The organism is Streptomyces sp. NPDC089919, assembly GCF_040684615.1.
Taxonomy (GTDB): Bacteria; Actinomycetota; Actinomycetes; order Streptomycetales; family Streptomycetaceae; genus Streptomyces.
Genome location: NZ_JBFBGK010000053.1, coordinates 1 through 53,423 on the forward strand (window position 1 = coordinate 1; position 53,423 = coordinate 53,423).

The 53,423-nt window shown below is 72.7% G+C and carries 46 protein-coding genes; 8 read left to right on the forward strand and 38 right to left on the reverse strand.

Annotated features, from left to right (window positions below; all coding sequences use genetic code 11):
* The 9 genes from AB0O40_RS21390 to AB0O40_RS21430 all read right to left on the reverse strand — a co-directional run.
* A partial coding sequence (locus AB0O40_RS21390) for an amidase (RefSeq protein ID WP_365043817.1) occupies window positions 1-788 on the reverse strand: 788 nt, incomplete at its 3' end.
* Between the two features lie 4 nt (window positions 789-792).
* Window positions 793-1,089 (reverse strand): Asp-tRNA(Asn)/Glu-tRNA(Gln) amidotransferase subunit GatC, encoded by a 297-nt coding sequence (gene gatC / locus AB0O40_RS21395; protein ID WP_365043820.1) that lies wholly within the window; start codon window positions 1,087-1,089, stop codon window positions 793-795.
* Window positions 1,090-1,262: 173 nt separating this feature from the next.
* Window positions 1,263-3,509 (reverse strand): FG-GAP-like repeat-containing protein, encoded by a 2,247-nt coding sequence (locus AB0O40_RS21400; protein ID WP_365043827.1) that lies wholly within the window; start codon window positions 3,507-3,509, stop codon window positions 1,263-1,265.
* A 172-nt stretch (window positions 3,510-3,681) separates the two neighbouring features.
* Entirely contained in the window at window positions 3,682-5,850 is a 2,169-nt protein-coding gene (locus AB0O40_RS21405; protein WP_365043830.1) for an EAL domain-containing protein, read from the reverse strand.
* Between the two features lie 326 nt (window positions 5,851-6,176).
* The gene (ligA, locus tag AB0O40_RS21410) at window positions 6,177-8,366 is read right to left on the reverse strand and encodes an NAD-dependent DNA ligase LigA (protein ID WP_365043833.1); all 2,190 of its coding nucleotides are present in this window, start codon (window positions 8,364-8,366) and stop codon (window positions 6,177-6,179) included.
* Window positions 8,367-8,388: 22 nt separating this feature from the next.
* Entirely contained in the window at window positions 8,389-9,366 is a 978-nt protein-coding gene (locus tag AB0O40_RS21415; protein WP_365043835.1) for a methionine synthase, read from the reverse strand.
* Window positions 9,363-10,052 carry an SDR family oxidoreductase gene (locus AB0O40_RS21420; protein WP_365043838.1) on the reverse strand — a complete coding sequence of 230 codons (690 nt, stop codon included), beginning with the start codon at window positions 10,050-10,052 and terminating at the stop codon, window positions 9,363-9,365. Before AB0O40_RS21420 ends, AB0O40_RS21415 begins: the two co-directional genes overlap by 4 nt.
* Before the next feature lie 156 nt (window positions 10,053-10,208).
* The gene (locus AB0O40_RS21425) at window positions 10,209-13,571 is read right to left on the reverse strand and encodes a S8 family serine peptidase (protein WP_365043841.1); all 3,363 of its coding nucleotides are present in this window, start codon (window positions 13,569-13,571) and stop codon (window positions 10,209-10,211) included.
* A gap of 198 nt (window positions 13,572-13,769) precedes the next feature.
* Window positions 13,770-14,813, reverse strand: a complete 1,044-nt coding sequence (locus tag AB0O40_RS21430) for a helix-turn-helix domain-containing protein (protein WP_365043844.1) — start codon at window positions 14,811-14,813, stop codon at window positions 13,770-13,772.
* Between the two features lie 115 nt (window positions 14,814-14,928).
* Here AB0O40_RS21430 and AB0O40_RS21435 point away from each other — a divergent pair, with 115 nt between their 5' ends.
* Window positions 14,929-15,855 (forward strand): NADP-dependent oxidoreductase, encoded by a 927-nt coding sequence (locus AB0O40_RS21435; RefSeq protein WP_365043847.1) that lies wholly within the window; start codon window positions 14,929-14,931, stop codon window positions 15,853-15,855.
* Between the two features lie 62 nt (window positions 15,856-15,917).
* On the opposite strand, the gene mnmA is transcribed toward AB0O40_RS21435, so the two are convergent.
* Window positions 15,918-17,048, reverse strand: a complete 1,131-nt coding sequence (mnmA, locus tag AB0O40_RS21440; RefSeq protein ID WP_365043850.1) for a tRNA 2-thiouridine(34) synthase MnmA — start codon at window positions 17,046-17,048, stop codon at window positions 15,918-15,920.
* Window positions 17,049-17,118: 70 nt separating this feature from the next.
* On the opposite strand from mnmA, the gene AB0O40_RS21445 reads away from it, so the two are divergent.
* On the forward strand, window positions 17,119-17,760 hold the full coding sequence (locus AB0O40_RS21445; protein ID WP_365043853.1) for an N-acetylmuramoyl-L-alanine amidase: 642 nt from the start codon (window positions 17,119-17,121) through the stop codon (window positions 17,758-17,760).
* A gap of 39 nt (window positions 17,761-17,799) precedes the next feature.
* Here the strand turns inward: AB0O40_RS21445 and AB0O40_RS21450 are convergent, their stop codons facing one another.
* The 10 genes from AB0O40_RS21450 to AB0O40_RS21495 form a co-directional block, all read right to left on the reverse strand.
* Window positions 17,800-18,963, reverse strand: a complete 1,164-nt coding sequence (locus tag AB0O40_RS21450) for a cysteine desulfurase family protein (protein ID WP_365043856.1) — start codon at window positions 18,961-18,963, stop codon at window positions 17,800-17,802.
* A 158-nt stretch (window positions 18,964-19,121) separates the two neighbouring features.
* Complete coding sequence (locus AB0O40_RS21455) at window positions 19,122-19,979, reverse strand: thioesterase family protein (RefSeq protein ID WP_365043859.1); 858 nt, start codon at window positions 19,977-19,979, stop codon at window positions 19,122-19,124.
* Window positions 19,980-20,062: 83 nt separating this feature from the next.
* Window positions 20,063-20,740 (reverse strand): trimeric intracellular cation channel family protein, encoded by a 678-nt coding sequence (locus AB0O40_RS21460; protein ID WP_365043862.1) that lies wholly within the window; start codon window positions 20,738-20,740, stop codon window positions 20,063-20,065.
* Window positions 20,741-20,809: 69 nt separating this feature from the next.
* A complete protein-coding gene (locus tag AB0O40_RS21465; protein ID WP_365043865.1) occupies window positions 20,810-21,907 on the reverse strand; it encodes a dipeptide ABC transporter ATP-binding protein in 1,098 nt (365 codons plus the stop codon).
* Between the two features lie 5 nt (window positions 21,908-21,912).
* The gene (locus AB0O40_RS21470) at window positions 21,913-22,971 is read right to left on the reverse strand and encodes an ABC transporter ATP-binding protein (RefSeq protein WP_365043946.1); all 1,059 of its coding nucleotides are present in this window, start codon (window positions 22,969-22,971) and stop codon (window positions 21,913-21,915) included.
* A 59-nt stretch (window positions 22,972-23,030) separates the two neighbouring features.
* Window positions 23,031-24,032, reverse strand: coding sequence for an ABC transporter permease (locus AB0O40_RS21475; RefSeq protein WP_365043868.1), 1,002 nt, complete (start codon window positions 24,030-24,032; stop codon window positions 23,031-23,033).
* Window positions 24,033-24,149: 117 nt separating this feature from the next.
* Window positions 24,150-25,907, reverse strand: a complete 1,758-nt coding sequence (locus tag AB0O40_RS21480) for an ABC transporter substrate-binding protein (protein ID WP_365043870.1) — start codon at window positions 25,905-25,907, stop codon at window positions 24,150-24,152.
* A 48-nt stretch (window positions 25,908-25,955) separates the two neighbouring features.
* Window positions 25,956-26,945: an ABC transporter permease gene (locus AB0O40_RS21485; protein ID WP_365043873.1), complete on the reverse strand. Its 990-nt coding sequence runs from the start codon at window positions 26,943-26,945 to the stop codon at window positions 25,956-25,958.
* A 512-nt stretch (window positions 26,946-27,457) separates the two neighbouring features.
* Window positions 27,458-28,198: an enhanced serine sensitivity protein SseB C-terminal domain-containing protein gene (locus tag AB0O40_RS21490; RefSeq protein ID WP_365043876.1), complete on the reverse strand. Its 741-nt coding sequence runs from the start codon at window positions 28,196-28,198 to the stop codon at window positions 27,458-27,460.
* Window positions 28,199-28,292: 94 nt separating this feature from the next.
* The gene (locus AB0O40_RS21495) at window positions 28,293-29,066 is read right to left on the reverse strand and encodes an enhanced serine sensitivity protein SseB (protein WP_365043879.1); all 774 of its coding nucleotides are present in this window, start codon (window positions 29,064-29,066) and stop codon (window positions 28,293-28,295) included.
* A 285-nt stretch (window positions 29,067-29,351) separates the two neighbouring features.
* Here AB0O40_RS21495 and AB0O40_RS21500 point away from each other — a divergent pair, with 285 nt between their 5' ends.
* Window positions 29,352-29,960, forward strand: a complete 609-nt coding sequence (locus tag AB0O40_RS21500; protein WP_365043882.1) for a hypothetical protein — start codon at window positions 29,352-29,354, stop codon at window positions 29,958-29,960.
* A gap of 426 nt (window positions 29,961-30,386) precedes the next feature.
* On the opposite strand, the gene kynU is transcribed toward AB0O40_RS21500, so the two are convergent.
* Together kynU and AB0O40_RS21510 are read right to left on the reverse strand one after the other, a co-directional pair.
* Window positions 30,387-31,607 carry a kynureninase gene (gene kynU / locus AB0O40_RS21505; protein WP_365043885.1) on the reverse strand — a complete coding sequence of 407 codons (1,221 nt, stop codon included), beginning with the start codon at window positions 31,605-31,607 and terminating at the stop codon, window positions 30,387-30,389.
* Window positions 31,600-32,445: a tryptophan 2,3-dioxygenase gene (locus AB0O40_RS21510; RefSeq protein ID WP_365043888.1), complete on the reverse strand. Its 846-nt coding sequence runs from the start codon at window positions 32,443-32,445 to the stop codon at window positions 31,600-31,602. The genes kynU and AB0O40_RS21510 overlap by 8 nt, the downstream gene beginning before the upstream one ends.
* A gap of 191 nt (window positions 32,446-32,636) precedes the next feature.
* Between AB0O40_RS21510 and AB0O40_RS21515 the strand changes: the two genes are divergently transcribed.
* The gene (locus AB0O40_RS21515) at window positions 32,637-33,056 is read left to right on the forward strand and encodes a DUF3151 domain-containing protein (RefSeq protein WP_365043891.1); all 420 of its coding nucleotides are present in this window, start codon (window positions 32,637-32,639) and stop codon (window positions 33,054-33,056) included.
* Between the two features lie 271 nt (window positions 33,057-33,327).
* On the opposite strand, the gene fbaA is transcribed toward AB0O40_RS21515, so the two are convergent.
* The 7 genes from fbaA to AB0O40_RS21550 all read right to left on the reverse strand — a co-directional run bounded on the left by fbaA (window position 33,328) and on the right by AB0O40_RS21550 (window position 40,014).
* Window positions 33,328-34,350 (reverse strand): class II fructose-bisphosphate aldolase, encoded by a 1,023-nt coding sequence (gene fbaA / locus AB0O40_RS21520; RefSeq protein WP_365043894.1) that lies wholly within the window; start codon window positions 34,348-34,350, stop codon window positions 33,328-33,330.
* A gap of 246 nt (window positions 34,351-34,596) precedes the next feature.
* Window positions 34,597-35,136 carry an orotate phosphoribosyltransferase gene (gene pyrE, locus AB0O40_RS21525; RefSeq protein ID WP_365043897.1) on the reverse strand — a complete coding sequence of 180 codons (540 nt, stop codon included), beginning with the start codon at window positions 35,134-35,136 and terminating at the stop codon, window positions 34,597-34,599.
* Window positions 35,137-35,165: 29 nt separating this feature from the next.
* The gene (locus AB0O40_RS21530; RefSeq protein ID WP_365043899.1) at window positions 35,166-35,951 is read right to left on the reverse strand and encodes an aldose 1-epimerase; all 786 of its coding nucleotides are present in this window, start codon (window positions 35,949-35,951) and stop codon (window positions 35,166-35,168) included.
* Window positions 35,952-36,025: 74 nt separating this feature from the next.
* Entirely contained in the window at window positions 36,026-36,976 is a 951-nt protein-coding gene (locus AB0O40_RS21535; protein WP_365043902.1) for an SRPBCC domain-containing protein, read from the reverse strand.
* A 39-nt stretch (window positions 36,977-37,015) separates the two neighbouring features.
* Window positions 37,016-38,617, reverse strand: a complete 1,602-nt coding sequence (locus AB0O40_RS21540) for a polyamine aminopropyltransferase (protein ID WP_365043949.1) — start codon at window positions 38,615-38,617, stop codon at window positions 37,016-37,018.
* A gap of 189 nt (window positions 38,618-38,806) precedes the next feature.
* Window positions 38,807-39,346, reverse strand: coding sequence for a DUF2617 family protein (locus AB0O40_RS21545; protein WP_365043905.1), 540 nt, complete (start codon window positions 39,344-39,346; stop codon window positions 38,807-38,809).
* A 413-nt stretch (window positions 39,347-39,759) separates the two neighbouring features.
* Window positions 39,760-40,014 (reverse strand): hypothetical protein, encoded by a 255-nt coding sequence (locus tag AB0O40_RS21550; RefSeq protein WP_365043908.1) that lies wholly within the window; start codon window positions 40,012-40,014, stop codon window positions 39,760-39,762.
* A 132-nt stretch (window positions 40,015-40,146) separates the two neighbouring features.
* Here AB0O40_RS21550 and AB0O40_RS21555 point away from each other — a divergent pair, with 132 nt between their 5' ends.
* Window positions 40,147-41,364 (forward strand): pyridoxal phosphate-dependent aminotransferase, encoded by a 1,218-nt coding sequence (locus AB0O40_RS21555; RefSeq protein WP_365043911.1) that lies wholly within the window; start codon window positions 40,147-40,149, stop codon window positions 41,362-41,364.
* A gap of 18 nt (window positions 41,365-41,382) precedes the next feature.
* Here the strand turns inward: AB0O40_RS21555 and AB0O40_RS21560 are convergent, their stop codons facing one another.
* Window positions 41,383-41,946, reverse strand: a complete 564-nt coding sequence (locus AB0O40_RS21560; protein WP_365043914.1) for a histidine phosphatase family protein — start codon at window positions 41,944-41,946, stop codon at window positions 41,383-41,385.
* A 154-nt stretch (window positions 41,947-42,100) separates the two neighbouring features.
* On the opposite strand from AB0O40_RS21560, the gene AB0O40_RS21565 reads away from it, so the two are divergent.
* Complete coding sequence (locus AB0O40_RS21565; protein ID WP_365043916.1) at window positions 42,101-43,282, forward strand: hypothetical protein; 1,182 nt, start codon at window positions 42,101-42,103, stop codon at window positions 43,280-43,282.
* 10 nt (window positions 43,283-43,292) lie between these two features.
* Here AB0O40_RS21565 and AB0O40_RS21570 read toward each other — a convergent pair whose 3' ends face one another.
* Complete coding sequence (locus AB0O40_RS21570; protein ID WP_365043919.1) at window positions 43,293-43,829, reverse strand: YbjN domain-containing protein; 537 nt, start codon at window positions 43,827-43,829, stop codon at window positions 43,293-43,295.
* Window positions 43,830-44,013: 184 nt separating this feature from the next.
* Window positions 44,014-46,599 carry an ATP-dependent chaperone ClpB gene (gene clpB, locus AB0O40_RS21575; protein WP_365043922.1) on the reverse strand — a complete coding sequence of 862 codons (2,586 nt, stop codon included), beginning with the start codon at window positions 46,597-46,599 and terminating at the stop codon, window positions 44,014-44,016.
* Window positions 46,600-46,743: 144 nt separating this feature from the next.
* On the opposite strand from clpB, the gene AB0O40_RS21580 reads away from it, so the two are divergent.
* Window positions 46,744-47,148 (forward strand): TIGR03618 family F420-dependent PPOX class oxidoreductase, encoded by a 405-nt coding sequence (locus AB0O40_RS21580; RefSeq protein ID WP_365043924.1) that lies wholly within the window; start codon window positions 46,744-46,746, stop codon window positions 47,146-47,148.
* Window positions 47,149-47,283: 135 nt separating this feature from the next.
* Here the strand turns inward: AB0O40_RS21580 and AB0O40_RS21585 are convergent, their stop codons facing one another.
* Both AB0O40_RS21585 and AB0O40_RS21590 read right to left on the reverse strand, forming a co-directional pair.
* Entirely contained in the window at window positions 47,284-47,601 is a 318-nt protein-coding gene (locus tag AB0O40_RS21585; RefSeq protein WP_365043927.1) for a (2Fe-2S)-binding protein, read from the reverse strand.
* Window positions 47,598-47,786, reverse strand: coding sequence for a hypothetical protein (locus AB0O40_RS21590; RefSeq protein ID WP_365043930.1), 189 nt, complete (start codon window positions 47,784-47,786; stop codon window positions 47,598-47,600). Before AB0O40_RS21590 ends, AB0O40_RS21585 begins: the two co-directional genes overlap by 4 nt.
* A gap of 153 nt (window positions 47,787-47,939) precedes the next feature.
* On the opposite strand from AB0O40_RS21590, the gene AB0O40_RS21595 reads away from it, so the two are divergent.
* Window positions 47,940-48,935: a helix-turn-helix transcriptional regulator gene (locus tag AB0O40_RS21595; protein ID WP_365043933.1), complete on the forward strand. Its 996-nt coding sequence runs from the start codon at window positions 47,940-47,942 to the stop codon at window positions 48,933-48,935.
* Between the two features lie 87 nt (window positions 48,936-49,022).
* On the opposite strand, the gene AB0O40_RS21600 is transcribed toward AB0O40_RS21595, so the two are convergent.
* The 4 genes from AB0O40_RS21600 to dnaK are packed head-to-tail and all read right to left on the reverse strand — an operon-like array spanning window position 49,023 to window position 53,172.
* The gene (locus AB0O40_RS21600; RefSeq protein ID WP_365043935.1) at window positions 49,023-49,469 is read right to left on the reverse strand and encodes a helix-turn-helix domain-containing protein; all 447 of its coding nucleotides are present in this window, start codon (window positions 49,467-49,469) and stop codon (window positions 49,023-49,025) included.
* A gap of 1 nt (window position 49,470) precedes the next feature.
* Window positions 49,471-50,646: a molecular chaperone DnaJ gene (gene dnaJ, locus AB0O40_RS21605; RefSeq protein WP_365043938.1), complete on the reverse strand. Its 1,176-nt coding sequence runs from the start codon at window positions 50,644-50,646 to the stop codon at window positions 49,471-49,473.
* A gap of 49 nt (window positions 50,647-50,695) precedes the next feature.
* Window positions 50,696-51,325: a nucleotide exchange factor GrpE gene (gene grpE, locus AB0O40_RS21610; protein WP_365043941.1), complete on the reverse strand. Its 630-nt coding sequence runs from the start codon at window positions 51,323-51,325 to the stop codon at window positions 50,696-50,698.
* Window positions 51,325-53,172, reverse strand: coding sequence for a molecular chaperone DnaK (dnaK, locus tag AB0O40_RS21615; RefSeq protein WP_365043943.1), 1,848 nt, complete (start codon window positions 53,170-53,172; stop codon window positions 51,325-51,327). Before dnaK ends, grpE begins: the two co-directional genes overlap by 1 nt.
* Window positions 53,173-53,423: the final 251 nt, after the last annotated feature.

Genomic DNA, 53,423 nt, shown 5'->3' on the forward strand with positions numbered 1-53,423 from the left:
CGCATGCCGGCCACCGAGCCGTTGCGGGCCGCCTCGACCACCGGCGGCACCGGCGCGTCGATGGAGGTGGAGTCCAGCGGGTCGTGACCGGCGATGACCTCGTGCAGCAGGGCCGCGTCGAGGACGGTGCGGGCACAGGGGCCGCCCTGGTCCAGGGACGAGGAGAAGGCCACCATGCCGTAGCGGGAGACGCCGCCGTAGGTGGGCTTCACGCCGACGGTCGCGGTCACGGCCGCGGGCTGGCGGATGGAGCCGCCGGTGTCGGTGCCGATGGCCAGCGGGGCCTGGTACGCGGCCAGGGCCGCGGAGGAGCCGCCGCCGGAGCCGCCCGGGATGCGGGTGAGGTCCCAGGGGTTGCCGGTGGGGCCGTAGGCGCTGTTCTCGGTGGAGGACCCCATGGCGAACTCGTCCATGTTGGTCTTGCCGAGGATGACGACGTCGGCTTCCTTCAGCTTGCGCGTCAGGGTGGCGTCGTACGGCGGGATCCAGCCTTCGAGGATCTTGGAGCCGACCGTGGTGGGGACGCCCTTGGTGGTGAAGATGTCCTTCAGGGCGAGCGGGACACCGGCCAGCGGGCCCAGCTCCTCACCGCGGGCGCGCTTCTCGTCGACGGCGCGGGCCTGGGCCAGCGCGCCCTCGCGGTCCACGTGCAGGAAGGCGTGCACCTTCTCGTCCACGGCGTCGATCCGGGCCAGGTGGGCCTCGGTGACCTCGACCGCGGTGAGCTCGCCGGCGGCGATCTTCCCGGCGATCTCCGCGGCCGTGAGCTTGATGATGTTGTCCGTCATGTTCTTAGTCCTCCCCCAGGATCTGCGGCACCTTGAAACGCTGCTGCTCCTGGGCGGGAGCGCCGGAAAGCGCCTGCTCGGGGGTGAGCGACGGACGGACCTCGTCCGCGCGCATGACGTTCGTCAGCGGCAGCGGGTGGGAGGTCGGGGGTACGTCTCGGTCGGCGACCTCGGCGACGCGGGCGACCGCGCCGATGATGTCGTCCAGCTGACCGGCGAAGTGGTCCAGCTCGTCGCCGGACAGCTCCAGACGCGCCAGCCGAGCGAGGTGGGCGACCTCCTCGCGCGTGATGCCAGGCATGCAGCGATCCTCTGAGGGTGGTGAGTGTGTAGGTTTCGGGCCCAATCCTATGGGGCGGCGACCGCATGCCACGAAACGGTTTGCCCCGGGGGTGCCCCCGGGGCGCGCGCCGGCCCGCCGCGGGAGGGTGTCCCGGGGCGGGCCGGCGGGTGTCCGGGGGCTTACCGGCGGGGTCAGGAGAGGGTGCGGCCACTCCAGCCGGAACCGCTGCGGACCTTGTTCCCGAAGCCGCCGCGGCCGTTGCCCGGGTTGAAGCGGGCCACGCCCTCGGAGTCGACGGAGAGCAGGTCGGCCTTGCCGTCGCCGTTCAGGTCGCCGGCCCCCAGCAGCTGCTTGACGCCCTTGCCCCAGTCCCGGAAGACCAGCTTGCGGGCGGTGAGCTTGCCGCTGCGCAGGCCCTCGTACCGCCACAGCTCGCCGGAGCGGTCCAGCCCGAGCAGGTCGCCGCGGCCGTCGCCGTTGAGGTCGCCGGTGCCGACGATCCGGGTGTAGGTGTTCCAGCCGCCGCCGATCTTCACGCGGGCGGCCAGGCCGGCGGTGCCGGCGCCGGGGTACAGGTAGAGCACGCCGGTGCGGGACTCGCGGGCCAGCAGGTCGGCCCGGCCGTCGCCGTTGACGTCGCCCGGGGCGGTCAGGACGTCGTACCCGCGCCAGTCGCCGGCCAGCTTCTTGTACGGGGACGTGGGCTCGGGCAGCCGGCCGGCGAGGGTCTTGTAGGCCCGGGCCTCACCGGTGGGCAGCACGGCCAGGAGGTCGTTGACCCGGTCGCCGTTCCAGTCGCCGAAGCCGGTGAAGCGGGTGCCCGCGGGCCAGCCGGTGGCGGTGCCGCCCGGGGCGGCGGTGGCCCGGAGGTGGCCGGCGCCGTCGCCGTCGAAGCGGGTCAGGACGCCTTGCTCCAGGGACAGCACGTCGGCCTTGCGGTCGTCGCCGAAGTCGTGCGGGCGGGGCGTCCGGCGGGCCGTGCCGGCGGCACCGAACAGGGCGGTCCCGTCCTCCCACAGGGCGGTCGGGCGGCCGCCCGCGACGGCGAGCAGGCCGCGCGGGTAGCCGGGGGCGTCCGACAGCGCCCTCGGGGCCGACCAGCCCGCGGGGGTGCGGAAGGCCGTGAAGTACCGGTCCCTGCCGCCGGCCCGCTCGTGGGCGGTCCAGCCCGCGTACACGGTGCCGTCGGCCGCGACGTCGTAGGTGACGGGGTAGTAGTACGGGTCGCCGCTGCGACGGGTCTCCAGCGTGCGGCGGTCGCCCCAGGTGCCGGTGGCCGCGTCCCGCTCGACCGAGATGATCTCCTTGTCGTGCTTGTCGAGGAGCAGGACGCCGCCGTCCGGGAGGAACAGCGGACGCGGGATGCGGGAGCCGACGAGGGTGGTGTCCTCGGCGGCGCTCCACTCGCCGCCGACGGTCTTGCGGGCGTACTTCATCGGGCCGGTGTTGTACGTGCCCCACATCAGGGCGACGCCGCCCGCCGGGTGCGCCTCCAGCCGCAGGCCCATGTACGGCTTGCCGCCGACCAGCGGGGACAGGTCCTTCGCGTCCCCCCATTCGCCGCCCGCGGGCCGCTCCATGATCCGGGCGTGGGACTGGGACGGGAATCCCGGGACCGGCACGCGGTCGGCCCCCGGGGCCCCGTCGGCACCCGGTGCGCCGGCCGGGGCGACCTTGCGCTCGCCGTTGTCGAGGACCCAGGCGAGGGTGGTGTTGCCGGCCTTGTCGACGGCGGCCTCCAGCCCGGTGAGGTACCACTCGCCGTCGCCGTTGCCGCCGCCGTCGCCGTCGCGCACGGAGTCGACGGTGACCGGCTCGCTCCACGGGCTCTTGGGGGCGGGCCGCTCCGACATCCGGATCAGCCGGGCGGCGCTGGTGTTCTCGATCCAGACGGCGGTGAGCCGGCCGTCCGCCCGGCCCGTCACGGTGGCGCGGTAGTCGTAGGGGTTGAGGGCGGCGGGGACGGTCTCGGCGGCGGACCAGGCGGTGGCGCGCGGGGCGAGGGTGGCCAGCTTCAGCAGCGGGGCGCCGGCGCCGGTCTCGTACCAGGTGGCGAGGAGGGAGCCGTCGGCCTCCACGGTGAGGCTCGCGCCGATGCCGGGCGCGGAGGCCAGCTGCCGGGGCGCGGACCAGGTGGTGCTGCCGGCCGGCCGGAGGGTGGCGAGGAGCTTGGCGGCACCGTCCGGGTGGGCGGGGTCGACCGGCGCGATGCGCAGGGCGACCAGGGAGCCGTCGGCACGGGAGCGCAGGCCGACGAGGCGGTTGCGGGCCGTGTCGGGCAGCTTGGCGGCCGGGGCCCAGTCGCCCGGCTGGACCGCGTCGGAGGCGGCGGCGGCCGTGGCGGCCGGCTGGGCGGCGGCGAACTGCGGGGCGACGCCCAGGGCCAGGGCCGGCCCCAGGGCGAGTGCGCAGGCGCGACGGAATGAGTGCATGGTCATGGAATGGCCCCCCCGGGCTTGCATTACGGATCAAGCAAAGTGGCTGGATACTAACCCAGTTGGGGAAACAAAAGATCGCCGGGACGGTCAGGTCCGGGTGGAACACGACGGAGGCCCGGGCTCCGGCCGCAGAACTCACGGCGGGCCCGGGCCCCACGACGGCGGGAACCGGTCAGGGCGACGGGGTCTCGGAGGCGGCCAGCTCGGCGGTGATGTCCGCGGGACGGCGCCAGCCGCGCTCGCCCCGGGCCAGCAGCCAGGAGGTCGCCTCGGCGGGCGGCATGGCCGCGGCCACCAGCCAGCCCTGGACGGCGTCGCACCCCAGGTCGCGCAGGCGCTCCCAGGTCTCGTCGTCCTCCACGCCCTCGGCCACCACCAGCAGGCCCAGCGAGTGCGCCAGGTCGACCGTGCAGCGGACGATCTCGGCGTCCTGGGCGTCGACCGCCAGCCGGGCCACGAAGGACCGGTCGATCTTCAGCTCGCTGACCGGCAGCCGGCGCAGGTGGACGAGCGAGGAGTAGCCGGTGCCGAAGTCGTCGAGGGACATCTTGACGCCGTGGCCGGTGAGTCCGGCCATGGTGTCGGCGGCCCGCTGCGGGTCCTCCAGCAGGACGTGCTCGGTTATCTCGAGCTGGAGGGCACCGGCCGGGACGCCGTGCCGGGCCAGCCGGGCCGCGACCGCGCCGGCGAAGCCGGGGGTGTGCACGTCCCGGGGCGAGACGTTCACCGCGACCGGGACCTTCAGGCCCTGGGCGCGCCAGCGGGCCACCTGTGCGAGCGCCGTCTCCAGGACGTACTCGGTGAGGTGGGGCATCAGCCCGGAGGTCTCGGCGATGGCGATGAACTCGTCCGGGGGGACCCGGCCGCGCTCCGGGTGCACCCAGCGCACCAGCGCCTCGAGTCCGGCCACCTGGCCGTCGAAGCGGACCTTGGGCTGGTAGTGCAGCTCCACCTCGCCGGCGTCCAGCGCCCGCCGCAGGTCGCCCAGCAGGCCCAGCCGGTCGGGGGTGTTGCTGTCCCGCTTGGACTCGTAGACCTCCACGCCGGTGCGGTCCCGCTTGGCCTGGTACATCGCCACGTCGGCGCGGCGCAGCAGGCCCTCGGCGTCCAGGGCGTGGTCCGGGAAGACCGCCAGGCCCGCGCTGGCCTCCAGGACGAGGGTGAGTCCGTCCAGGTCCAGCGGCGAGGACAGCTCGGCGACCAGGTGCCGGGCGACCCGCTGGGCGCTGGTGGTGGAGTCGGCCGTCGGCAGCAGGACGGCGAACTCGTCGCCGCCGAGCCGGGCCGCCTCGGCCTGGCCGGGCAGGGCCTTCTGGAGGCGCTCGGCGATCTGCAGGAGCAGCCGGTCGCCCGCCAGGTGCCCCAGGGTGTCGTTGACCGCGCGGAACCGGTCCAGGTCGATCAGGACCAGCGCGGACCGGGTGCCGAGGCGTTCGGCCTGGTCCAGGGCGGTCCAGGCGCGCTCCAGCAGCCACTGCCGGTTGGGCAGTCCGGTGAGCGGGTCGCGCAGCTGCTCCTCGGCCCGGGCCCGGGCGATCCAGAGGGTGGAGTCGAGGGCGATCAGCGGGACGGCGAACAGCGGCAGCAGGACCGGCATGCTGATGGCCACCACGCAGATCAGCGGGGCGATGCCCAGCAGGGCGATGGCGACCAGGGCCTGACGGACCATCGCGGTCCGGGCGACGGTGGGCAGGCCGCCGCCGCGGGGGGCGAGGGCGAACCACAGCAGGACCCGGGTCACGGCCAGGTAGGCGACCGCCACCAGGACGATCTCGGGGACCGCGCCGGCCCCCCACTGGGCGGGCAGCCAGGGGGCCTCCACCGTGGGCGAGTCGCCGAAGGCCGCCATCACCAGGGCGCCGGCCCCGATGCCGAGGACGTCGACCGAGCCGTGCAGCAGGCCCTGGCGCCAGCGGTGCCGGCGGGCGGCGCCGACCAGGGAGACCACGGCCAGGCTGACCAGCCCGGCGGGCACCCAGCCGTAGAGGAGCAGCACGCCGAGGGTGAGGGCGGCGCCGGAGCCGGTCCCGCCCCACCACCGGTCCCGGCCGAGGGCCACCAGGTGGCCGACGATGATGCCGGTGAGCAGGGCCAGGCACCAGCCGACGGTCCCGCCGGGGAAGAGGGCGTGGTCCCCGCCGAGGCCCAGCACGATGCCGGCCGCCAGCACCAGGCCGGCGGCGGCGACGATGGCCACGGGCAGCGCCCGGCGGCGGCCGTCCGTCGCGAGCGGGTGGTTCTCCGCCGCCCTGGCCCCCAGGACGCCGAGCCTGCCCGCCCGTCCGGGCGGGGGTTCCGCGCCGAATTCTGGTGACGGGTCGGCGCTTTCGGTGGGTTTCATGCCCGTCCCTCTCACAGCCGGCGATGCCGATGCCACGCGATGGCCCCGATGTCATGCCATCACGGCTGGAATTGCACCTTGCAGCCGTGCACGACAGGCGCACCCCTCAACAGTAGGCCGCAGGAGGCTCCCAGGGGCAGCGGTCGGCGGCGGTTGCCCGAATGCGCCCCAGCCATCCTCATCAGTACGGTATCCGCCGATCAGGTGAGATTGGACCAGGACCCCCCTGTCACCCGTCCGATGATCCGACAGGCCACCGGCGGCTGGCTACCCCTCGTCGTCCGCTCTTTCCACTCCATACCTACCCCGATCCGCCGGGTTTCCCCCTACTCCCCCTCAACCGGAAGGGCCGCCTCGGCCGCGGCCTCCGGTCCCTGCTCCAACAGGACGGCGAATCCCGCCTCGTCGAGCACCGGGACCTTGGCCTGGACGGCCTTGTCGTACTTGGATCCCGGGTTCTCGCCGACGACCACGAAGGAGGTCTTCTTGGAGACGGAGCCGGTGACCTTGGCGCCGCGGCTCTGCAGGGCGTCCTTGGCGCCGTCGCGGGTGTGGCCGGTGAGGGTGCCGGTGACGACCACGGTCAGGCCCTCCAGCGGGCGCGGGCCGCTCTCCTCGCCGGCGCCCTCCTCCTCCGTACGGACGCCCGCGGCCCGCCACTTGGCCAGGATCTCGCGGTGCCACTCCTCCTCGAACCACTGCTTGAGGGAGGCGGCGATGGTCGGGCCGACGCCCTCGACGGCCGCCAGCTCCTCCTCGGTGGCCGCCTCGATCCGGTCCAGCGAGCGGAACTCGCGGGCCAGCGCCTCGGCCGCCACCGGGCCGACGTGCCGGATGGAGAGGCCGGTGATGATGCGGGCCAGCGGCCGCTCCTTGGCGGCCTGGATGTTGGCCAGCATGGCGAGGGTGTTGGTCTTGGGCTCGCCCTTCTGGTTGGCGAAGAAGGTGACGACCTTCGGCTCGCCGGTCTTCGGGTCCCGCTTGGGCAGCCCGGAGTCGGGGTCGAGCACGTACGACTTGATGGGCAGCAGCTGCTCCACCGTCAGGTCGAAGAGGTCGCCCTCGTCGCGCAGCGGCGGCTCGGCGGGCTCCAGCGGCTGGGTCAGGGCCACCGCCGCGACGTAGCCGAAGTTCTCGATGTCCAGGCACTTGCGGCCGGCCAGGTAGAACAGCCGCTCGCGCAGCTGGGCGGGGCAGGAGCGGGAGTTGGGGCAGCGCAGGTCGATGTCCCCCTCCTTCATCGGCCGCAGCGCGGTGCCGCACTCGGGGCACTCGGCCGGCATCACGAACTCCCGCTCGGTGCCGTCGCGCAGGTCGGTGACCGGGCCGAGGATCTCCGGGATGACGTCACCCGCCTTGCGCAGCACGACCGTGTCGCCGATCAGCACGCCCTTGGCCTTGACCACGTCCTGGTTGTGCAGGGTGGCGAACTCGACCTCGGAGCCGGCCACCGTGACCGGCTCGACGACGGCGTAGGGCGTGACCCGGCCGGTGCGGCCGACGCCGACGCGGATCTCCACCAGCTTGGTGTTGACCTCCTCCGGCGGGTACTTCCAGGCGATGGCCCAGCGCGGGGCGCGCGAGGTGGTGCCCAGCCGGCCCTGCAGCGGGATCTCGTCGAGCTTGACCACCACGCCGTCGATCTCGTGCTCCACGGAGTGCCGGTTCTCGCCGAAGTAGGCGATGAACTCCCGGACTTCCGCGAGCGAGCCGACGACCTTGTTGTGCCGGGCGGTGGGCAGGCCCCACTCGTGGAGGAGTGCGTAGGCGTGCGAGAGGCGGTCGATGCCGAAGCCCTCGCGGGCCCCGATGCCGTGCACGACCATGTGGAGCGGGCGGCCGGCGGTGACCTTGGGGTCCTTCTGGCGCAGCGAACCGGCCGCGGCGTTGCGCGGGTTGGCGAAGGGCTTGTCCCCGGCCGCCACCAGCCGGGCGTTGAGCTCTTCGAAGGCCTCCATCGGGAAGTAGACCTCGCCGCGGATCTCCACGACCGCCGGGATCCGGTCGCCCTTGAGGCGGTCCGGGATCTCGGCGATGGTGCGGACGTTGGGCGTGATGTCCTCGCCGGTGCGGCCGTCGCCGCGGGTGGCGGCGCGGGTCAGCCGGCCGTCCTCGTACGTGAGGTTGACCGCGAGGCCGTCGACCTTGAGCTCGCAGAGGTAGTCGTATTCGGCGGTGCCGGCGTCCCGCGCCACCCGGTCGGCCCAGGCGGCGAGTTCTTCGTCGTCGAAGGCGTTGTCCAGGGAGAGCATCCGCTCGCGGTGCTCGACGGCGGTGAACTCGGTCTCGTACGCCCCGGCGACCTTCTGGGTGGGCGAGTCGGGGGTGCGCAGCTCGGGGTACTGCTCCTCGAGGGCTTCCAGGGAGCGCAGCAGCGTGTCGAACTCGGCGTCGCTGACCACCGGCTGGTCCTTGACGTAGTACCGGAACCGGTGCTCCTCGACCTGCTCGGCCAGCAGCTGGTGCTGCTCGCGCACCTGTGCCGGGACCGTGCTCTCCTGCTGTTCGGCTGCCATGCCCCTGGTCCTCCCGTATCGATCACTCAGGGTTGTCGGCGAGGGATCTCGCCGCCCTGACGCAGTGCGCCATGGCCGCACGGGCATAAGCGGGCGAAGCGCCCGCCAGTCCGCACGCGGGAGTGACCACCACGGACTCCGCGAGGGTGCCGGGGGCCAGCCCCAGCCTGCGCCAAAGCTTCCTGACACCCATGACGCTACCGGCAGGGTCCGACAACGGGCCGTCGGTGCCCGGCACCACTCCGGCGAAGAGTTTCGTACCGCCCTCGACGGCCTCGCCGATCGTGTCGTCCTCGCGCTCGGTGAGCAGCGAGAAATCGAACGACACGCCCGTGACCCCGGCCCGGCGCAGCAGTGCGAAGGGCACCTCGGGCGCGCAGGAGTGCACCACGACCTCGCCCTCGTGGACCTGGACCAGGTCGCGGAGGGTGCCCTCCACCTGCTGCCGGTCCACGGCCCGGTACGTGCGGTAGCCGCTGGCCGTCCTCACCCGCCCGCGCAGCACCGCGGTCAGCGAGGGCTCGTCGAGCTGGAGCACGACCTGGGCGCCCGGGATCCGCTTGCGGACCTCGGCCAGGTGCTCCCGCAGGCCCTCCGCGAGGGAGCCGGCCAGGTCCCGGCAGGCGCCGGGGTCCTGGAGCACGGCCTCGCCGGTGCGCAGCTCCAGGGCGGAGGCCAGCGTCCAGGGGCCCACCGCCTGGACCTTCAGCCGGCCCTCGTAGCCCTGGGTGAACTCCTCCAGGGCGTCCAGGTCCTCGCCGAGCCAGGAGCGGGCCCGCTTGGTGTCCCGGCCGGGCCGGTCGCTGATCCGCCACCCGCTGGGCTCGACGTGGGCGTAGAGGTCCACCAGCAGGCCCAGCGAGCGGCCGATCATGTCGGCGCCGGGGCCCCGGGCGGGCAGCTCCGGCAGGTACACGAAGTCCTCGAAGGTGCCGGTGACCGCCTTGGCGGCCTCCCGTGCGTCCCCGCCCGGCAGCGAGCCGACTCCGGTGGCGCTCACCGGCCCGGCCGCACGGACAGGTCGTTGACCTCGGCGTCCCGGGGCAGGTCCACGGCCATCAGGATGGTGGTGGCCACCGACTCGGGGTCGATCCAGCGGGCCGGGTCGTACTCCTTGCCCTCCTGGGAGTGCACCTTGGCCTGCATGGGGCTGGCGGTGCGGCCGGGGTAGACGGTGGTGACCCGGATGCCGTGGGGCTTCTCCTCGTGGCGCAGCGAGTCGGCCAGCGCCCGCAGGCCGTGCTTGGAGGCGGCGTACGCGCTCCAGTCGGCGTGCGCGGCGAGCCCGGCGCCGGAGTTCACGAAGACCACCTGGCCCTGGGAGGCGCGCAGGCTGGGCAGCAGCAGCCGGGTGAGCTCGGCGGGGGCGATCAGGTTGACGTTGAGCTGCTGGTGCCAGGTCTTGGGGCGCAGCTCACCGACGGGGCCGAGGTCGACGATGCCGGCGACGTGCAGGAGCGAGTCGAGCCGGTCGGGCAGCGCCTGGTGCGAGAAGGCCCAGGAGATGCGGTCGGGGTCGGCGAGGTCGGCGACCAGGGCCCGGGAGCCGGGGAAGCGGGCGGTGAGCTCCTTGCCGCGCGCGGCGTCGCGGGCGAGCAGGACGAGGTCGTCGCCGCGCTCGTGCAGCCGGCGCGCGACCGCCGCGCCGATGCCCGATCCGGCACCGGTGATGAGGTGAGTAGCCATACCGGACATGCTCGCACCCGTCGGGCCCCACCCTGGACGCGCGTACCGGCCGCACCTGCCGTAACGATCGCGCCGGGGGGCGACGTGCGGGCGCCGGGACGTGCACCGGCCCGCCGGAGCGCGGGGCTCCGGCGGGCCGGTGGGGCGGGGTGGCGGTCAGCCGGCGTAGTACGCGCGGAAGACGGTCACGTCGCCGGTGTTGCCCTGCTTGTCCGCCACGTGGGCGCCGATCGAGACGGCCTTGCCCTTGGCGGGGTTCTTGACGCTGACCGCGCCGTCCTTGACGGTGAGGCGCTTCCAGGAGTGGCCGTCGTCGTACGAGACGAACACGGCCAGCACCTTGGTGTTGCCGCCGGCCGCGGCGCCCTGGACGGTGAGCGGCACCCGGACGGTGCGGCCGGCCGGGGAGGTGCCCGAGAGGGTGAGCTGCGGGCTGAAGCGGACCACGGACACCGGCAGGGCGGTCTGCTTGGCCGTCTTCGCCGAGCGGAAGGACCAGCCGGCGACGATCTTGGTGGAGGTCCGCGAGAGGGTGCCGGGCCGCTGGACGGTGGCCGACAGCCGGTAGAGCGCGTCGCCGGCGGGGACGGTGAAGGGGTCGCCGGTCAGCGGCTGGTCGTTGCGCCCGACGATCACGCCGTTGCGGGTCAGCTCCGTGTACGCCTTGGTGAAGAGCGACCAGCCGGGGTGCCCGGCGCCGTCGGCCAGCAGCGGCAGGAAGCCGCTGATCTGGTTGCCCTTTCGGTAGAGGCCGAAGCCCTCACCGGCGAGGGTCGGGCCGAAGACGGCCTTGTTGAAGGTCTCGCTGTACTGCCGGCCGGGCCGGTAGGCCTTCAGGCCGCCGTAGTAGGCGGCCTCGGTCAGCGGGAAGCCCTGGGCGTCGCGGCCGCCGTACTGCTCGACGTCCGTCTCCCACTGCACGCCGCCCACGGCCGCCAGGTACAGGGTGACGGTGGCCGGCAGCTTGCGGACCAGGGAGACCGCGGTGGAGCCGGCGCCGTCGGGCAGGTAGCCGAAGACGTTCAGCCCGCTCTCCTTGCCGGACAGGTTGGCGCCCAGGGTGGCCTTGACCGTGGCCAGGTCCTTGGCCTCGACGTGCCGGGAGAAGCCGGTGGCCAGCCGCCGGACCTTGCCGCCGAAGGCCGCGTGGTACTCGGTGGTGGGACCGTACGTCCAGTGCCCGTCCCACTGCTGGACCAGGGAGCCGTCGGTGACCGCCGGCCCGCTGCCCGCCGTGCGGAAGCCCTTGTACGAGTCGAGGAAGTAGCCGTAGCCGGCGGACATCTCCGGCGTGCTCACGGTGAAGGAGGGCGCGGCGAAGGAGCTGGTCGCGGTCCGCCGGGGCACGGTCACGGTGACCGGCGCCGTGGTGCGGGCGTCGAGCGTGAGGGTGGTCTTCTTCGTGACGTCCAGGTTCGGCCGGGCGAGCCAGTTGACGCCCTTGGCCCAGTCCTTCGGGTCGTTGGGGATGCTGGTGTTGAGCACGTAGCGGCCGCGGGGCAGCCGGACGGTGGCCGCGCCGGAGGGGTCGGCCAGGTCGAAGGAGGCGCCCGGGGCGACGCCCTGGAGGGCGTAGAGCGAGGTGTAGCCGTCGCCGGACGCCTTGCCGTCCAGGCCGATGTGGCGGACCGTCACGTCGTACGACTCGACCTCGCGGTCCACCGCCGCCGCGGTGCGCACGCCCTGGCCGCCGCCGGTGGCGACGACGTAGGCGGAGTACGCCCCGTCGAGGGTGCCGCCGAGGCGGGTGTCGGCTGTCAGGTCCACGGCTGCGGTGCCGCGGGCGGGGACGGTGACCTCGGTGGCGCCCAGGGTGAAGAAGCCGGCCGGGGCGGGCTTGCGGTCGGGGCCCGAGGAGCGGACCGACAGGGCGAGGGTGACGGCCTTGCCGGTCAGGTTGCGGTAGGTGACCTTCTTGGTGACCGGCTTGTCGTCGGTGTGCGGCCACTGCTGCCGGCCGAAGGAGACCGACACCGGCTCGGCGACGACCTTCTGGTGCAGCGCCCTGTCGACCGCGATGCGGCCGCTGCCCTGCTCGAAGGGGCTGTAGGCGCCGGGCTTGGTGGAGGCGGTCAGGACGCCCTTGAGCTCGGCGCCCTTCCACTGCGGGTGCTGCTGCTTGAGGAGCGCGGCGGCGCCGGCGACGTGCGGGGTGGCCATCGAGGTGCCGGAGATGGTCAGGTACCCGGGCGGGTTCTGGCCGACCTCCTTCTCGATGACGCTGCCGGGCGCGGCGGCGGCCGTGATGTCCACGCCGGGGGCGGTGACGTCCGGCTTCACGGCGCCGTCGCCGACCCGGGGGCCCCGGCTGGAGAAGGGGGCCAGCTTGTCGTGGTCGTCCACCGCGCCGACGGTGAGGGCGGCGTCCGCGCTGCCCGGGGAACCGACGCTGCCGGGACTGCCGGCGTTGCCCGCGGCGATGGCGAAGAGCACGCCCTTCTTGCTGAGCTTGTTGACCGCGGCCTCGAGCGGGTCGATGCCGGGCTGGTCGCCGCCGCCGAGGCTGAGGTTGACCACGTCCGCGCCCTGGTCGACGGCCCACTGCATGCCGGCCAGGATGCCGGAGTCGTCACCGAAGCCGTCGTCGTCGAGGACCTTGCCGCTGAGCAGGGCGGCGCCCGGGGCGACGCCCTTGAACTTGCCCCCGGAGGCGGCGCCGGTGCCGGCCGCGATGGAGGCGACGTGGGTGCCGTGGCCGAAGTGGTCGGCGGCGTCGGCGGCGGTGCTGAAGTTCTTCTGGGCGAGGATCTTGCCGGCCAGGTCCGGGTGCTTGGCGTCCACCCCGGTGTCCAGGACGGCGATCTTGACGCCCTTGCCGTCGTAGCCGGCGGCCCAGGCCTTGTCGGCGCCGATCTGCCGGGTGGACTTGTCGAGGCTGGCCCGGCGCAGGCCGTCCAGCCAGATCCGGGCGATGCCGGGGGCGGTGGTCCGCTGCCCGGTGCCGGCCTCCTGGCGGGTCAGCGCCTGCCACAGGGCGCCGGCGCCGCGCGCGGGGGCCCGGACGGCCTCGGCGTCGAGCGCACCGAGGGCGCGGGCGGGCGGGCCGCCGGCGGCCCGGCGCAGCTCGGCCCGGGCGGCCGGGGCGGCGCCCTCGTACCCGACGATCAGGCGGACGCCGGCCCGGTGCGCGGCGCGGTACTCGGGGCGGCCGAGCTCGGTGACGTCGAAGAGCCGCGCGTCGAGGCGGCCGGCGGCGATCAGGCGCTGGGCGTCGAGCGGGACGACGTGGACGTGACCGGCGATCCGCTGCACGGCGACGGGTATGTGCTCGCGGCCCTTGGCGCGTTCGAAGCCGACCGGCCCGCCGCGGGCGTCGAGGACCACCGTGTCGCCGGTGACCAGCGGGATCCGGGTGAGGGCGTGGGAGCCGGGTGCCTGGGCGCCGTGGGCGGCACCGGCGGCCGGGGCGGCCGGGCCGCCCGGAGCGGCGGCGGCCGGGGTGGTCAGCCCCGCCGCGAGCGCCACGGCGGCGGCCGCGGCGACCCCCGCCACGCCGGCCTTCTTGATGTGACTGCGCATTCATCCCCCCTGGATGAGGAGTCATCGCACGGGGAACGCGAGTCGCCCCCCGGCACACGCAGTATGTGCGGCGGCGATCTCCGGCTCAACGGTGTGGCCGGAACGGGCTGTTGGGGCGGGTGTGGTCTGGCTTGTTAGGCATCGACGACCAACCACCCCTTTTGTGATACCGGTTGCCGCGCGCGGCGGCCGGCCGGGTCAGCCGGCCGCCGCCGCCGGCTCGCGGGAGTGGAAGGTGCGGCGGTAGGCGATCGGAGAGACTCCGAGCGCGGCGCGCATGTGCTGGCGCAGGGAGTTGCCGGAGCCGAAGCCGGCCCGGTGGGCGACCAGGTCCACCGGCAGGTCGCTGGTCTCCAGCAGGCCGCGGGCCAGCTCGAGCCGCTGCGCGGTCAGCCACTGCACCGGGGTGGTCCCCACCTCGTCGCGGAACCGGCGGGTGAAGGTGCGCAGGCTCATCCCGGCGTGCGCGGCCAGCTCGGCCAGGGTCAGCGGGGCGTCCAGCCGGTCCAGCGCCCAGGCGCGGGTGGCGGTGGTGGTGGCGACCGTCGGCTCGGGCACCGGACGGTCGATGTACTGGGCCTGGCCGCCGTCGCGCCAGGGCGGCACCACGCACATCCGGGCGGCGCGGTTGGCGGTGGCGGCGCCGTGGTCGCGGCGGATGACGTGCAGGCACAGGTCCACCCCGGCCGCGACCCCGGCCGAGGTGAGGACGTCCCCGTCGTCCACGAAGAGCACGTCCTCGTCGAGCCGTACCCGGGGGTAGGCGCGGCGGAACTCCAGGGCGAGGTTCCAGTGCGTGGTGGCGGGGCGGCCGTCGAGCAGCCCGGCGGCGGCGAGCACGTACGAGCCGGTGCAGATGGAGACCAGGCGGGTGCCGGGCCGGATCCCTGCGATGGCGGCGGCGACCGCGGGCGGCAGCGGACCTCCGCGGCCCAGCTCGGGCATGGCGTGGGTGGGCGGCACGATCACCGTGTCGGCGGCGGTCAGCGCCTCGGGTCCGGCCGCGGGCTGGACGGTGAAGCCGGCGTCGCTGAGCACGGGCGCGCCGTCGGCCGTGCAGACGGTGACCTCGTACAGCGGCTCGCCGTCCTCCCCCACGGCGCTGCCGAAGACCCGGGACGGGATGCCGAGCTCGAACGGGGGCACACCGGGGAGGGCCAGGACGGCGATCCGGTGCGGCCGGGGTTGTGGTCCAGGCTGTGCTCCGGTCTCGTCGGGCCGGGTCGACGGTGTCTCGCTCATGGCCAGATTCTGTCACATCATGGCCATCCGGCCAGCACCACGCCCGCCGCCCCGGCCCGAAGCTGGTGGACATGGAGACGCCGGGCACCGCCCGGCCCGTGCGAAGGAGCAGGAAATGCGTGCAGTGGTCGTGAGCGAGTGGGGCGGCCCCGAGGTCCTGACCGAGACCGAGGTCGAGCGGCCGGAGCCCGGCCTGGGCGAGGTCCTGGTCCGCGTCCATGCGGCCGGCGTCAACCCGGTCGACTGGAAGACCCGCGCCAGCGGCGGCCTCATCGCCTGGGGCGAGCTGCCCCAGGTCGGCTGGGACCTCTCGGGCACCGTCGAGGCGGCCGGCCCGGGCGTCACCGCCTTCCGGCCCGGCGACGAGGTCTTCGGCATGCCGCTCTTCCCCCGCCAGGCCTCGGCGTACGCGGAGTACGCCGTGGTGCCGGCCCGGCAGCTCGCGGCCAAGCCGGCCGGTCTGAGCCACGTGGAGGCCGCGGCGCTGCCGCTGGCCGCGCTGACCGCCTGGCAGGCCCTGGTGGACACGGCCGCCGTGCGGCCCGGCGAGCGGGTCCTGGTGCACGCCGCCGCGGGCGGTGTCGGCCACTTCGCGGTGCAGATCGCCAAGGCCCTGGGCGCGTACGTGATCGGCACCGCCAGCGCCGGCAAGCACGAGCTGGTGCGCTCGCTCGGTGCGGACGAGGTCGTGGACTACCGCGAGGTCCGCTTCGAGGACGTGCTGTCCGACGTGGACGTGGTGCTGGACGGCATGGGCGGCGAGACCGCCGAGCGCTCTTTGAAGGTGCTCCGCGCCGGCGGCCGGCTGGTCACCCTGCCCGGCCCGGACGACGTCCCCGCCGCCGTGCCGGCCGGCCTGCGCGCCGAGTGGATGCTGGTCGAGCCCGACCAGGCGGGCCTGCGCGAGATCGCCGCGCTGGTGGAGCGCGGCGCGCTCAAGCCGGTCGTCGAGACGGTCCTGCCCCTCGCCGAGGCGGCCAGGGCCCACGAGATCGGCGAGCGCGGCCGCACCGCCGGCAAGATCGTCCTCTCGGTCGTCTGACCCCCGAGGGATGTGCGGGGCGCCGGGGACCCGCGCGTCCCGCCCCTACGGACGGGTTCCCGTCAGACCGCCGTCGGCGTCGCGCGGGTGGTGGTGGCGATGGTGGCGGAGCCGACGACGCGGGTGTCGTCGTAGAGCACGATGGCCTGGCCGGGGGCGACGCCGCGGACCGGCTCGGTGAACCGGACGCGCAGCTCGCCGTCCACGACCTCGGCGAAGACCTCGGTCTCGCCGCCGTGGGCGCGCAGCTGCGCGGTGTAGGTGCCGGGCGCGGCCGCCTCCGCGCCGCACCAGCGCGGCCGGATCGCGGTCAGCGCGATCACGTCCAGCGCCTCCACCGGGCCGACCGTGACGGTGTTGTCCACGGGCGAGATGTCCAGGACGTAGCGCGGCTTGCCGTCCGGGGCCGGGTGCCCGATCCGCAGGCCCTTGCGCTGCCCGATGGTGAAGCCGTAGGCACCGTCGTGGCTGCCCACCCGGGTGCCGGACTCGTCGACGATGTCGCCCTCGGCCTTGCCCAGCCGCTTGGCGAGGAAGCCCTGGGTGTCGCCGTCGGCGATGAAGCAGATGTCGTGGCTGTCGGGCTTCTTCGCCACCGCCAGGCCCCGTCGCTCGGCCTCGGCGCGGATCTCGCCCTTGGTGGTGATCGTGTCGCCGAGCGGGAAGAGGGCGTGCGCGAGCTGCTTCTCGTCCAGCACCCCGAGGACGTACGACTGGTCCTTGGCCATGTCGGAGGCGCGGTGCAGCTCGCGGCCGCCGTCCGGGCGCTCGACGATCGTGGCGTAGTGGCCGGTGCAGACGGCGTCGAAGCCGAGCGCCAGGGCCTTGTCCAGCAGCGCGGCGAACTTGATCTTCTCGTTGCAGCGCAGGCAGGGGTTGGGCGTCCGGCCGGCCTCGTACTCGGCGACGAAGTCCTCGACCACGTCCTCGCGGAACCGCTCGGCCAGGTCCCAGCAGTAGAACGGGATGCCGATGACGTCCGCGGCCCGGCGGGCGTCGCGGGAGTCCTCGATGGTGCAGCAGCCACGGGCACCGGTCCGGAAGGACTGCGGGTTCGCGGAGAGCGCGAGGTGCACCCCGGTGACGTCGTGGCCGGCCTCGACCGCCCGGGCGGCGGCGACGGCGGAGTCGACACCGCCGGACATGGCGGCGAGTACGCGGAGGGGGCGGCGCGGCTGCGGGTTCTGAGTCATAGCACCCACAAGAGTAAGGGGGGAACCGGGCGGCGGGCACGGGCGTTCTTACCCGGCGGGGGTGGTGGTGATGGCCGAGGGACGGCGACGGCCCGGGCGACGGGCCCTGTTGATCACGGGTCTGGGCGTGCTCATCGGGGTGGGACTGGCCGAGCGGGACGACATAGAGCGCAGCTACTGGCTGCTGCCGGGCGTCTCCAAGCCCCGCAAGGAGGGCGAGCTCGACCACAAGGGCGCCAGCTGGACCTCCGCCTCCCCGGCGAACTGGCGGATGGCCGACCGGCCCGCCGACTACCGGGTGGACCGGATCGTGGTGCACGTCACGCAGGGCGGCTTCAAGTCCTCGGTGGACGCCTTCCGCAACCCCTTCCACAAGGCCTCGGCGCACTACATCGTCGACAAGGACGGCCACGTCGAGCAGATGGTGCGCGAGCTGGACGTCGCCTTCCACGCCGACAACCGCTCGATGAACGAACGCAGCGTGGGCATAGAGCACGTCGGGTTCGTGGACCGGCCGCAGGACTTCACCGACGCGATGTACCGCTCCTCGGCGCGGCTGTCGGCCGACATCTGCCGGCGGTACGGCTTCCCCGCCGACCGCACGCACATCATCGGGCACTCGGAGGTGCCGGGCGCGGACCACACCGACCCGGGCCCCCACTGGGACTGGGACCGGTACCTGAAGCTGGTCCGCGGGTACCTCGGGACGTGACGGGTCCCGGGGGCGGTCCGGCCGCCCCCGGGAGTCCGGTCAGCTCAGGCCGGCCGAGCGGGCCCGCGCGACGGCCGGGCCGATGGCCGCCGCCAGCGCCACCACGTCCTCCTTGGTGGAGGTGTGGCCGAGCGAGAAGCGCAGGGTGCCGCGGGCCAGCTCCGGCGGGGTGCCGGTGGCGAGCAGGACGTGACTGGGCTGGGCCACGCCCGCGGTGCAGGCGGAGCCGGTGGAGCACTCGATGCCCTGGGCGTCCAGCAGGAGCAGCAGCGAGTCGCCCTCGCAGCCGGGGAAGGTGAAGTGGGCGTTGGCGGGCAGCCGGTCCACCGGGTCCCCGCACAGCAGCGCCTCGGGGACGGCCGCGGTGACGGCCGCCACCAGCTCGTCGCGCAGCGCCCCGACCTCGGCCGCGAACCGCTCCCGCCGCTCGGCGGCGAGCCGGGCGGCCACCGCGAAGGCGGCGATCGCGGGCACGTCGAGGGTGCCGGAGCGGACGTGCCGCTCCTGGCCGCCGCCGTGCAGGACGGGCACGGGCGTGAGCTCCCGGCTCAGCAGCAGCGCGCCGATGCCGTACGGGCCGCCGATCTTGTGGCCGCTGACGGTCAGGGCGTCGAGGCCGCTGGCGGCGAAGTCCACCTCCAGCTGGCCCACCGCCTGGACGGCGTCGGAGTGGATGGGGACGCCGTACTCGCGGGCCACGGCGGCGAGCTCGGCGACCGGCATGACGGTGCCGATCTCGTTGTTGGCCCACATGACGGTGACCAGGGCCACGTCGTCGGGGTTCCGCTCGATCGCCTCGCGCAGCGCGTCGGGGTGCACCCGGCCGTACCGGTCGACCGGCAGGTACTCGACCCGGGCGCCCTCGTGGGCGGCGAGCCAGTCGACGGCGTCGAGGACGGCGTGGTGTTCCACCGGGCTGGCGAGCACCCGGGTGCGGGCCGGGTCGGCGTCCCGGCGGGCCCAGTAGATGCCCTTGACGGCGAGGTTGTCCGCCTCGGTGCCGCCGGCGGTGAAGACGACTTCGCTGGGGCGCGCGCCGAGCGCCTCCGCAAGGGTCTCGCGCGCCTCTTCCACGGCGCGGCGGGCTCTGCGGCCTGCCGCGTGCAGGGAGCTGGCGTTGCCGGTGACGGTGAACTGGGCGGTCATCGCCTCGGCGGCCTCCGGGAGCATCGGAGTGGTCGCGGCGTGGTCGAGGTAGGCCATGGTTCCCCGATTCTACGAGTGCCGTGGCGGTGCCCGGAGCTGCCCTGCGTTCTCCGTCACTTCCCCCTCCCGGCACCCCTTCGAAACGGGGCGCGCCGCGGACCCCTCGCACCGGGTCCGCGGCGTGCCGTTCGGGTGCGCGCCCGGGGCGCGGCAGGTCAGGCCCGGGGCGTGCGGGCCAGCTGGCGGGACTGGGCGACCAGGTGGCCGGCGCTGTCCCAGACCTCGGCGTCCTCCTCGAGGAAGCCGCCGGCGACGTTGCGGGTGGTGATGGCGACCCGCAGCGGGCCGGGGGCCGGGAAGCGGCGGACGTGGGCGGTCAGCTCGACGGTCGGCGCCCAGCCGATCAGACCCAGGTCGAAGGCGGTGGGCGGCAGCGCGTCCACCGCGAGCAGCAGGGAGAAGGGGTCCGCGTCGCGGCCGTCGGCGAGGCCGAACCAGGCGCGCATCTCGCCCTTGCCGGAGGGGGCGCCGACCGCCCAGCCGGCCGTGGCCGGGTCCAGCCGCAGCGCGAGCCGGTCGACGATCTCCGAGCTGCCGGGGATCGGCGCCGGGCCCATCTCGGGGCCCAGGCAGTGCTCGAAGGCGGGCATCACCGGCTCGGTGGCGGTGGTGCGGACGTCGTCGGGCAGGGCGGCGAGGTCGCCGTACGAGGCCAGCACGCGGATCCGCTCCACCTCCCGGCCCTGCTCGTCGTACTGGAAGAGGGAGGCCTGGCCGGTGGAGAGGGTGTTGCCGGCGCGGACCAGCTCGGTGCGGATCACGGCGGGGCCGGGCACCGAGGAGGTCAGGTAGTGGGCGGAGACGGTGATCGGGTCCCGGTGCGGCAGCGCCTCGGCGAGCGCGCGGCCGACCAGGGCCAGCAGGTAGCCGCCGTTGACGGCGGTGATGATCGTCCAGCCGGCCGAGAGCTCGGCGTCGTAGACGCCCGGCTCGGCCGCGCCGCGGGGCGTGACGGCGGTGTCGCGGTCGAACTCGCTGTCGCCGATGGTTGCCTGGGCCTGTACCTGTGCCATGGCTCAAATGTACCCCCGGTAGCTACTAAGCGGTAGCTTTTTCTGACCGGGGGCCCACCGTCCGCGTCACACTCCGGCCCGCGTCACACTCCGGCGGAGTTCGCGTCCGGGTCCTCCGAGACCGCCGACCGGCGGTTCCAGGCCCGGGGGGCCCGCCAGTGGTAGTGCATGGCCAGCAGCCGGAAGCCGAAGGCGGTGACGGTCGCGATGGTGGCGGTCAGGCCGTTGAGCGCGTCGAAGGAGATGAAGACCGCGACCAGGCCGGCCCCGACGATCGCGGGCACCGCGTACATCTCCCGGTCCCGCAGCAGCGAGGGCACCTCGTTGGCCAGCACGTCGCGCAGCACGCCGCCGCCGACCGCGGTGGCCAGCCCCAGCGCGGCGGACTGGGTCAGGCCGAGCCCGTAGTCGTACGCCTTGGTGGTGCCGGTCACGCAGAAGAGCCCGAGGCCGGCCGCGTCGAGGACGTTGACCAGCCGGTTGATCCGGGCCACCTCGGGGTGCAGGAAGAAGACCAGGGCGGCGGCGACCAGCGGCGTGACGAAGTAGCCGAAGTCGGTGAAGGCCGCCGGCGGCACCGCCCCGATGATCAGGTCGCGGAAGAGCCCGCCGCCCAGGGCGGTGACCATGGCGAGCATGGCGATGCCGAAGACGTCGAAGTTCTTCCGGACCGCGAGCAGGGCACCCGCCAGGGCGAAGACGAAGATGCCGGCCAGGTCCAGGGCGTGCTGGACGGACGGGTTGAACAGGTCATGGAACACCGCAATATTGTGCGCCCCGCGGACGGGCCGGATCACCCGGCCCGCCCGCGGGGCGTCAGGTACTGCCGATCAGGCCTCGGACGTCCCGTCCGCGGCCGCCTCCGCACCGGGCAGCGCCGCGTCCCCGGGCGCCTGGTCCGGGGCGTTCTCCGGGTGGTGGCAGGCGACCTGGTGACCCGTCTTGAGCGCCACCAGCGGCGGCTCCTGGGTCGTGCAGACCTGCGTGGCCTTCCAGCACCGGGTGTGGAAGCGGCAGCCGCTCGGCGGCGAGATCGGCGAGGGGACGTCGCCCTTGAGCAGGATCCGGCCGCTCTTGGCGCCGCGCCGCTTCGGGTCCGGCACCGGCACCGCGGAGAGCAGCGCCTTGGTGTACGGGTGCATCGGGGACTCGTACAGCGACTTGCGGTCGGTGAGCTCGACGATCTTGCCGAGGTACATCACCGCGATGCGGTCCGAGACGTGCCGGATGACCGACAGGTCGTGCGCGATGATCACGTACGTGAGCCCGAGCTCGTCCTGGAGGTCGTCGAGCAGGTTGACCACCTGCGCCTGGATCGAGACGTCCAGCGCCGACACCGGCTCGTCCGCGACCACCAGCTTCGGCTTGAGCGCGAGCGCCCGGGCGATGCCGATGCGCTGGCGCTGGCCGCCGGAGAACTCGTGCGGGTAGCGGTTGTAGTGCTCGGGGTTGAGGCCCACCAGCGAGAGCAGCCGCTGGACCTCGGCCTTCAGGCCGCCCTCGGGCTCGACGCCCTGCAGCTTGAAGGGGGCGCTGATGATCGTGCCGACGGTGTGGCGCGGGTTCAGCGAGCCGTACGGGTCCTGGAAGATCATCTGGACGTCGCGGCGCATCGGGCGCATCGCCGAGACGCCGAGGTGCGTGATGTCCTTGCCCTCGAACTCGACGGTGCCGCCGGTCGGTTCCAGCAGCCGGGTGATCAGCCGGCCCATGGTCGACTTGCCGCAGCCGGACTCGCCGACCACGCCCAGGGTCTCACCCGGGTACACCTCGAAGTCGAGGCCGTCGACGGCCTTGACCGCACCGACCTGGCGGCGCAGCAGCCCCTTGTTGATGGGGAAGTGCTTCGTCAGGCCGGACACCTTCAGCAGCGGCTCGGGCGAGCCGGCCGGCTGCGCGGGGACGGTGGCCGCGTCCGTCTTCTTCATGTCGGTCACAGCTTCGGCGCAATCTCTTCGGTCCAGATCCGGGTCCGCTCCTCGGCCGACATGTGGCAGGCGGACCAGTGCTTGCTCCCGTCCTCCGTCAGCTCGGGCCGATGGGTACGGGTGACCCCGCCCTTGGGCACGTCCGCGTACGGGCAGCGCGGGTTGAAGGCGCAGCCGCTCGGGAGGTTGATGAGGCTGGGCGGCGAGCCCTTGACCGGGATGAGCCGCTCGGTCTGGTCGCGGTCGATGCGCGGCATGGAGCCGAGCAGACCCCAGGTGTAGGGGTGCCGGGGCTCGTAGAAGACCTTCTCGGCGGTGCCGCGCTCCACGCACCGGCCGCCGTACATCACCAGGATGTCGTCGGCCATCTCGGCGACCACGCCGAGGTCGTGGGTGATCATGATGACCGCGGAGCCGAACTCCTTCTGCAGGTCCCGGATGAGGTCCAGGATCTGCGCCTGGACGGTGACGTCCAGGGCGGTGGTCGGCTCGTCCGCGATCAGCAGCTCGGGGTTGTTGACCAGCCCCATCGCGATCATGGCGCGCTGGCGCATGCCGCCGGAGAACTCGTGCGGGTAGGCGTCCACCCGCTTGGCCGGCTCGGGGATGCCGACCCGGTCGAGCATCTCGATCGCGCGCTTGCGGGCGGTCTTCTTGTCGACGTCGTTGTGGTTGCGGTACGCCTCGACGATCTGGGTGCCGACCGAGTAGTACGGGTGCATCGCCGACAGCGGGTCCTGGAAGACCATGGCCATCTTGCGGCCGCGCAGCCGGCGGACCTCGTCCGCGTCGGCGGTGATCAGCTCCTGGCCGTCCAGCCAGATCTCGCCCTCGATGCGGGGGCGGTTGCGGCTGGCACCGGCCCGGTGCAGGCCCATGATCGCCAGCGAGCTGACCGACTTGCCGGAGCCGGACTCGCCCACGATGCCGAGGGTCTTGCCCCGCTCCAGGTCGAAGGAGAGGCCGTCGACGGACTTCACCACGCCGTCGTCGGTCGGGAAGTGCACCTTCAGGTCGCGGACCGAGAGGAAGGCCCCGGACCTGGGGCCGGACTGCTCGGGGATGCCGACCGGCCCGGTGGCGGTCCCCGCGGGGACGCCTTCGTCGTTCACAGGGGTCTCGGTCACGTCAGCCTCACGCGCGGGTCTACGACGGAGTACAGGATGTCCACGATCAGGTTGGCCATCACGATGAAGAAGGCGGCGACCAGCGTCACGCCCATGATCACGGGCAGGTCGCCGGTGCTGATCGCGCTGACCGCCGCGGTGCCCAGCCCCTGGAAGCTGAAGGTGGTCTCGGTGAGCACGGCGCCGCCGAGCAGACCGCCGAGGTCCAGGCCGACCAGGGTGAGGACCGGGGTGAGGGTGGAGCGCAGGGCGTGCCGCCCGATGACCACGTTCTCCTTGAGGCCCTTGGCGCGGGCCGTGCGGATGTAGTCCTCGCCCATCACCTCGAGCATGGTGGCGCGGGTGATGCGGGCGTAGGTGGCGGCGAAGAGGAACGCCAGCGTGATCCACGGCAGGATCATGCTGTTGAACCAGGCCGCCGGATCGTCCACCAGGGGTTTGTAGTCACTGGCCTCCAGCCACCCCAGGGAGTAGACGAAGACCGAGGTGGCGAGCATGCCCGTGAAGTAGATGGGGAGCGAGACGCCGCCCAGGGCCGTGAGCATGGTCACCCGGTCCCAGATGCTGCCTCTTCGCAGTGCCGAGATCACACCGGTCAGCACGCCGCCCGCGACCCAGAGGACCACGGCCCCGCTGGCCAGCGAGAGCGTGACCGGGATGCGGTCCAGCAGCATGTTCCACACCGGCTCCTCGGCCTTGAACGAGTAGCCGAAGCACGGTGCGGGGCAGTGCGTTACCTCCGTGCCCTGGTTGTAGTCGCGGCCCGCGACGATGCCCTTGAGGAAGATCCCGTACTGCTCGGGGATGGACTTGTCGAAGCCCATCTTGACCCGGATGCCCTGAAGAGCGGTTTCGTTGGTCTCGCGGCCGGCGTACATGAGCGCCGGGTCACTGCCGGTCAGTTTCGGCACCGCAAAGAAGATGCCGAAGGTGACCGCGGAGACCACCAGCAGCGTGGCGACGACGTTGATCAGTCGCCGAATGAGGTAGACGAGCACTGCAGTCGGCCGCCGGGGCCGACGGCTGCCGTCCCTTGTGGGGACGGCAGCCGCCGCCTGCGGCCTTCACCTGCCCTTCGAACTAGCGCATGTGTGGTGAAGGCACATGTCCTGCTGTTACTTCTCGACACCCACGGTGGCGAGGTCGATCTTGCCCATGGAGTCGTTGAAGTAGACGTTCGTCAGACGCGGGTTGTGGTAGACGAAGGCCTTGTCGAAGTTGATCGGGAGGTACAGGGCCTTGTCCATGACGAGCTTGTTGATCTCGGTGTAGGACGGGGCGGCCTCCTCCGGCGTGGCCGCCGCGGCGGCCTTGTCGAAGAGGTCGTTGATGCCCTTGTCGTTGATCATCGTGTAGTTGTTGTTGCCGTTCGGCAGGATGAAGCTGCCGTCGACCAGCGGCTGCAGGAAGCCCGAACCGGAGTTGTAGTCGGCGCCCCAGCCCATGACGATGATGCCGTAGCCCTTCTTCTTCACGTTCTCGGGCGAACCGATCGTGGAGGAGGAGAGCTTGCCGTCGTACTGGTCGATCGCGGCGTCGATGCCCACGGTCTTCAGCGCGGCCTGCAGGGACTCGGCGGTCTTGACCTCGGCGGCGCGGTTGTTGCGGACCGCGATCGTGGTCTTGAAGCCCTTCGGCTGGCCACAGGCGGCGAGCGCGGCCTTGGCCTTGTCGACCTGCGGCTTGCCGCCGGTCAGACCGAACGGGTCGAAGGCCTTGTCGGCACCCGGGATGCCCGGGGGCAGCATGTTGGCGCCGAGGTCACCCGAGGTCGGGCCGCCGCGCGCGGTCTGCAGCGAGGTCGGGTCGGCCGCGTAGATGACGGCCTTGCGGCACTCGATGTTGTCGAAGGGCTTGACCGTCTGCGGGAAGGCGAAGTAGCGGATGTAGCCCGTGAAGGGGTTGTCCGCGTTCTTCTTGAGCTTCGCGTCGCGCAGGATCTTGATCTTCGCGGCGGACTGCACGCCGGTGCCGTCGACCGCGAGGTCGATGTCACCGCTGAGCAGGCGGCGGTCCATGTCCTCCGGGTTGGTGGTCACGGTGAACGAGACCTTGTCGGGCAGGCCCCGGCGGATGGTGTCCGTCTTCGGGTCCCAGTTCGGGTTCCGCTCGAAGGTGGCGCCCTTGTTCGCGGCGAACGAGGTGACCTTGTACGGGCCCGTGGACACCGGGTGGTTGGTGTACTTGGCGCCGTCGTCCTTGGCCATCGGGACCGGCGAGGAGGAGGGCATCGCCAGCAGGTAGGAGAAGTCCGAGTTGGGCTTCGCCAGGTTGAAGACGATGGTCTTGTCGTCCGGGGTCTGGACGGACTTCAGGCCCAGCTTGTCCGCGGCCTTGTCCTTGTACGGGCCGGGGTACTTCTGGCCCTGGTCCAGGACGTCGATCAGGTACGTCGGGCCGCCCGAGAGGACGTCCTGCGCGAAGACGCGCTCGATGCCGTACTTGATGTCCTTCGAGGTGATCGGCGTGCCGTCCTCGAACTTCACGCCGTCCTTGAGCTTCAGCGTGTAGGTCTTGCCGCCGTTGCTCAGCTCCGGCAGGGCCGCGGCGAGGTCCGGGACCAGCTTGGTGCCCGCGGCACCCGGCTTGCTGTCGTACGCGAGCAGCTGGCGGACGTAGAGGCGCTGGAGGTTCCAGACGAAGCCGTAGTAGGCGCGCGCCGGGTCGAGGTAGTCGACGTCCTGGGGCGACCAGAGCTTGAGCTCGCCGCCCTTCTTGTCGGAGACGTTGACGAAGCCCTTGGTCGCGGCGTTGAACGCGGCGTTCGACTTGGCGTCCGAGCCGCTGTCCTTGTCGTCGCTGCACGCGGTGGCGGTGAGGGCGAGCGCGGCCACCGTGGCCGCGATCGCGAGGGTCTGCCTTCTGCGGATCACTGTGTTCCAACCTCCGGGAATGGATTCAGGTGAATCAGGTGAATCGGTTCAGCTGCCCTTGGGGTCGAGTGCGTCACGCAGCCCGTCCCCGAAGAGGTTGAACGCCAGGACGGTGATGAAGATCGCGAGACCGGGGACCACCATGAACGTGGGGTCCGCCTCATAGATGCCGATCGCGTCGGAGAGCATCTTTCCCCAGGAGGGGGTGGGGGGCTTGACGCCCGCACCCAGGAAGCTCAGGGCCGCTTCGGTGAGGATGTTGGTCGGGATGATCAGCGTCGTGTAGACGAGGATCGGCGCCACCAGGTTGGGCAGCAGTTCCTTGAAGAGGATGTAGCCGCGGCCGGCGCCCAGCGAGCGGGCCGCCTCGACGTACTCGCGCTCACGCAGCGAGATGGTCTGACCTCGCACGATGCGGCCGATGTACGGCCAGCCGAAGAAGCCGATGACCACGATCAGGACGGCCATGCGGACGCCGGAACCGGTCAGGCCCCACAGCGAGTTGGGGACCACGGAGACCAGGGCGATGGTGAAGAGCAGCTGCGGGAAGGCCAGCAGCAGGTCCATGGTGCGGCTGATCACCGCGTCGACCCAGCCGCCCAGGAAGCCGGCCAGGGCGCCGAGGATCGAACCGATGACCACGGAGACGAACGCGGCCAGGAAGGCCACCAGCAGCGAGATCCGGGAGCCGTAGACGATCCGGCTGAACATGTCGCGGCCGTTGGTGGGCTCGACGCCCAGCAGGAAGTCCGAACTGATGCCACCGAAGCTGCCCTTGGGCGTGCCCAGGTCCGGGTCGATCATGTTCTCGTGGAACTCGTTCGGCGGGTGGCCCAGGAGGTTCACGATCAGCGGCGCGAAGACCGCGACCACGACCAGGAAGAGCACTACGAAGCCGCCGGCCAGGGCGACCTTGTCGCGCTTGAGGCGCATCCACGCGATCTTGCCGGGCGAACGACCTTCGATGGCCTTGGCAGGGACGTCGGCGGCGACGGCGGCGATTTCGTCCGCGGCGGTGTCGTGCAGTGGTGCCGTCATCGTGGTGGGGACCCCTCTCGGCCGACGGGTGGCCGGCCCATGCCCGCCGCTGTAGCGGCTTGGTTCACATCGGTGTCGCTGCTGGTGCGATTGGTGCGATTGCTTGCCAGGTGAAGCGCAGTTGAAACAGATGCAGTCGTGGCTGGAAAAGCGCGTCTGAAGTGCACGTGAAGAGCCGGTGATCGGCTGCCCCGGCTGCTCCGGTGGGGGGAGTCTTCATCGGCGCCGCGATCACCCGCCAGACCCGGCGGGGATGTGATGCGCAACCGTGATGTGGCTAGATGTCTTCCGTTATCCGGACCGTACGATCGCCTCAGCGGATCAAGAGCGGCCGTACCTCGCGGAACGGACATCGCACCCAACTCCCGCTTCGATCGGGCAACTTGGGTGGTAACGACTCGGTCGATACCGGGCAAACGGAAAAGGCCGCACCGGCGGGGCCGGTACGGCCTTCGAGACGGGGGTCTCGGATTCTGGTCAACTCGAAGGACCCGGGGGCCCCTCGGTGACTGCTAGTACGCGGCGGCGTGCGCCTCGCGGTCGTAGAACGGCCGCGCCTGGGCGCGCAGCCACATCGCGACCGGATCGTGCTCGTCGGCCAGCGCGACGGTGGACACCGGCAGGCCGTCCGGCACCGCGGAGATCACCTTGCGCATCGTCTCGCGCACCGAGGCGACGGCCGGCGCGGAGGAGTCGTACAGGTCGAGGCCGATGGCGAGGTACGCGGAACCCAGCGCGGGCTGCACCCACGCGCGGCGCAGCGAGCGGATCGCGCCGGTGCCGTGCGCGTGCTGGGTGAGCAGGGCGTAGAACTGCGGGAGCTCCACGGCCGGCTCGGAGATCCGCAGCGGCCCGGCCGGCATCCGGTCCAGGCCGGTGGCGATCCGGCGCAGATCGGCCCAGGGGATGCCCACGCCGCCGCCGGAGGCGTGCGGGTTGAGCCAGATCCCCCACCGGTCGGGGTAGAGGGCCCGGGCGATGTCGCGGCCGGTGACCACCTCGTACGCGCGGTTCCAGCCGCTGGCGGCCAGCTCCTCGGCCGAGGTCACGCAGGGCGCGTAGCCGAGCCCGTCGACCTCCATGCCGCCGTACTGCGCCTCGGCCGAGCCGGGCTGTCCGTGCCAGAGCAGCATCCACACCCGGCCGTCGGCCAGGGCGTGCAACAACGCCTCGTAGCTGTCGTAGCGCCCGGGCGTCACCTGCCGCAGCATGTGCTCGACCTGGCCCGCCCCGGCCGTGCCTGACGCACTCACCCGGTACCCCTCTTCGTCTTTCGTCCGCCCGTCGTGACGTGGTCCGGCCGCCGGAACACGAGTGCGGCTGGAGACGGAAACAGCTTACGGGCCTCTAGGCCAGGTAGAAGGGGCGCACGCGCTCGAGCATCCAGTCGCCTACCGGGTCCTGGGCCACGTCCAGCAGGAGCAGGTTCACCGGCCACGGCGGGCGGACCCGGGCCAGGGCCCGGCCCAGGGCCTCCATGGGGGCGTTGCGGTCGGCCAGTTCCCAGTTCAGGAACTGCACGCCGACGAAGAGGACCGGCTCGCCGCCCTCGATGCTGGCCAGGCAGCGGCGGGCCGAGGCCACCACGCCGGTGCCGCGGAACTCCTCGCCGGCGGCGGTGAGGAAGTCCACCGGCTCCTCCTGCCAGTCCGGCTCGAAGAGCCGCACCCGGCCGCCGGTGGCGGGCCCGTCCAGGGCGGTCCGGCCGGCCCGGCACAGCTCGGCCACGGCGGGCGGGGGCAGCGGGACGCCGATGGCACCCTCCGGGTTCACCGCCACGCCGAGCTGCGGGGGCAGGCCGCGGGCGAACTCGACGGCCGGGGCCACGGCGAAGGGCATGTGGGGGCCGGCGCAGCGGGTGAACTGCTGCTGGGAGCTGTAGACCGGGACGTAGGGCACGCCCTCGATCTCCATGGTCGGCAGGGTGAGCGGACCGCTCTCCGCGGAACCGCCCTCCGGCAGCGGCACCCAGACCTGGCTGCGGCCCAGCACCTCGAGGATCCGGCCGCCGGCCTGGGGGTTGCCCAGCGAGGCGGTCAGGGTCTCCTCGAGTTCGTTGGCCGGCCAGCCGTCCGGGGCGTAGCCGGAGCCGTAGGTCTGCGTGTGCGTCCCGCTGTGCATGTGGTTCCTCTCCCCGCCGCGTGCCGCCCCGACCCTACCGCCGCCCGGGCCCGGGCGGACCGGGACGGACGGCCCGGGGCGGGGAGCTGTCCGACATCCGGGGAGAAGCCGGGCCCCGGGCTGTCCGGGACACTCCCCCGGAGTGTCCCGGACGGCCCGCCGGGGACCTTGCCGTCTCCGCCGTCCCACGAGGTCACTGGCGCCACACCGCCCCGGCCTAGTGTTCCCACCGCAGCCCGGCCCCCGTCGGCGTGGGGCCCGGCCCGACCTGCGAGGAGTGCAGTGATGCGAACCCTTCGAGAGCGTGGGAACCTGCAAGGCCGCACCGTCCGTACCGGTGGCCGGGCGGCCGCCGCGGTGGCCCTGGCGGTCGCCGCGGCCGCCCTGATCGCGGTCACCGGCACCGCCCAGGCGGCCCCGGCCGCGGGGGCCGCCGCCGTCTCCGCCCCCGGCTCGACCCTGGCGCGGTTCGAGGGCGGCACCCTGGACATGGCCGGCGACTGGGGCGCGGCCAAGGCCTGTCTGATCGCGCGGTCCGCCGGCACCGTCCGGTGCTTCCGCACCACGGCCGAGCTCGCCTCGGCCGAGGCGAAGCTCGCCCCCACCGGCGCCCTGGCGGCCTGCTCCTCGCCGCTGCGGCTCTACGCGGACGGCGGCTTCAGCGGCCGGGTGCTGTCCTTCTGGGACCGGGGCTACTGGCAGAACCTCGGCAGCAACGGCTGGAACTTCAACGACCAGATGTCCTCCTACAAGGTGGGCGCCTGCACCTCGCACCTGGCCGAGCACAACGACGGCGTCGGCTACTGGTACCCCGGCAACACCGGTGCCTGGGCCGAGGAAGGCGTCCTCCGCTCCGGCTGGAACGACCGCGTCAGCTCCATCAAGATCGACTGACCCCACCCGGTCCCGCGGGCAAGCCCCTCAATTGCTCGCGGTGCCGTGGCCGGACGTGGTGTGTGGGGAGCCGCTTGCGGGGGTGTGGCAGGCTGGTCCGGAGGCAGGCCCGGGCCTGGGATGGCCCGAAGGGCCACGGCGAAGCCGCTCGTCCCAGGGGTGGGCCTGCCGCAGGGCCTGCAGGCCGCGCCCCCGCAAGCGGCGGGGACCCACACACCACGTCCGGCCCCCGGAGCCGCCGCCCCCTGCACCCCGCCAGGCCGGGCATCTCCGCCCCACCGGAGAAGTGGCTGATCCAGCCCAGCCGAAGAAGTGGCTGATCCAGCCCCGCTGCCGGCCCGGCACACCAAGCCCCGCCGGCGATTGAGGCGCGGGGTCCGGGGCAGCGCCCCGAAGCCTGGGCCCCGCCCCGCCCCTACCCCAAGATCACCCAGAAACGTGACCCAACACCCGCGCCGCCCGCTCCACATCGGCGAAGCCGACGTACAGCGGGGTGAAGCCGAAGCGGAGGACGTCGGGGTGGCGGAAGTCGCCGATGACGCCGCGAGCGATCAGTTCGGTCATCAGCCGCTTGGCGTCGGGGCAGCGGAGGGCGACCTGGCTGCCGCGCTCGGCGTGCCCGGCCGGGGTCACCGGCTCGACCCGGCCGGCCGGCAGGTACGCCGCCACGCACTCCAGGAAGAAGTCCGTCAGGGCCAGCGACTTGGCGCGCACCGCCTCGATCGAGACCCCTTCCCAGACCTCCAGCGCCGCCTCCAGGGCGAGCATCGAGAGGATGTCCGGGGTACCGACCCGGCCGCGCACCGCGCCCTCGGCCGGGACGTACCCGGGCGCCATCGCGAAGGGCTCGGCGTGCGAGTTCCAGCCCGGCAGCGGGGAGTCGAAGGCGTCCTGGTGCCGCTCGGCGATGTACAGGTACGCGGGCGAACCGGGCCCGCCGTTCAGGTACTTGTACGTGCAGCCCACCGCGAGGTCGACCCGGTGCTCGTCCAGGCCCACGGGCAGCGCGCCCGCGCTGTGGCAGAGGTCCCAGACCGCCAGGCCGCCCGCCGCCTGCACGGCCGCGGTCAGGCCCGGCAGGTCGTGCAGCCGGCCGGAGCGGTAGTCGACGTGGTTCATCAGGACCACGGCGGTGCGCGGGCCGAGGGCCGCCGGGAGGTCGGCGGGCTCGACCGGGACCAGGGTCAGCCCGGTCATCCGGGCCGCGGACTGGGCGATGTACCCGTCGGTGGGGAAGGTCGTGGCGTCCACGAGCAGTTCGGTGCGGCCCGCGTCACCGCGCCCCGCGGCCAGCCGGGCGGCGCCGACCAGCGCCTTGAAGAGGTTCACGCTGGTGGAGTCGCCCACCACGACGCGGCCCGGCGCGGCGCCCACCAGCGGGGCGATCCGGTCGCCGATCCGCTCGGGCGCGGTCCACCAGCCGCTCTCGTCCCAGGAGCGGATCAGCAGTTCGCCCCACTCGCGCGAGACCACGTCCGCGACCCGGCCGGGGACCCCGGCGGGCAGGGCGCCCAGGGAGTTCCCGTCGAGGTAGACCACGCCCTCGGGGAGCCGGAAGCGCTCACGGAGCTTGCCCAGTTCGTCGGCGGCGTCCAGCTCGGCCGCACGTATGGAGAGGGAGGTGCTGGAGAAGGAGGTCTCAGACATGGCTGCGCGCCGTCCACAGCTCGGGAAAAACGTTCTTGCTGGCGCGCTTCTCGAGCCAGGCCACGCCCGCCGAGCCGCCGGTGCCGACCTTGGCGCCCATCGCGCGGCGGGTGGCGACCAGGTGGTCGTTGCGCCAGCGCCAGACCAGCTCGCCCACGTCCGTGAGCGCCTCGCCCAGCCGGACCAGCTCGCCGTGCTGGTCGTCGGAGCCGTAGATGCCGGCCCACACCGCCTCGACCTCGGCCACCGGCTCGTACCGCTGGGACAGGTCCCGCTCCAGCACGGACTCCGGGACCGGCAGCCCGCGCCGGGCCAGCAGCCGCAGCACCTCGTCGTAGAGGCTGGGCTCCTGGAGGGCCTTCTCCAGTTCGGCGTGGACCCGCGGCGCGCCGCGGTGCGGCACCAGCATGGAGGCGGACTTCTCGCCGAGCAGGAACTCCATCCGGCGGTACATCGCGGACTGGAAGCCGGAGCCCTCGCCGAGCGCGCTGCGGTACGCGTTGAACTGCGCGGGGGTGAGGTTGATCAGGGGCCGCCAGGAGGCGTTCAGCGCCTCCAGCTCGCGGCAGGAGCGGGCGAGGGCGTCCATGGCGACGCCGAGGTCGTCCTCGCGCAGGGCCCGCGCGGCGGTCTCCCACTCGTGGACGATGACGGTGAACCACAGCTCCATGACCTGGGTGGTGACCAGGAAGACCATCTCACCCGGGTCGTCCGAGAGCGGGTGCTGGAGGTGGGTGAGGACGTCCGCCTGGACGTAGTCCTCGTAGGGGGTGGTGCCGGCGAAGTCGAGGTTCGGGGTGTCCGAACCGGCTCCGGAGGCATCAAGGGCGTGCGACATCGCTGTCTCCTCGACACGAGCTTCCGGGTAGCGGTCCGCTCCTTCCTGGTGGTCGTGGAGCCCCGGTCCCCTGCGGGCATCATAAGCCCGCACTTCCGGCCTGTCCCGGGGTGATCCGGCTCACGTTCCGGGGCTCCGGCGAGCCTCCGGGGAGGCCCGGTGCGGCGGGACGCAGGTGGCAGACTTCGGGCATGACGACGCACAAGAACCTGCTGGGCGGCCCGGAGCCGACCTACCTGCCCGAGAACGACGAGGCCTACCGCCTGCTCGGCGAGGAGGCCCGGCCGGCGGCCGAGGTCGTGGCGCAGTTCCCCACCTTCTCGCTCGCCTGGGCGGTGCTCGCCGAGGACGCCTTCGAGGCCGGCCGGGTGGTCGAGTCCTACGCCTACGCCCGCACCGGCTACCACCGCGGCCTGGACGCCCTGCGCCGGTCCGGCTGGAAGGGCCACGGCCCGATCCCGTGGAGCCACCAGGCCAACCGCGGTTTCCTGCGCTGCCTGGCCGCGCTGGCGCGGGCCGCGGGCTCGATCGAGGAGAAGGACGAGACCGAGCGCTGCTGGCAGTTCCTTCAGGACAGCAGCGCCGAGGCCTTCGCCGAGCTGAAGAAGTAGCGGGTCCCGGCGAAGTTCGTCCAGCCCGAGTCGGAGGGCCGTGTGGTCGTGGTCATGGCGTCCATCGTGGGACGCCGGACCGGAGGGCTGCATCCGGCGGTCGCAGGCAATGTCACCTCCGCGGGAGATTGCCCGGACACCGCCCCGACCAGGGCTGACGGCGGCTTGAGGGCAGCTTGAGGACCGCATGACGAAGGGCCCCGCGGTCACCGGTGGGTGACCGCGGGGCCCTTCGCGCGGAGCCTGCGACCGGGACGGATCCCGGTGCCGGTTACTTCAGCTTGGTGCCGGTGGAGCGCAGGTTGGCGCAGGCCTCGGTGACGCGCTTGGCCATGCCGGCCTCGGCGAGCTTGCCCCAGGTGCGCGGGTCGTAGGTGGACTTCGTGCCGACCTCGCCGTCGACCTTCAGGACACCGTCGTAGTTGCGGAACATGTGGTCCGCGACCGGGCGGGTGAAGGCGTACTGGGTGTCGGTGTCGAGGTTCATCTTCACGACGCCGTTCTCCAGCGCGGTGGCGATCTCCTCAGCCGTGGAGCCCGAGCCGCCGTGGAAGACGAAGTCGAACGGCGAGGACTTGCCGTACTTCTCGCCCACACCGGCCTGGAGGTCCTTGAGGAGCTCGGGGCGCAGGACCACGTTGCCCGGCTTGTAGACGCCGTGCACGTTGCCGAAGGAGGCGGCGAGCAGGTAGCGGCCCTTCTCGCCCAGGCCCAGGGCCTCGGCGGTGCGGATCGCGTCGTCGACGGTGGTGTACAGCTCGTCGTTGATCTCGTGGCTGACGCCGTCCTCCTCGCCACCGGTCGGGGTGATCTCGACCTCGAGGATGATCTTGGCGGCGGCGGCCTTCGCCAGCAGCTCCTGGCCGATGGCCAGGTTGTCGGACAGGGTCTCGGCGGAGCCGTCCCACATGTGCGACTGGAAGAGCGGGTTCAGGCCCTTGGCCACGCGCTCGGCGGAGACCTCGAGGAGCGGGCGGACGTAGCCGTCCAGCTTGTCCTTGGGGCAGTGGTCCGTGTGCAGCGCGACGGTGATGTCGTACTTCGCGGCCACGATGTGGGCGAACTCGGCCAGGGCGACGGCGCCGGTCACCATGTCCTTGTTGTACTGGCCGCCCAGGAACTCCGCACCACCGGTGGAGATCTGGATGATGCCGTCGCTCTCGGCCTCCGCGAAGCCGCGCAGGGCCGCGTGCAGGGTCTGGGTCGAGGTCACGTTGATCGCCGGGTAGGCGAACTTGCCAGCCTTCGCCCGGTCGAGCATCTCGTTGTAGACCTCGGGGGTTGCGATGGGCATCTGTCCGCTCCTAAGTGATGTGCAGGTGGATTGCTGTTCAGACCCTGACCTGGGAGTGACGTCACCGTCGCGCCTATCCTTCCAGACTCTCGGGGCCCGTCCACCCGGCACGTCCACGCCACACGCACGCAAGGCGGAGTGTTTCACGTGAAACACTCCGCCTTGCGTGAATAAGGGCAGCTCAGGGCCTGTTCCCCGGCTCAGCGGGACCTAAGTCATGACTTGCCCGGAGCTGGATCGAGGGGCTCAGCTCAGGCCGAGATCGTCCAGCTGGTAGCCGGTGAGGTACGTCAGGCCCGCCCCGGCGATGGCGTCGGCCGCGCCGCGGTCCACGATCGTCGCCACGGCCACGACCTCGCCGCCCGCCTCGCGCACCGCCTCGACCGCGGTCAGCGGCGAACCGCCGGTGGTGGAGGTGTCCTCGACCACCAGGCAGCGGCGGCCCTTGACGTCGGCGCCCTCGATACGGCGCTGCATGCCGTGCGCCTTCTGGGCCTTGCGGACCACGAAGGCGTCCAGCCGCTGCCCGCGCGCGGCGGAGGCGTGCAGCATCGAGGTGGCGACCGGGTCGGCGCCCAGGGTCAGGCCGCCGACGCAGTCGAAGTCGAGCTCGGCGGTGAGGTCGAGCATGACCTGGCCGACCATCGGGGCGGCCACGCCGTCGAGGGTCACCCGGCGCAGGTCGATGTAGTAGTCGGCCTCACGACCCGAAGAGAGGATGACCTTGCCGTGCACCACGGCCTTGTCCTTGATCTGCTGCAGCAGCTCACCACGTACGTCACTCATGCCCACGAGCTTAGGGCCTGCGCCCGGGCCTAGAGACGGCGCCAGGTCCAGGTGGTGGCGACCTCCAGGGGGTCGACCGGGGTGACCAGCCGGGGCAGGGTGTTGAGGCCGTTGGGCGGGCCCGACTGGGGCTCGACGCAGACCGCCTCGGCCTGCTCGTCGTAGACGACCACCCATTCGGCGCGGCTGGTGACCTTCAACTCCAGCCGCCCGGGCCAGGTCAGGGTGACCGCCACGCCGTCCGGCATGCCGAAGCAGTCGTCCCAAGGGCCCGGCAGCGGGTCGATCCGGCGCCCGGTGGGCAGGTGGTCGGCCCCCCGCTCCTCCTGCCAGGCCGGGGCGAAGTCCACCCGGACCTCCTCCTCGCCCTCGGCGAGCCGGCGCAGGAACCACGGGTGCCAGCCGGCCTGCGCGGGGAAGGAGTCGCCGTACGTCTCCACGCCCATCGCCAGGGTCAGGGACTCCTCGGTGAGCTCCACGGTCTGGGTGACCCGGCCGCTGTAGGGCCAGGGGTCGCGCAGGTCGTAGACGAAGGCCGCCTCCCGCGCCTCGTGCCGCACCTGCTTCCAGGCGCTCTCCCGGCCGTAGCCGTGGATGGCGTGCGGCGGGGAGTTCAGCGGCAGCTGGTGCTCGGCGGCGCCGTTGCGGAAGCGCCCCTCGCGGACCCGTCCGCACCAGGGCACCATCGGGAAAGCGCCGTAGTGGTCCCCCTGGCGCAGCAGCTCCGTGCCGTCGATGCGCAGGCTGCTGATCCGGCAGCCGTTCCCCTGATCGACGACCACATCCACGCCGCCCGCAGTCAGTTGCGTAGTCATACCCCGACCCTACGGTCCCGCCCTCGCGGAACGGACCAGCGGCGGCCGGGCCTTGGCGGGTCAGTGCCGGCGGGTCAGTTGCGGCGGCGCAGCGCCCGTACGACCACCACGGCGGAGGCGACGGCGAGGGCCGCCGCCGGGGCCGCCCAGCGCAGGGTGCCGGCCGCCCCGCCGGCCTCCGGGGCGGGGACGGGGGCGTACCGGCCGCGCGGGGGCGCGTGGTCCACCTCCTCCGCGCTGCGGCCGATCATCGTGCGGCGGGCGTGGGCGGCCTCGGCGGGCACCCGGGTGCCGAAGTCGTCCTCCCGGAAGGGGTCGAGGGCCGGGTCGAGGGCCGGCGGCGGCACCTCGGCGTCGAAGACCGCGGACCGGCCCGCGGCGGCCCCGGCCGGCGCGTCGTCCTCGTCCGAGGGGGCGTCCGAGTCCTCCGGGCCGTCCCCGGCCGGTCCCGGAGCCGAGAAAACGTCGTCGCGCAGGCCGTCGTCGGCCAGGTCGTCCTCGTCCGCGCCGTCGTCCTGCGGGCCGTCGTCGCCGAGGCCGGCACCGGCCGGCACCGCCGCGGCCAGGCCGCCGCCGGCCGGGGTGCGGGACGCCTCCACGCCCAGCGCGGCGCCCGCCCGGTCCAGCAGCCGGTGCACGGCGGAGAGGGCGGCCTCGGGCGGGAAGTCGGCCGCCCGGCCCGCCACGTCCGCGCCGCCGGAGAAGTCCATCCAGGTGCCCTCGCCGTCCGCCCGCAGCCCCAGCCGCAGGGTCAGTACGACCGTGCCGGGCCCGCGCACCTCGGCGCCCCGGCCCGAGACGAGGAAGGAGTCGCCGGACCCGCCGGCCGCCTCGGTCACGGCCAGCGCCCCGCGGTAGGTGACCGTGTGGCCGGCCACCCGTACCTTGAGCCGGCCGGCCAGCGGCCCCGCGGTCGCCTCGGCGTCCCGCTGGAGCCCGGGCACGCAGCGCGCCACCCGTGCGGGATCCCGCAACACGGCTCGGAGGGGGTCCACGGTCACCGGTACGAACACCTGATGCTCCATGGAAACCGAGCCTACCCACGCGGGCGGCTTTCGCACCGGTTACGTGTAGCGGGGATGTGGCAGCGTCGAAGGGGGCAGGCCCGGGATGCGGGTGCGCTCGGCGTCCCGGGAGGCCGCCGCGAGGCCGGCCAGCGAGAGCGAGCGCAGCCAGGCGGTGTCCCGCCGGATCCCCAGGGCCGGCGGCTGCCCCCGGCCGGCCAGCACGAACCCCCAGTCCTGCGGGGCCCGGCCCCGGCCGGAGGAGCGGTCCGGGCCGGCCGAGAAGCCGGAGAGCCGGCCGCCCGCGGCATAGGGCCGGGTCGCCAGCCCGGCCGCCCGCAGGGTCGCCTCGACCGTCCAGAAGGTGTGCGGGCGGCTGGTGAGCGGCCCGGCGTGCACCCCGATCCGGCCGCCCGGCCGCAGCGAGCGCGCCACCAGGCCGTAGAACTCCTGCGAGTACAGCTTGGTGCTGGGCGTGATCCCCGGATCCGGCAGGTCGGAGATCACCACGTCGTACGCGATCCCGTCGCCGCCGGCGCGCAGCCAGCCGAAGGCGTCCGCGGTGACCACCCGCAGCCGGGGGTCGCCGTAGACGTGGGCGTTGAGGGCGGAGAGCATCGGGTCGGTGCGGGCCAGTCGGACCACCCCCGGGTCCAGCTCCACCACGGTCACCGACCGCACGTCCGGGTAGCGCAGCACCTCCCGGGCGGCCAGCCCGTCCCCGCCGCCGAGCACCAGCACCCGGGCGTGCGGGCCGTTCATCGCGGGGTGCACCAGGGCTTCGTGGTAGCGGTGCTCGTCGTAGCCGGAGACCCGCAGCCGGCCGTCGAGGTACAGGTCGAGGCTGCGCGGCGACCCCCGGGAGGGGCCGGTGACCACCAGTTCCTGCACGTCCGTCTGGACGGCCACCCGGACCTCGCCGCCGTAGACCGCGCGCCGGGCCACCCGCTCGAAGTCGTCGGCCAGCGCCGTGGCGCAGGCCAGCACGGCCAGCACGGTGACGTTGGCGACCAGCAGCAGCCAGCGGGCCCGGCGGCTGAGGTCCCCGCGGAACAGCCACAGCACCAGCGCCCCGCCGGCCGCGGCGTTGACCGCGCCGGTCAGCATCGCGCCGGTCAGCTGCCCCAGCATCGGCAGCAGCAGGAAGGGGAAGGCCAGGCCGCCGACCAGCGCGCCCACGTAGTCGGCGGCGAAGAGGTCGGCGACCGCGCCGCCCGCGTCCTGCCGCCGGACCCGCTGGATCAGCGTCATCAGCAGCGGGATCTCGGCGCCGATCAGCACCCCGATGGCCAGCGAGAAGGCCACCAGCGCGGGTCTCGACTCGCCCAGCCAGGCGAAGCAGGCGTAGAGGGCTATGGCCGACAGGCCCCCGATCAGGGCGAGGCCCGCCTCGACGGCGCCGAAGCCGGCGGCCGGCCGCCGGCGCAGGCGCTTGGCCAGCAGCGAGCCGACGCCCATCGCGAAGACCATCACGGAGAGCACGACGGAGGCCTGGGTGACGGAGTCGCCGATCAGGTAGGACGCGAGCGCCAGCAGCTCCAGCTCGTACACGAGTCCGCAGGCCGCGCAGACGAACACGGTGGCGAGGACCAGCAGCCGGCCGGTCCGGGGCCGTACGGGCAGGGCCGCCGTCGGGGCCGCGGTCGGCTCCGGCTCCGGCATCGGGGACGCGGCTGCCCGCGGCTCCGGCGCCGGGGACCCGCCGGAGGCGGCCGGTGCGCTCGGGGCCTCCCCGCCAACGGGAGGGGAACGGTCGATCATGAACCGAACCGTACGTCACGGCATGCTCGCACCCCGTCACCCACATGGGTGCAACCGGCGCACTGTGTCAGCCAGTTGGCGGTACGTACGTCACAGGGCCGGAGCCACCTGCGCGCTGGCGGCCGCCACCCGTACGCCGACCCGGGTGCGGGTGGCGACCAGTTGGCCCTCCTGCGGGTAGGCGTGCCAGGTGCGCCAGCGCACCTGGCCCTCGTGCCGCTGGACGAGCATGGCGGTGAAGGCGTGCGGGCTGCCGGGAAAGGTGCCGGCGAGGCCGTTCGGGTGGTCCGCGACCAGGGCCAGCAGCTCCTGGGCCCGCCCGGCGAACGAGCCCTGCGAAAGGGTTTCCACCCGCGCCGCGAACTCGTACTCCCAGTCGCCCACCCGCTTGGCGACGCCGAGCGGCAGCGGCGTGCTGCTGCCCGGCATGCAGGCGACCGTCTCCGAACAGAGGACGTCCCCCTCCTCCAGCAGCACCTGGTGGGAGGCGCCGAGCAGGCGCAATTCGACCTTGGCCCCCGCGAGTTCGAGCTTCATGACGGCCAGGGCGGGCAGCGGGTCCCGGCCCAGGGCCCAGGCGAGGTCGGCGGCACGCGTGTCGGTGTACGTGGTCTTGAGGGTCGTGAGCATGAGTCGGCTCCGCAAACGCGCGAGGGAAGTGGGCCGGCTGCGGCACCGAGCGGGGCCCCGGCCGGAAAGCAGCTCTTGCGGGGTTCTCCGGCTCGGGTCCACAGGAAGTCCCAGGAGGTCCGAGGACTGGTCTACTCAACCGAGGGAATCATGAAAGGCGCGGCGCACACAGCGTTTTTACCCAACTTGACGTGGTTTACATCCCCTCGGGGGCTATCCAGTTCACCTGTTCAACAGGACGACGCCCAGCGGTAGTTACGGCCTCCTCCAGCCACTTCCCCGAAGACCCCGCCGGACGTCGCCCCGTACGCGGTCCGCCGCTGCCCCGTGTCAGCTCGAACCGCCGTCCACAGCCGCTCGAAGCGTGCTGCCGAACCACCCGAACCGGCTAACGGCCCGGCCCGCCGCGCCCCTCAGCTGCCGCCCCCGCAGCCGCCGCCCCCGCAGGACGAGCCGCCCCCGCAGGAGGACCCGCCGCCACACGAGTGACCGCCACCGCAGGAGGACGATCCCCCGCAGGACGAACCGCCGCCGTCCCACCAGCTGCTGGAACCGCCCCGGCGCGAGCGGCTGTGGCCCTTGCGGACCGCCCCGCCCTTGCTCTTCTTCTTTCCGGACACCGCGGAGAACACGATCACCGCGATCACCACTGCGAAAACCAGGAACATGGCCATCTCCGTGCCCCTCCCCCGTCACCCGGTCCCCCGGGAGCGGGCCCCCCGGGCCCGCGTTGCCAGGGGGATGCCCGCGCTCCCGACGGCCCAAAGCACACTTGAGCAAGTCCAGAGGTTCTGCACAGGATGGCGGACATGACCGCACCTCACAGCTCCGCCGACGCCTCCGGTTCCGCCTGCCGCCCGCTGCTCAACCGGGGCCTGGCCGGCTTCGGCACCACGATCTTCGCGGAGATGTCCGCGCTGGCCGCCTCGACCGGCTCCATCAACCTGGGCCAGGGCTTCCCCGACACCGACGGCCCGGCGGAGATCGCCGAGGCGGCCGTGCGCGCCCTGCGCGACGGCCGCGGCAACCAGTACCCGCCGGGCCCCGGCGTCCCCGAGCTGCGCGCCGCCGTCGCCGCCCACCAGCAGCGCTTCTACGGCCTGGGCTACGACCCGGACAGCGAGGTGCTGGTGACCGCCGGCGCCACCGAGGCCATCGCGGCCTCGCTGCTGGCCCTGCTGGAGCCGGGCGACGAGGTGATCGCCCTGGAGCCGTACTACGACTCGTACGCCGCCTGCATCGCGATGGCCGGCGCCACCCGCGTCCCGGTCACCCTGCGGCCCGAAGGCGACGCCTTCGGCCTGGACCTGGACGAGCTGCGGGCCGCGGTCGGCCCGCGCACCCGGCTGCTGCTCCTGAACACCCCGCACAACCCGACCGGCACCGTGCTCCCCGAGGCCCAGCTGCGCGCCGTCGCGGAGCTGGCCGTGGAGCGGGACCTGCTGGTGATCACCGACGAGGTCTACGAGCACCTGGTCTTCGAGGGGGCGCACGTCCCGCTGGCGTCCTTCCCCGGGATGCGCGAGCGGACCGTGACCATCTCCTCCGCGGGCAAGACCTTCTCCTTCACCGGCTGGAAGGTCGGCTGGGTCACCGCCCCGCCCTCCCTGCTCACCGCCGTCCGCACCGCCAAGCAGTTCCTGACGTACGTCTCCTCGGGGCCCTTCCAGTACGCGATCGCCGAGGCGCTGGCGCTGCCCGACTCCTACTACACGGCCTTCCGCGAGGACCTGCGCGGCAAGCGCGACATCCTCTCCGCGGGCCTGACCGCGGCCGGCTTCCGGGTCTTCCGCCCGCAGGGCACGTACTTCATCACCACCGACATCACCCCGCTCGGCGGCACCGACGGCCTGGAGTTCTGCCGCACCCTGCCGGCCCGCTGCGGGGTGGTGGCCATCCCCAACTCGGTCTTCTACGACGACAAGGACGCCGGCCGCGCCCTGGTCCGCTTCGCCTTCTGCAAGCAGCAGCCCGTCCTCGAGGAAGCCGCCGAACGCCTGCGCACCCTGGCCCTCTGACGCCCTTTCGGACGCCCCTCACCCCGACCGGGCGACGACGAAGGACGTCAGGTGGCAGGTGGCGGGGGCGAGCGTGGCCCAGGTGGTGAAGCGGCCGAGGGTGAGGAGGGGGAAGGCGCAGGTGGGGAACTTCTGCACCATCCGGGCGAGGGCCGCGGACTCGGCCCCGGTCGCCGGGGGCAGCGCGAGGGCGTCGGCCAGCTCCTCCATGCCCGGGTTGTGGCCGACCAGCGCAACGGTGCGCAGCGCCGGGTCCACCTCCCGCAGGACCCGGGTGAGGGCGGCCGGGGCCGCGGCGTAGACCCGGTCGTCGTGGCGGACCGGCACCGGCACCGGGATGCCCAGCTCCTCCGCGGCCAGCTCCCAGGTCTCCCGGGCCCGCCGGGCGGTGGAGCAGACCACCAGGTCGGGTACGCAGTCCAGCTCGCGCAGCAGCCGGCCGGCCGCCGGGGCGTCCCGGCGGCCCCGCGGGGCGAGCGGGCGGTCGTGGTCCGGCACCCCGTCGGGCCAGGCCGACTTCGCGTGCCGCAGCAGCACCAGCCGGCGCACCGGCGCCGCCGGGCCGGGCGTTCCCTCGTCCATGCTCCCGAGTCTCGGGCCCCCGCGGCGCCCTGTCGAGCGGTGGCTCCGGGCGGGTGCACGTCCGGCGTGCCTGGGGATCTATCGGCTGATATCGGTGCAAAGTCTGCTTGTCGCACCACGGACCACGGTCGCCAGTCGTCGAGGGGCGGGACCCATGTCGAGCACCAGCACCCTGGCCCGGTCCCGGACCGGTCCGGCCGCCGGTGTCCGGGACCGGGGCCGGACGGCGGCCCGCCGGGCCGGGCTCGCGCTCGGCGCCTTCGCCGCCGCCCGGGGCCTGGGTGCGCTGGCCCTGGCGCTGGCCGGCCGGCACTTCGGCAAGGACCCGGTCGCGGTGCTCGGCACCTCCTGGGACGCCGGCTGGTACACCTCCATCGCCGCCCACGGCTACGGCCGCACCGTCGTCTTCCCCGGCGGCACCGTCCACAGCGACCTGGCCTTCTTCCCGCTCTACCCGGGGCTGATGCGGCTGCTCTGCGCGGTGCTGCCCGGGGTGGGACCGGCCGGGGCCGGGCTGCTGGTCTCCTGGACCGCGGCCGGGGCCGCCGCCGTCGGCGTGTACCTGATCGGCGAGCGGCTGCACGGCCCCCGGGCCGGGCTGCTGCTGGCGCTGCTGTGGGGGCTGCTGCCGCACTCGGTGATCCTGAGCCTGGGCTACACGGAGCCGCTGCTCACCGCCTTGGCCGCGTGGTCGCTGTACGCGCTGCTGACCCGGCACTGGACGGCCGCCGCCCTGCTCGCGGCGGCGGCCGGGCTCTCCCGGCCCAGCGGCATCGCGGTCGGCGCGGCCGTGACGGTGGCCGCCGCGCAGGAGATCTGGCTCCGCCGGGGCCGGGCACCGGGCCCGGTCTGGGCGGCCGGGGCGCTGGCCCCGCTGGGCTGGGGCGGGTACGTGCTGTGGGTGGGCCGGGTCCGGGGCGACCCGCTGCACGGCTACTTCGCGGTCCAGCGCGCCTGGGGATCGCGCTTCGACTTCGGGCTCGGCGCGCTGCGCTCGGCCCGGCACCTGATGTACGCGCGCGCCGAGCTGGCCTCGCCGATGGTGCTGGTGATCGTCGCGGGGTCGCTGCTGCTGGCCGTGCTGCTCCTGCTGGACGGGGCGCCGCTGCCGCTGCTGGTGTACGCGGGGGTGCTGCTGCTGATCGGGCTCGGCGGCTCGGGCTTCTTCGAGTCCAAGCCGCGCTTCCTGCTGCCGGCCTTCCCGCTGCTGCTGCCGCTCGCCGCCGCGATGGCGAAAGCCCGGCCGGGGGTGACGGTCGTGGTGACCGCCGCCCTGGCCGGGCTGTCGTACGCCTACGGGACGTACCTGGTGCTCATCGCCAGCGTCCCGCCGTAAGGGGCCGGGCTCAGGCCTCGTCGCCCTCGGCGTCGTCACCCTCGGACTTGTCGAGCTCCTGCTCCAGGCCGAGCTGCTCCACGAGCCACTTGTCGAACTCGATGGAGGCGCGGACCCAGCTGACCGTGGAGGACACGAAGTGCTCCAGGCTGACGCCGGTGCCGATCAGCATCTGCGCCTCGCCGATCAGGCGGACCGAGCCGTCGTCGTGGGTGTGGGTGTAGACCTTGGGCCACAGGGTGCGGCGGTTCCAGTCGTCGATCGACTCGAGGAGCTGGTGCTTCTCCTCGAGGCCGTGCGGCCGGTCGTAGAAGGTCCGGACGGAGAAGACCTGCTGCTCGTCCTCGCCGCGGAACATGAAGTAGGTGCGGAACTCCTCCCACGGCGCCGCGAGGTCACCCTCGTCGTCGACGACGTACTTGAGCTCCATCTGCTCGAGAAGCTGCTTGACCAGGTCCTGGTCGGGCACGACGGGACCCGCCGGTCCAGTGGCCTGCGGGTCGGGCTGGCCCCCGAAGTTCGGAATCGAGGCCGGATCGATACTCACCGTGGTTTCCCTTCGTGCGGATACCGCCATCCTCCACCATCGCTCCCACCCCGTGGCAACCCCTGGCCACCCGATCCGCTGCGGGCGGAAAGAACAGGGCGGATCCGTCCGCTCCTGTTCTTCCCGCCGTAGGCTCCGACGAGGGGTTTCGTCCCCTACTTGCGAGTAGTGGTGGGTGTCCGGATCACGTCGCGCGGCCCACGATCAGGCCCTCGCCGGCCACGTCCACGCGGACCGTGTCGCCGTCCTTCACCTCGCCCGCCAGGATCTCCTTGGCCAGCCGGTCGCCGATCGCCGTCTGGATCAGCCGGCGCAGCGGCCGGGCGCCGTACGCGGGGTCGTTGCCCTCGTCGGCCAGCCAGGCCAGCGCCTCGGGCGTGACGTCCAGGGTGAGCCGGCGCTGGGCCAGCCGCTTGGCCAGCGAGCCGATCTGGAGCTCGGCGATGTGGGCCAGCTCGTCCTTCGACAGGGCCGAGAAGACCACCAGGTCGTCCAGCCGGTTCAGGAACTCCGGCTTGAAACTGGCCCGGACCACCTCCAGGACCCGGGCCCGCTTCTGGGCCTCGTCGGTCGTCGGGTCCACCAGGAACTGACTGCCCAGGTTCGAGGTCAGGATCAGGATGGTGTTGCGGAAGTCCACCGTCCGGCCCTGGCCGTCGGTGAGCCGGCCGTCGTCGAGGACCTGGAGCAGGATGTCGAAGACCTCGGGGTGGGCCTTCTCCACCTCGTCGAGCAGCACCACGCTGTACGGGCGCCGGCGGACCGCCTCGGTCAGCTGGCCGCCCTCCTCGTACCCCACGTACCCGGGCGGCGCGCCGACCAGCCGGGCGACGCTGTGCTTCTCCGAGTACTCCGACATGTCGATGCGGACCATGGCCCGCTCGTCGTCGAAGAGGAAGTCGGCGAGCGCCTTGGCCAGCTCGGTCTTGCCGACGCCGGTCGGGCCGAGGAAGAGGAAGGAGCCGGTGGGCCGGTCCGGGTCCGCGATGCCGGCCCGGGTGCGGCGCACCGCGTCCGAGACCGCGCGCACCGCCTCGCCCTGGCCGATCAGCCGGCGGCCCAGCTCCTGCTCCATGCGCAGCAGCTTCTGGGTCTCGCCCTCCAGCAGCCGGCCGGCCGGGATGCCGGTCCAGGAGCCGACCACGTCCGCGATGTCGTCGGGGCCGACCTCCTCCTTGACCATCGTCTCGGTGGCGGCCTCCTGCTCGGCCTCGCTGGCCTCGGCCAGCTCCCGCTCCAGCGCGGGGATCTCGCCGTAGAGCAGCTTGGAGGCGGCGTCGAAGTCGCCGTCGCGCTGGGCGCGCTCGGCCTGGCCGCGCAGGTCGTCCAGCCGCTCCTTGAGCTCGCCGACCCGGTTGAGGGACTGCTTCTCCTTCTCCCAGCGGGCGGTCAGCCCGCGCAGCTCCTCCTCCTTGTCGGCGAGGTCCTTGCGCAGCCGCTCCAGGCGCTCGCGGGAGGCCGGGTCGGACTCGTTCTTGAGGGCCAGCTCCTCCATGCGCAGCCGGTCCACCGAGCGCTGCAGCTCGTCGATCTCCACCGGGGAGGAGTCGATCTCCATGCGCAGCCGGGAGGCGGCCTCGTCGACCAGGTCGATGGCCTTGTCCGGCAGGAAGCGGGAGGTGATGTACCGGTCGGAGAGGGTGGCGGCGGCGACCAGGGCGCTGTCGTTGATCTGCACCTTGTGGTGGGCCTCGTACCGGCCCTTGAGGCCGCGCAGGATCGCGATGGTGTCCTCGACGCTCGGCTCGGCGACCAGCACCTGCTGGAAGCGCCGCTCCAGCGCCGGGTCCTTCTCGATCCGCTCGCGGTACTCGTCGAGGGTGGTCGCGCCGACCATCCGCAGCTCGCCGCGGGCCAGCATCGGCTTGAGCATGTTGCCCGCGTCCATCGCGGAGTCGCCGCCGGCGCCCGCGCCGACGACGGTGTGCAGCTCGTCGATGAAGGTGATGATCTGGCCGTCGCTGTTCTTGATCTCGGCCAGGACCGTCTTGAGGCGCTCCTCGAACTCGCCGCGGTACTTGGCCCCGGCGACCATCGCGCCGAGGTCGAGGGAGACCAGGCGCTTGTTCTTCAGGGACTCGGGGACGTCGCCCTTGACGATGCGCTGGGCCAGGCCCTCCACGACGGCGGTCTTGCCGACGCCGGGCTCGCCGATGAGCACCGGGTTGTTCTTGGTGCGCCGCGACAGGACCTGCACCACGCGGCGGATCTCCTGGTCGCGGCCGATCACCGGGTCCAGCCGGCCCTCGCGGGCGGCGGCGGTGAAATCGGTGCCGAACTTCTCCAGGGCCTTGTACTGGCCCTCGGGGTCGGGGGTGGTCACCCGCCGTCCTCCTCGTACTGACTCGAAGGCGTCCAGCAGCTTCGGCGCGGTCGCGCCCTGCCGGGTGAGCAGCTCGCCGGCCTGGCCGCCCTTGGCGGCCAGGGCGATCAGCAGGTGCTCGGTGGAGAGGTAGTCGTCGCCCAGCTCGCCGGCCTGCCGGTCCGCCTCGGCGAGGACGGCCAGCAGCTCCCGGCTGGCCTGCGGGGGCGCCACGGTGGAGCCGGTGACGCTGGGCAGCGCCGCCAGGGCCCGCTCGGCACCGGCCCGCACCTGCGCCTGGTCGGCCCCGACGGCGGCGAGCAGGTCGGTGACGTTCTCGTTCTCGGAGCCCTCGAGGAGCGCGAGCAGCAGGTGCAGCGGGGTCAGGTCGGCGTGGCCGTCCTTGACGGCCCTGGTGGTGGCGGCGTTCAGGGCCTCACGGCTCTTGTTGGTCAGTTCGGCGTCCACGTACGGCGTCTCCTCTCCGGGACGATTCACAGCTCTGAGGCGGTGCGCATCCATGAGCACATGTATGAGTAGGGCAACGTGTGCAAAGTTGAGTCTATTCCACTCAAGGCTGAGATCACACCCCTGGCCCCCTAGGCTGCGGGCATGGCCCTGGACCCACTGAACCCCACGCCGGACTACCTCGCCTTCTGGCGGGAGCGGCACGTCTGCACGCTCACCACCACGCGGCCCGACGGCACGCCGCACGTGGTCCCGGTGGGCGTGACGTACGACCCCGAGGCCGGGGTGGCGCGGGTGATCACCAACAAGAACAGCAAGAAGGTCCGCAACATCCTGGCGGCGCAGCCGGGGCCGGCCCGGGCGGCGGTGTGCCAGCTGGCCGGCCGGCGCTGGGCCACGCTGGAGGGCCGCGCGGTGGTCCGGACGGACGAGGCGGCGGTCGCGGAGGCGGTGGCGCGCTACGCGGAGCGGTACGGGCGGATGCCCTCGCCGAACCCGGACCGGGTGGTGCTGGAGATCCGGCTGGACCGGGCGATGGGCCGCGCCTGACCTGGTGTCACGCGATTTTGGCCGATCCGCGGTATGGACGCGGACATCACAACGGCGCCATCGTGTTCAGGTCCACGATGGCGCCGTTGTGTGGGGGAAGTACCTGGGGCGATCTGCAACGACGGGGGAATCGCCTCAGGCACTGCGGGGGGTGGCGGAGGTGGTGATATCGGGTTCGAAGAGCTGGTGGTCACGGGCATCGAGATTCACGAAGACCATTCCGTACCGGACCTCGCAACGGACGGGCTGCGGTGCACCGCGCGGACGGCGCAGGCACCGGTAGGCGCGGACGTCCTCGTCCTCCTCGCGGACGACGACGATGGGCTGTCCGAAGAGGGTGACCATCAGGGAGTCACCGGAGTGCGGGATCGCCGTGGCGAGGTCGACGAACTGCCATCCGGATCGGTAGGCAGAGGCCATTTCACGCCGGAAGGTGCGGTCGTCGGGCGTCATGCGTCACCCTTCCGCGTGGCGTTGGTCCAGCCGCTGTCGAACGCGACCAGCTGCTGGGCTGCGGAGTTCCAGCCACTGTCGGTCGGCCCCGTGTTCCAGCCGCTGTCCTCGGCCTGGTTGGTCACGGCGAGGCCGCCACCCACCGCCCCGTACGCCACGACCGTGGAGAGAGCAACGGCAACCACCGAGCGAAGCAATCTTTTGTACATGGTCGACTTCGTCCTCACTGGATGGATTCCTCTCCCCCGCATGACAGACGATGACCGATCGAGCCATGTCATTGCCACCGTGGCGGTGCATCATGTTCCTGAAGATGCAGGACCTTGGGGGTGGGAGATTTGACGATAAACAGCACAAAGCAGACACATCCCCACTCTGTGACGGATCTGTGCGGTCCGGGCGCGGAGCTTTACGCGACCGCGCTCAGCTCGGGCCGCATCGCCCGCGTAGAAGTTGAATCCGCGCCCTGCCTGCTGGAATTCGCGCTGCTCCATCCCGATCCCGACGACGCCAACTGGCTCCGCCCAGTACCTCCGACGGTTGCGCTCACTCAAAGGTTGCAACCGATCGAACGGGAGATCCTGCAACGCCGGCGCGCCAGCATCGAGCTCGCCGAAGCATTCGAGCCATTCATGGCCATCAGTGCATTGACTCCCGCCCCCACCCACGCGATCACCGTGCTCGAGGGTTTCGACCGCATCAACGCCGCGTTGAACCTCGCCACCGCCGAGTGTCACACGGAGATGCTCACCATCCAGCCGGGCGGCGCCCGCCCCATCGACGCCCTCACCCAGGCCCTGGAGCGGGACCAGCCGCTGACCGACCGCGGGGTGAGCATCCGCACCCTCTACCAGCACACCGTCCGGCACAGCCCGGGCACCCTCGAGTACGTCGCCCGGATCTCCACCGGCAAGGTGGAGATCCGCACCCTCGAGGAGCTGATCGAGCGGCTGATCGTCTTCGACCGGGCCGTCGCCTTCATCCCCGCCAGCCACGACCGCAGCGTGGCCCTGGAGCTGCGCCACCCGGGGCTGGTGGAATACCTCATCAAGGTCTTCGAGCAGCTGTGGCGCCGGGCCGTGCCGCTGCTCGAAGAGGTCCAGTACACCCCCACCCCGCACGGCATCTCCGGAGTGCAGCGCTCCATCGCCCAGCTCCTCGTCGAGGGACACGTGGACGAGGCCATCGCCCGCCGGCTCGGGATGAACGTCCGCACCTGCCGGGCCCACATCGCCAAGCTCGCCACCCACCTCGGCAGCGGCAGCCGCGCCCAACTCGGCTTCCTGATCGCCCAGTCGGGGATACTCGACGCCCCGCCGGGACCCTGCGAGTAGCCCCGGTCCCGAACACACCGAAGGCCGGCCCGGAGCACCGGGTCGGCCTTCTGCACTACGGGCCGGGAGCGGACGGCTCCCGGCCCCCTACTCGGGGGACCGCTTGGGGCGCCAGACCACCAGCGCGCTGGTCTGCTGGACGTCCTGGTACGGGACCAGGTCCCGGCGGTAGGAGGCGTGCACCTGCGCCTCGCGCTGCTGCATGGCCATCGCGGCGCCGTCCAGCGCCGAGGACAGCTCGGCCACCCGCTGCTGGAGCGCGGCGACCTGGTTCTCCAGCTCGATGATCCGCTTGATGCCGGCCAGGTTGATGCCCTCGTCCTGGGACAACTGCTGCACGGTGCGCAGCAGTTCGATGTCGCGGGCGGAGTAGCGGCGGCCCCGGCCGGCGGTCCGGTCCGGGGAGACCAGGCCGAGCCGGTCGTACTGGCGCAGGGTCTGCGGATGCAGGCCGGAGAGCTGGGCGGCCACCGAGATCACGTACACCGGTGACTCGTCGGTCAGTTGGAACGGATCGCGTCGACGGCCTTCCATCTCAAGCTCCCTTCGCAGCCTGGAACAGCTCTTCCCTGGGGTCCTCGCCCGCGGTGGTGTCGCGGTAGGCCTCGAGGGCTTCGCGCGCCTTGTCGCTCAGCCCGGTGGGCACCGCGACCTCGACGGTGACGAGGAGGTCGCCGCGGGTGCCGTCCTTGCGGACCGCGCCCTTGCCGCGGGCCCGCATGGTGCGGCCGTTGGGGGTGCCGGCGGGAAGTTTGAGGGTGACCGGGGGGCCGCCGAGGGTCGGGACCTTGACCTCGCCGCCGAGCGCGGCCTCCACGAAGGAGACCGGCACGGTGACCGTCAGGTTGTCGCCCTTGCGGCCGAAGACCGGGTGGGAGTTGACGTGCACGACGACGTAGAGGTCGCCCGCCGGGCCGCCGCGCTCGCCCGGGGCGCCCTTGCCGCGCAGCCGGATCCGCTGCCCGTCGGAGACCCCGGCGGGGATGCGGACCTGCATGGTGCGCGAGGAGGCGGCCCGGCCGCTGCCCTTGCACACCTCGCACGGGTTCTCCGCGATCAGGCCCCGGCCCTTGCAGTCCACGCAGGGGTCGGTGAGCGAGAAGCCGCCCCCGCCGCCGCGTGAGACCTGGCCGGTGCCGACGCAGGTCGGGCACACCCGGGGGGTGCCGTTCTTGTCGCCGGTGCCCGAGCAGGCCTTGCAGGGGGCCTGGGAGGACATCCGCAGCGGGACGGTCGCGCCGTCCACCGCCTCGGTGAAGCTGAGCGTCACCTCGGACTCGATGTCCTGGCCGCGCCGGGGCTGGGTACGGGTACCCGCACCGGCCCGGCCGCCGAACAGCCCGCCGAAGACGTCGCCCAGCCCGCCGCCGAAGCCGCCGGCCCCGCCGCCTCCGCCCTGGGCGCCCCCGAAGAGGTCGCCCAGGTCGAAGTTGAAGGAGCCGCCGGCCCCGGGACCGGGACGGAAGCCGCCGTTGCCGAAGAGCGCGCGGGCCTCGTCGTACTCCTTGCGCTTCTTGGCGTCGGCGAGGACGTCATTGGCCTCGGAGATCTCCTTGAAGCGCTCCTCGGCCTCGGCGTTGCCCTTGTTGGCGTCCGGGTGGAACTCGCGGGCGAGCTTCCGGTACGCCTTCTTGATCTCGGCCTCGGTGGCGTCCTTGGGGACGCCGAGAACCTTGTAGTAGTCCTTCTCCACGAAGTCCTTCGTGCTCATCGACGTCCCTCCTCCCGCGTGCGGGTGCTACCTGGCATTGCCTTGCTGCTTACTCGCTGTCCTGCTCGGAGTCTTCCGACTCCTCCGCCTTGGCCGGGGCCCCGGGCTGGGGCTCGGCCACCGCGACGCGCGCGGGGCGGATCGTACGCTCGCCGATCCGGTACCCGGGCTGCAGGATCGCCACGCAGGTCGTCTCGGTGACGTCCGGCGCGTACGAGTGCATCAGGGCCTCGTGGATCGTCGGGTCGAAGGGCTCGCCCTCCTTGCCGAACTGCTGGAGGCCCATCTTGGCGGCGACGGTCTCCAGGGATTCCGCCACCGACTTGAAGCCGCCGACCAGCTCGCCGTGCTCGCGGGCCCGGCCGATGTCGTCGAGCGTGGGAAGGAGCTCGGTCAGGAGGCTCGCGACGGCGATCTCCTTGACCGCGACCCGGTCCCGGTCCACCCGGCGGCGGTAGTTCTGGTACTCGGCCTGGAGCCGCTGGAGGTCCGCGGTGCGCTCGCCGAGCGCGGTGCGGGCCTGGTCCAGCTGGGCGACCAGGGCTACGTCGCTGGCGTCCCCGGCCGGGGCCGCCGCGCCCTCCTTGGAGGAGGCGGCGGCCTTCGGCTCGGCGTCATCGCTGGTGGCGCCGGTGGGGACGTCGGGCTTCTCCTCGAAGCCCGGGGTCTCCTCCGACATCAGACAGCGCCGCCCTTCGGCTTGTCCTCGTCGACGATCTCGGCGTCGACGACGTCGTCGTCGGCGGCCTTGTGCTCACCCGCGTCACCGGCACCGCCGGCGGCCTGGGCGCCCTGGGCGTCGGCGTAGATCGCCTGGCCGAGCTTCTGGCTGACCGCGGCGACCTTCTCGGTCGCGGTGCGGATCTCGGCCGCGTCCTCGCCCTTGAGCTTGTCCTTCAGCTCCTCGAGCGCGGCCTCGACCTCGGTCTTGACGTCGCCCGGGACCTTGTCCTCGTTGTCCTTGAGGAACTTCTCGGTCTGGTAGACGAGCTGCTCGCCCTGGTTGCGGGTCTCGGCGGCCTCGCGGCGGCGGTGGTCCTCCTCCGCGTACTGCTCGGCCTCCTGGCGCATCCGGTCGACCTCGTCCTTGGCGAGCGAGGAGCCGCCGGTGACGGTCATCTTCTGCTCCTTGCCCGTGCCGAGGTCCTTCGCGGTCACGTGCATGATGCCGTTGGCGTCGATGTCGAAGGAGACCTCGATCTGCGGGACGCCACGCGGGGCCGGCGGCAGGCCGGTCAGCTCGAACATGCCGAGCTTCTTGTTGTACGCCGCGATCTCGCGCTCGCCCTGGTAGACCTGGATCTGCACGGACGGCTGGTTGTCCTCGGCCGTCGTGAAGATCTCGGACCGCTTGGTCGGGATCGTGGTGTTGCGCTCGATGAGCTTGGTCATGATGCCGCCCTTGGTCTCGATACCGAGGGACAGCGGGGTCACGTCGAGGAGCAGGACGTCCTTGACCTCACCCTTGAGGACACCGGCCTGGAGCGTGGCGCCGATGGCGACGACCTCGTCCGGGTTCACACCCTTGTTGGCCTCCTTGCCGCCGGTCAGCTCCTTGACGAGCTCGGCGACGGCGGGCATGCGGGTGGAGCCGCCGACCAGGACGACGTGGTCGATCTCGCTGAGCGAGATGCCGGCGTCCTTGATGACGTTGTGGAACGGCGTCTTGCAGCGCTCCAGCAGGTCGGAGGTCAGCTGCTGGAACTGAGCGCGCGTCAGCTTCTCGTCCAGGTGCAGCGGGCCCTCGGCGGAGGCGGTGATGTACGGGAGGTTGATCGTGGTCTCCGTGGAGGAGGAGAGCTCGATCTTCGCCTTCTCGGCGGCCTCGCGCAGGCGCTGCAGCGCCATCTTGTCCTTGGACAGGTCGACGCCGTGGCCGTTGGCGAACTGCTTCACCAGGTAGTCGACGACGCGCTGGTCCCAGTCGTCGCCACCGAGGTGGTTGTCACCGTTGGTGGCCTTCACCTCGACGACGCCGTCGCCGATCTCGAGGAGCGACACGTCGAAGGTGCCGCCGCCGAGGTCGAAGACGAGAATGGTCTGGTCGTCCTTGTCGAGGCCGTAGGCCAGGGCGGCCGCGGTCGGCTCGTTGACAATACGCAGGACGTTGAGGCCCGCGATCTCACCGGCCTCCTTGGTGGCCTGGCGCTCGGAGTCGTTGAAGTACGCCGGCACGGTGATGACCGCGTCGGTGACCTTCTCGCCCAGGTAGGCCTCGGCGTCGCGCTTCAGCTTCTGCAGGATGAAGGCGCTCATCTGCTGCGGGTTGAAGGCCTTGCCGTCGAGCTCGATCTTCCAGTCCGTGCCCATGTGGCGCTTGACCGAACGAATGGTCCGGTCGACGTTGGTGACCGCCTGGCGCTTGGCGACCTCGCCGACGAGCACCTCGCCGTTCTTCGCGAAGGCGACGACGGACGGCGTGGTCCTGGCGCCCTCGGCGTTGGTGATGACGGTGGGCTCGCCGCCTTCGAGAACGCTGACGACGGAGTTAGTCGTGCCCAGGTCGATGCCGACCGCACGTGCCATTTTGATTCCTCCATGACTTGAGTGGAACAGGCTCAAGGATGCCGCACCGCCGCGCTGGCGTCAACAGAGGTGAGTCGAGGCGACTCAACTCTTACGCCACCCTTACGCTCAGGGCGAGCCTCGCCGGAGGTTGCCCTTCCAGCCTCGCTGGGGGTACCTCCCAGCGGTAGCTGGGGGAGTTTGAGGCGCGGGGTCCGGGGCGGAGCCCCGGTTTCGGGAAGGGGCGGGTGGGCGATACCGGGGTCCACGGC

Excerpts from the sequence above, each read along its gene's own strand:
- AB0O40_RS21430 (WP_365043844.1), bottom strand. The coding sequence starts at position 14,813 with ATGAGCGAGACACCGTCGACCCGGCCCGACGAGACCGGAGCACAGCCT.
- AB0O40_RS21500 (WP_365043882.1), top strand. The coding sequence starts at position 29,352 with ATGCGAACCCTTCGAGAGCGTGGGAACCTGCAAGGCCGCACCGTCCGT.
- AB0O40_RS21540 (WP_365043949.1), bottom strand. The coding sequence starts at position 38,617 with ATGCCGGAGCCGGAGCCGACCGCGGCCCCGACGGCGGCCCTGCCCGTA.
- AB0O40_RS21400 (WP_365043827.1), bottom strand. The coding sequence starts at position 3,509 with ATGACCATGCACTCATTCCGTCGCGCCTGCGCACTCGCCCTGGGGCCG.
- AB0O40_RS21455 (WP_365043859.1), bottom strand. The coding sequence starts at position 19,979 with ATGGCACAGGTACAGGCCCAGGCAACCATCGGCGACAGCGAGTTCGAC.
- AB0O40_RS21445 (WP_365043853.1), top strand. The coding sequence starts at position 17,119 with ATGGCCGAGGGACGGCGACGGCCCGGGCGACGGGCCCTGTTGATCACG.
- pyrE (WP_365043897.1), bottom strand. The coding sequence starts at position 35,136 with ATGAGTGACGTACGTGGTGAGCTGCTGCAGCAGATCAAGGACAAGGCC.
- dnaJ (WP_365043938.1), bottom strand. The coding sequence starts at position 50,646 with ATGAGCACGAAGGACTTCGTGGAGAAGGACTACTACAAGGTTCTCGGC.
- kynU (WP_365043885.1), bottom strand. The coding sequence starts at position 31,607 with ATGTCTGAGACCTCCTTCTCCAGCACCTCCCTCTCCATACGTGCGGCC.
- mnmA (WP_365043850.1), bottom strand. The coding sequence starts at position 17,048 with ATGACTCAGAACCCGCAGCCGCGCCGCCCCCTCCGCGTACTCGCCGCC.
- AB0O40_RS21495 (WP_365043879.1), bottom strand. The coding sequence starts at position 29,066 with ATGCACAGCGGGACGCACACGCAGACCTACGGCTCCGGCTACGCCCCG.
- AB0O40_RS21565 (WP_365043916.1), top strand. The coding sequence starts at position 42,101 with ATGTCGAGCACCAGCACCCTGGCCCGGTCCCGGACCGGTCCGGCCGCC.
- ligA (WP_365043833.1), bottom strand. The coding sequence starts at position 8,366 with ATGGCAGCCGAACAGCAGGAGAGCACGGTCCCGGCACAGGTGCGCGAG.
- AB0O40_RS21485 (WP_365043873.1), bottom strand. The coding sequence starts at position 26,945 with ATGACGGCACCACTGCACGACACCGCCGCGGACGAAATCGCCGCCGTC.
- AB0O40_RS21425 (WP_365043841.1), bottom strand. The coding sequence starts at position 13,571 with ATGCGCAGTCACATCAAGAAGGCCGGCGTGGCGGGGGTCGCCGCGGCC.
- AB0O40_RS21580 (WP_365043924.1), top strand. The coding sequence starts at position 46,744 with ATGGCCCTGGACCCACTGAACCCCACGCCGGACTACCTCGCCTTCTGG.
- AB0O40_RS21555 (WP_365043911.1), top strand. The coding sequence starts at position 40,147 with ATGGCGGACATGACCGCACCTCACAGCTCCGCCGACGCCTCCGGTTCC.
- AB0O40_RS21550 (WP_365043908.1), bottom strand. The coding sequence starts at position 40,014 with ATGTTCCTGGTTTTCGCAGTGGTGATCGCGGTGATCGTGTTCTCCGCG.
- AB0O40_RS21405 (WP_365043830.1), bottom strand. The coding sequence starts at position 5,850 with ATGAAACCCACCGAAAGCGCCGACCCGTCACCAGAATTCGGCGCGGAA.
- dnaK (WP_365043943.1), bottom strand. The coding sequence starts at position 53,172 with ATGGCACGTGCGGTCGGCATCGACCTGGGCACGACTAACTCCGTCGTC.
- AB0O40_RS21435 (WP_365043847.1), top strand. The coding sequence starts at position 14,929 with ATGCGTGCAGTGGTCGTGAGCGAGTGGGGCGGCCCCGAGGTCCTGACC.
- gatC (WP_365043820.1), bottom strand. The coding sequence starts at position 1,089 with ATGCCTGGCATCACGCGCGAGGAGGTCGCCCACCTCGCTCGGCTGGCG.
- AB0O40_RS21545 (WP_365043905.1), bottom strand. The coding sequence starts at position 39,346 with ATGCTCACGACCCTCAAGACCACGTACACCGACACGCGTGCCGCCGAC.
- AB0O40_RS21535 (WP_365043902.1), bottom strand. The coding sequence starts at position 36,976 with ATGGAGCATCAGGTGTTCGTACCGGTGACCGTGGACCCCCTCCGAGCC.
- AB0O40_RS21585 (WP_365043927.1), bottom strand. The coding sequence starts at position 47,601 with ATGACGCCCGACGACCGCACCTTCCGGCGTGAAATGGCCTCTGCCTAC.
- AB0O40_RS21530 (WP_365043899.1), bottom strand. The coding sequence starts at position 35,951 with ATGACTACGCAACTGACTGCGGGCGGCGTGGATGTGGTCGTCGATCAG.
- AB0O40_RS21515 (WP_365043891.1), top strand. The coding sequence starts at position 32,637 with ATGACGACGCACAAGAACCTGCTGGGCGGCCCGGAGCCGACCTACCTG.
- AB0O40_RS21560 (WP_365043914.1), bottom strand. The coding sequence starts at position 41,946 with ATGGACGAGGGAACGCCCGGCCCGGCGGCGCCGGTGCGCCGGCTGGTG.
- AB0O40_RS21420 (WP_365043838.1), bottom strand. The coding sequence starts at position 10,052 with ATGGCTACTCACCTCATCACCGGTGCCGGATCGGGCATCGGCGCGGCG.
- AB0O40_RS21465 (WP_365043865.1), bottom strand. The coding sequence starts at position 21,907 with ATGAAGAAGACGGACGCGGCCACCGTCCCCGCGCAGCCGGCCGGCTCG.
- AB0O40_RS21510 (WP_365043888.1), bottom strand. The coding sequence starts at position 32,445 with ATGTCGCACGCCCTTGATGCCTCCGGAGCCGGTTCGGACACCCCGAAC.
- AB0O40_RS21450 (WP_365043856.1), bottom strand. The coding sequence starts at position 18,963 with ATGGCCTACCTCGACCACGCCGCGACCACTCCGATGCTCCCGGAGGCC.
- AB0O40_RS21600 (WP_365043935.1), bottom strand. The coding sequence starts at position 49,469 with ATGGAAGGCCGTCGACGCGATCCGTTCCAACTGACCGACGAGTCACCG.
- fbaA (WP_365043894.1), bottom strand. The coding sequence starts at position 34,350 with ATGCCCATCGCAACCCCCGAGGTCTACAACGAGATGCTCGACCGGGCG.
- grpE (WP_365043941.1), bottom strand. The coding sequence starts at position 51,325 with ATGTCGGAGGAGACCCCGGGCTTCGAGGAGAAGCCCGACGTCCCCACC.